This is a genomic window from Burkholderia sp. 9120 (assembly GCF_000745015.1).
Classification (GTDB): domain Bacteria; phylum Pseudomonadota; class Gammaproteobacteria; order Burkholderiales; family Burkholderiaceae; genus Paraburkholderia.
Map to the genome: position 1 here is coordinate 1204239 of NZ_JQNA01000001.1, position 57671 is coordinate 1261909.

Sequence of the window (57671 nt, forward strand, 5' to 3'; positions counted from 1 at the left end):
GCGCCCGGCTGCAACTCGGCGAGCGTCTTCACTTTCTTCGAATAGATGCCCATCGGGTACGTGACCGTATCGGCGATACGGATCAGCTTGTAGCCGCGGTCCTTCACCTGCGCCTGCAAGTACGGGTCGTGCTGGTAACTGTTCGCGTCCAGATCGCCGGCGGCGAGCGCGGCGTTCGGCTGCACGTAGTCGGCAAATTCGATGATCTTGATGTTCAGACCGTTCTTTGCCGCGACCGTCTTCACGACTTCCATGATCTGCGCGTGCGGACCGCCGGTGACGCCGACCTTGATCGAGTCTTCGGCGCGAGCCGCACTGGCGGCGAACAGCGACGCGGCGCCGAGCAGGGCGGCGAGCTTGAGAACCAAACGACGTTGCATGATGGACCTTTCCAAACCTGATGATGCTGTTGTTATTTATGGCTCAAACGACGCACGAGCCAATCCCCGAACGACTGCACCAGTTGCACGAAGACGATCAGGATCACGACGACCGTCAACATCACTTCCGGCAAAAACCGCTGATACCCGTAACGAATGCCCAGATCGCCGAGACCGCCGCCGCCGATCGCGCCGGCCATCGCCGAATAGCCGACCAGCGAGACGAACGTGATCGTCAACCCGGCCACCACGCCCGGCAACGATTCCGGCAACAGCACCTTGAAGACGATCTGGCTGGTGGTCGCGCCCATGGCCTGCGCGGCTTCGATCAGCCCGCGGTCGACTTCGCGCAGCGCGGTTTCCACCAGACGCGCGATGAACGGCGCGGCGGCGATCGTCAGCGGCACCACGGCGGCCATCGTGCCGATCGACGAACCGACGATCAGACGCGTGAACGGAATCACCGCGACCAGCAGGATGATGAACGGCGTCGAACGCACCGCATTGACGATCACGCCCATCACGCGATTCACCGCGATGTTCTGCAACACGCCCTGACGATCGGTCAGGTACAGCAACACGCCGAGCGGCAAGCCCACCGCTGCGCCGACCAGTCCGGAAATGCCCACCATCACGAGCGTTTCCCAGAACGACTGGACGAACATATCGAACATTTCACTCAACATACGAGAGCTCCTCCACCACCACACCCTGTTCGCGCAGATACGTCAGCGCCTGCGCCACCTTCACCGGTTCACCGCCCGCGAGCACCGCGAGCGAGCCGAACGTCTGCCCCTGGATCTCGTCGATCTGGCCGTGCAGGATGTTGAAGTCGAGTTCGAAGCGGCGAATCGTCTCCGACAGAATTGGCTGGTCGACGCCCGAGCCGGTGAACGCCAGACGCAGCAAATGGCCGCTGCCGGTTTTCAGGCGTTCGGCAACGCGCGCTTTCATGGCGGGCGGCAGTTCCTGCGCGATCACGTCGCCGATCAAGGCGCGCGTGACTTCGTGGTGCGGTTGCAGGAACACGTCGATGACTTTGCCCTCTTCGACCACACGGCCGGCGTCCAGCACCGCGACGCGGTCGCAGACCTGCTTGATCACGTCCATCTGGTGGGTGATCAGCACGATCGTCAGGTTCAGTTCGCGATTGATGCGTTTGAGCAGGTCGAGAATCGCGCGGGTGGTTTCGGGATCGAGCGCGGAGGTAGCCTCGTCGGAGAGCAGCACTTTCGGCTTGCTCGCCAACGCACGCGCGATACCGACGCGCTGCTTCTGGCCGCCGCTGATCTGCGCCGGATAACGGTCTTTCTGCGCCGACAGGCCGACCAGCTCGAGCAGCGGCAGCACGTTCGCTTCGATTTCGGCGCGTTTCATGCCGGCGAGTTCGAGCGGCAGCGCGACGTTCTCGTACACGGTACGCGACGACAGCAGGTTGAAGTGCTGGAAGATCATGCCGATTTCACGGCGCGCCTCGCGCAGTTGCGCGGCGGGCAGCGTGGTCAGATCGCGGCCGTTGACGACGATATTGCCCTCGGACGGGCGCGTCAGCAGATTGAGGGTGCGGACGAGCGTGCTCTTGCCCGCGCCGCTTCGGCCGATGATGCCGAACACTTCACCCGCCGGAATCGACAGATTGACGTTGTGCAGCGCCTCGACCCAGCCCCGGGGTCCGGCGAAACGCTGGGAGATATTGCGTATTTCGATCATGGAAAAACGAAACGGCGGAGTTTGTCTGCGAGCGTGGTGTGCTCCGGACAAGCGGCCGCCGTTGCTTTTATTGGGATTTGAGGCCGCAATTCTACCGCAGCGGCGTCATTCCCTTTAATAATCAATTGCGCGCTTTTTATAACCTGAGAGCATTAGAGACCTGCCCGGTACGGGATGCTCGCGTGCGTCGCGTGGCAGCGACTATGATCGGGCGGAACAAAATCAGGATAAGACAGCGGCCATGGAGACATCCCAAAACAGCAAGGTGCGGCCCATCGAGGGCACGCGGACGAGCGGCGCAGCGCAGCGCGGGTCAGTCACGACCGCCGACGGTTTGACGTTGCCGCTCTACCGCTGGCCGACGACCGCGCCATTGCGCGCGACGGTGGCGCTGCTGCACGGTCTCGCCGAGCACGCCGGGCGTTATGCCGCGCTGGCTGCGCGGTTGAATGCCGCCGGCATCGAACTGGTCGCGATCGATCTGCGCGGTCACGGCGAAGCGCCGGGCAAACGCGCTTACGTGAACCGCTTCGACGACTATCTGCTCGACGCGCAGGCGCTGCTCGACGCGGCGGCGCAAAGTTGCGCACCGCTCTTTCTGATGGGACACAGCATGGGTGGCGCGGTGGCCGCGCTGTACGCAATCGAGCGGCTCGGCGCGACCCGCCGGCGCTTGAACGGGCTGATTCTGTCGAGTCCGGCGCTTGCGCCCGGCCGTGACGTGCCGCGCTGGATGCTCAAGCTGAGCCAGGTGATCAGCCGTTTATGGCCAGGCTTTCCCGCAATGAAAATCGACGCCGCGTTGCTGTCGCGCCTCGAACCGGTGGTGAAGGCCAATCGCAACGATCCGCTCGTGCATCACGGCGCGATTCCGGCGCGCACGGGCGCCGAGTTGTTGCTGGCGATGGCGCGGATCGAAAATGGCCGCGCGGGGTTGCGCGTGCCGCTGCTGGTGTATCACGGCACCGCCGATAAGCTCACGGAGCCCGACGGCAGCCGCGCCTTCGGTCAGTTCGCGGGTTCGCCGGATAAGACGCTCACGCTGCACGAAGGCAGCTATCACGAGACGATGAACGACATGGATCGGGATCGGGTGATTGGGGCGTTGATCGAGTGGATCGAGAAACGGGTGGTGGTGAGAGGCTGAGCGAGAGCGGCTGGACGCACCTAGCCCTTCCAGTCCGGCGGCCGCTTTTCGATGAACGCCTGCACGCCTTCGAGCGCCGAGTCATCCATCATGTTGCAGGCCATCGTCTGGCCGGCGAGCTGATACGCCGCTTCAATGCCCATCTCAAGCTGACGATAAAAAAGCCCCTTGCCCGCGCTCACCGCTTCAACCGGTTTCGCGCAAATGCTGGTGGCGAGCCGCGCGATTTCCGCGTCTAACGCATCCGCCGGCGCTACGCGATTCACCAGACCCTGCTGCTTCGCTTCGGCGGCATCGATGAAATCGCCGGTCAGCAACATCTCCAGCGCGGCCTTGCGCGACAGGTTGCGCGACAGCGGCACCGACGGCGTCGCGCAGAACAGCCCCAGATTCACGCCCGACACCGCGAAGCGCGCCGTCTCGGCTGCAACCGCTAGATCGCACATCGCAACCAGCTGACAACCTGCCGCCGTGGCAATGCCCTGCACCCGCGCGATCACCGGTTGCGGCATGCGCTGGATCGTCATCATCAGTTTCGTGCAGCGGGCGAACAGCGCCTGGTAGTACGCCAACGACGGCGCCGCGCGCATCTCCTTCAGATCGTGGCCCGCGCAGAATGCGCGACCTGCACCCGCGATCACGACCACGCGCGCCGCCGACGACTGCGCGATCTCGGCCAGCGCCGTCTGCAACGCGTCGAGCAAGGCTTCGGACAGCGCGTTGAATGCGTCGGGCCGGTTCATCGTCACCCGCACGACGCCCGGCACGCCATACGCGCCGTGTTCGATCTCGACTAATGAAGCGTTGCGCACGTCGGCATTCATGGCTCGGTCCTGGTTGAATTCACGTAAGCCGCGCGTTGATGGCACGGCGCGTTAGCGGCAACCTGCCGCACAGCGCTTCAGCGGTTCTGCGAATCAAATCCCGGCCAGTGCACGCAAATGCGCCACCACGCTACGCCCGAGCGCCGACAGGTTATAACCGCCCTCAAGACAACTGACGATGCGCCCACGCGCATAACGCTTCGCGATCTCGCGCATCTGGTCGGTGATCCACGCGTAGTCGTCTTCGACGAGGCCCATGTTGCCGAGATCGTCCTCGCGATGCGCGTCGAAACCCGCGGAGATGAAAATCATCTCCGGCTTGAATTCATGCAGACGCGGCAGCCACATCATGTCCACCACCTCGCGCACTTCCATGCCTTTCGAGCGCGCCGCCATCGGCACGTTGCACATGTTGGACGCCTGGTTGTCCGCGCCGGTGAACGGATAGAACGGATGCTGGAAGATGCTGCACATCAACACGCGCGAGTCGCCCGAGAAAGCCGCTTCGGTGCCGTTGCCGTGATGCACGTCGAAATCGATAATCGCGACGCGCTCCAGGCCATGCACTTCGAGCGCATGACGCGCGGCGATCGCGACGTTGTTGAAGAAGCAGAAGCCCATCGCGCGCGCCGGCTCCGCATGGTGACCCGGCGGGCGCACGCTGCAGAACGCGTTGTCGTAACGGCCTTCGATCACCGCGTCCGTCGCGGCCACCGCCGCGCCCGCCGCGCGCAACGCGGCCTGCCACGTGTGCGGGTTCATTGACGTATCGGGGTCGATCTCGGCGAGACCTTCGGCGGGCGAACGGCTGCGAATGTAGTCGACGTGAGCTTGCGTATGCACGCGCAGCAGCGCGGCTTCGTCGGCGAGCGGCGACGACTCGCGCTCGATCAGCGAGTCGATGCGGCTCGCGATCATTTGATCTTCGATCGCCTGCAGACGCGCGGGGCATTCGGGATGCCATTGCCCCATATCGTGCAGCAAACAGTCGGCGTGGGAATAAAAACCTGTTGCCATGATTCTCTTCTGCGGCGCGGCACCGTGATGCACGCGCGGCGTGTCTCCATCCAGGGCGCGCGCCCTCGGCGCGCCAACATTTATCAAGTTACCACACGACGCGGGTACGACGTATCCACCACAGTTTTGCAGAAGGCGTCGGGTATACTGCCCCGTACCGTTTTTCCCCGTCTCTTGCGCACCGCGCCTTCAGCTCACTATGACCGTCAAGCTTGCTCTGTCTGCACGAAACCGGCTACGCACCAAAACGGTAGTCGCCGCACTATCCGTCGTATCGTGCATGTTCATGGCAACCCATCCGGCGCAAGCGCAAAGCGCCGGCAAGAAAGCGCCGGTGCAGATCGCGCAAAGCCAACCGCAGCCCGCCGTGCCGCAAGGGCAAACCTTCGAAGAAGAGATCGTTCCGCAGCGCTACGCGAACAACGCCGCGGTGGACACGTTCATCAACGACATGGTCGCGCGCTACGACTTCGATCCCGACGCGCTGCACGCGCTGTTTTCGCACGTGAGCTATTCGGCGACCGCGGTCAAGCTGGTGACGCCGTCGCCCTCGCCGTCCATCAAGAACTGGCGCGTCTATCAGTCGCGCTTTCTCGACCAGATCCGCATCAACGCCGGCGTGCGCTTCTGGCGCGCCAACCAGGCCACGCTGCAACGCGCGTACGAGGAGTTCGGCGTGCCGCCGGAAGTGGTCGTCGGCATTATCGGCGTGGAGACGATTTACGGTCGCTTCATGGGCAATTTCCGCGTGCTCGACGCGCTGACCACGCTCAGCTTCGACTACCCGAGCACCGCCAATCGCGCGGATCGCCAGGCGACCTTCCGCAAGAATCTCGAAGACTACCTGGTGTGGACCCGTGATTCGCAGATCGACCCGACCACAGTGCTCGGCTCGTACACCGGCGCGATCGGTATTCCGCAGTTTCTGCCGAGCAGCATCGTTCAGTACGCGGTGAGCTACGACGGCAACAAGCAGATCGACCTGCGCACCAACCAGGCGGATGCGATCGGCAGCGTGGCGAACTATCTGCGTCAGAACGGCTGGGAAAACGGCCGGCCGGTGGTGTGGAAAATCGGCACGGACGCCGGCAGCCTGGGCGTCGCGCAAGCCGCCGCCGACGGCAAGCCGGAACCGCATTGGCCGCTCGACCAGTTGCTGCGCGCCGGCCTGCTGCTCAACGAACCGGACGTCGACATCGCCGCGGAAGCCGGTACGCCGGTCACGGTGGTGGACCTGCCGTCGCCGGGACGCGGCACCGAGTACATGCTCGGCCTGAAGAACTTCTACGTGCTGACGCGCTATAACCGCAGCTTCTTTTATGCGCTCGCGGTTTATCAGTTGGGCCAGCGCGTCAAGGCGCAGATGGAAGCGAGCGACGCGGCAAGCGCTGTCAAGAATGCAACGCCGCCCGTGGCGGCTTCGCAGTAAATCCGCTATCGGCGCGCGAGCCGGCTAGCGGTTCGCGACGTATCGCACGAGCATAAAAAAAGCGCCGGTCCTTTTTGAAAGGACCGGCGCTTTTGCATTCGTTCAAGCGAAGCCGCGTACTCAGGCGGGAAACACACCCGTCGACAAATACCGGTCGCCGCGATCGCAGACAATGAACACGATCGTCGCGTTCTCGACCTGACGCGCCACGCGTAGCGCCACTTCGCACGCGCCGCCCGACGAGATGCCGGCAAAGATGCCCTCCACCGCCGCCATACGACGCACCATCGCTTCGGCCGCGGCCTGGCTCACGTTTTCGACGCGATCCACACGGCTGCGATCGAAAATCTTCGGCAGATACGCTTCCGGCCACTTGCGGATGCCCGGAATACGCGAGCCCTCTTCGGGCTGCGCGCCGACAATCTCAATTGCCTGATTCTGTTGCTTCAGATACGTGGACACGCCCATGATCGTGCCCGTCGTACCCATGGACGATACGAAGTGCGTAATGCGCCCTTCTGTATCGCGCCAGATTTCCGGACCCGTGCCTTCGACGTGCGCCGCCGGATTATCCGGATTCGCGAACTGGTCGAGGATGATGCCCTTGCCTTCGCGCTGCATCTGCTCGGCGAGATCGCGGGCGTATTCCATGCCGCCGGTGACGGGCGTCAGAATGATCTGCGCGCCGTACGCGGCCATGCTCTGACGGCGCTCGATCGACAGATCTTCCGGCATGATCAGCACCATCTTGTAGCCGCGGATCGCGGCCGCCATGGCGAGCGCAATGCCGGTGTTGCCGCTGGTCGATTCGATCAGCGTGTCGCCCGGCTTGATGCGGCCGCGCGCTTCCGCTTTCTTGATCATCGACAGCGCCGGACGATCCTTCACCGACCCCGCGGGATTGTTGCCCTCGAGCTTCGCAAGGATCACGTTATTGCGGCTGCGAATTTCGTCGTCGGGAAGCCGGACGAGTTGCACGAGCGGCGTATTGCCGATCGTGTCTTCAATCGTTTTGTAAGCCATATCGTTTCTGGTGCCGTCGCTGCGGGGAGTCTTCAATCTATCGATTCTAAACCACCGTGCCCGCTGCTGCCGTGCGGCCCTTCTGGCCGCATGGATGCAGGCGCGCGCATCATTCATCGCGCATGGCGCGAACCACGCAAAAAGCCCGCGGTGGAGTACCGCGGGAGCCAGTCATCTGGATGACAGCTGAAGGAGTGTGCTGGACAACTCCGGGGACATGAAGGGGTACGGCGGGAGCGAGTCGCGCGCGTGACGACGCACGCCACGGACGCGGCCCGCGTCAGGCTATTTCTTTACCGCCACGGTGGTATTGCCTTTGGGTGCATTGGCCGGAGCGGCCGCGCCCCTGGTCGATGCAGACGCCGCAGCTTGCGCGTTAGCAGCCGCGCCAGCCGGACCGACAGCGAGACCCTCCGCCTGCAGGCGCTCGACGGTATGCCCGCCCATGCCTTTGACGCGCTTGCCGAGATCCGCCGGGTCCTTGAATGGACCATGCGCTGTACGCTCTTCGAGAATGGCTTTCGCTTTGGCAGGACCGATGCCCTTGATGCCGCGCAACGCATCTTCGTTAGCCGTGTTGACGTCGACCGCCGCATACGCGTGGCCGAAAGCGGCGAGCATCGCCGCGGTAACCAGAATTTTTCGAAACATATGGAATCTCCCTCGTACAACCGGTTGGCGACCATCACCCACCGGGAGATTCCACTTTACAGAGGTGTCCGGACTAATTAAACCTGGCCGAATAGCCAATGGACGTAGCGATCGACACCTTCCTGCACGCTCAGGAACGGCGCGTCGTAGCCGGCCGCGCGCAGCCTGGTCTGATCGGCCTGCGTGAAGCACTGATACTTGCCGCGTAGCGCGTCGGGGAACGGAATGTATTCGATCATCCCGCGCTGCACCTGATCCGCGAGCGACAACGGCGGTTCATTGTTCAGCCCGCGAAGCGTGTTGACCACCGTGCTCGCGATGTCGTTGAACGGTTGCGCGCGGCCGCTGCCCAGATTGAAGATGCCCGACTTGTCCGGATTATCGAAGAAGAAGAGGTTGACCTTCACCACGTCTTCGATCGAGACGAAATCGCGCGTCTGCTCGCCCGCGGCATAGCCGTTGTACTCGCCGAACAGCTTGACCTTGCCTTCGGCCCGGAACTGGTTGAAGTTGTGAAACGCCACCGACGCCATGCGCGCCTTATGCGTTTCGCGCGGCCCATAGACGTTGAAGTAACGGAAGCCGGCAATCTGGCTCTTTGCTGTAGGCAGCACGCGGCGGATCACCTGGTCGAACAGGAACTTCGAATAGCCGTACACGTTCAGCGGCTGCTCGACTTCGCGCTCTTCGACGAAACGGCTCGAGCCGCCGTACGTAGCCGCCGACGACGCGTACAGGAACTGGATGTTCTGTGCGAGGCAGACGTCGAGCACCTCGCGGCTGTAGCGGAAGTTGTTGTCCATCATGTAGCGGCCGTCGGTTTCCATCGTGTCCGAGCAGGCGCCTTCGTGGAAAATCGCGCGGACCTTGCCGAAGTCGCCGCGCTTGAAGCGTTCGACGAATTCGGTTTTGTCCAGGTAGTCGTCGATTTCGCAGTCGACCAGGTTCTTGAACTTGTCGGCGCGCGTGAGGTTGTCCACGGCGATGATGCGTTGTTCGCCGCGCTCGTTGAGCGCCTTCACGAGATTGCTGCCGATAAAGCCGGCCGCGCCGGTGACGATGACGGTCATGATGATCCTGCGGTAAAGGTGTTCAACCGACGCCCCGCGAAACCTTCAGTCGTGCGGCCAATGCGCGCGCGACGAGAGTTCGGGCGGGCCTGGGTCAATGAAAGAGTTCGTCGTAGTTGACGGTGGCCGTGCCGAGTTTGCCGACCACGATACCGGCCGCGCGATTCGCGAGGCCAACCGCGTCGACCAGCGTGAGACCCGCGCCCAGCATGGCGGCGAGCGTCGCGATCACGGTGTCGCCGGCGCCCGAGACATCATACACTTCGCGTGCAACCGCCGACGCGTGCAGGATGCCGTCGTCGGAGAAGAGCGTCATGCCCTCTTCCGAACGCGTCAGCAGCAGCGCCTTGAACTGCAGATCGGCGCGCAACTTCGTCACGCGCGCGATCAGGTCTTCTTCGGATTTCCACTGGCCGACCACTTCGCGCAACTCGGCGCGATTCGGCGTGATCAGCGTGGCGCCGCGATAGCGTTCCCAGTCGTCGCCCTTCGGATCGACCAGCACCGCCTTGCCGGCCGCGTGTGCCTTGGCGATCATCTGCGTGACGTGGGTCAGGCCACCCTTCGCGTAATCGGACATCAGGATCACGTCGTGCGAGGGCAGCAACTCGTCGAAGCGCGCGAGGCCTGCGAGCAGCACTTCATGCGCCGGCGAGTTTTCGAAGTCGACGCGCAGCAACTGCTGCTGGCGCGACAGCACGCGCAGCTTGATCGTGGTGAGCAAGGCCGGATCGCGTTCCAGATGCGGCGTCACGCCGCTTTCGCCGAGCAATTGCACGATGCGCTCGCCGGGTTCGTCATGACCGACCACGCACAGCAGGCCGGCTTGCGCGCCGAGCGCAACCGCATTGCGCGCGACGTTGGCCGCGCCGCCCAGACGGTCTTCCTGGCGTTGCACATGAACGACCGGCACCGGTGCTTCCGGCGAAATGCGGTTCACGTCGCCGAACCAGTAGCGGTCGAGCATCACGTCGCCGACCACCAGCACGCGCGCGGCGGCGAGTTGCTCACGCGGCACCACGATGAGCGCCGGCGCCGGCGTGGACGCTGTAGCTCCAGGCAAGGTCTCAGACATCGGCCGGAAGTTCAGAGGGTTGGGCATAAGGGCGTCCAATCGAGTGATAGTCGATGCCGATCTCGGTCATCGCGTCCGGTTCGTACAGATTGCGACCGTCGAAAATCAGCGGCGACTTCAGCACGGATTTCAGATGCAGGAAATCCGGGCTCTTGAATTCCTTCCATTCGGTGACGATCACGAGCGCGTCCGCGCCGGTGAGCGTTTCGTCCTGCGTGCCGGTGAAGGTCAGACGCGCGAGTTGCTCCGGCGCGTCGTGCAGATCGAGCGCGAAAACACGGCGCGCTTCGGCCACCGCAACCGGATCGTACGCGCGCACCTGCGCGCCACGCGCCAGCAGTTCGGCGATCACGCGACGGCTGGGCGCTTCGCGCATGTCGTCGGTATTCGGTTTGAACGCGAGGCCCCAGACGGCGAACGTGCGGCCGCTCAGATCGTTACCGAGCTTCGCGGCGATCTTGTTCACCAGCACGTCTTTCTGGTTGTTGTTCACGTCCTCGACCGCTTCGAGAATGCGCAGCGGATGGCCGCTTTCGCTCGCCGTGCGGATCAGCGCCTGCACGTCCTTCGGGAAGCACGAGCCGCCGTAGCCGCAACCGGCATACAGGAAGTGATAGCCGATCCGCGGATCCGAACCGATGCCGCGACGCACCGCTTCGATATCGGCGCCGACACGGTCCGCCAGATTCGACATCTCGTTCATGAACGAGATGCGCGTGGCGAGCATGGCGTTGGCCGCGTATTTGGTGAATTCGGCCGAGCGCACGTCCATGTACAGCGTGCGTTCGTGATTGCGGTTGAACGGCGCATACAGGCGCTTCATCAGTTCGCGGGCGCGCATGCCGGATTCGTCTTCGTCGTGGCCGAGCACGATGCGATCGGGCCGCATGAAGTCGTCGACCGCCGCGCCTTCCTTGAGGAACTCGGGATTCGACACCACTGAAAAGCGATGCTGCTCGCTATCGGCGAGCCCGCGTTTGGCCAGCTCTTCTTCGACCACCGCGCGCACGCGCTGCGCGGTGCCGACTGGCACCGTCGATTTGTCGACGATCACCTTGAAGCCGTTCATTGTGCGGCCGATGTTGCGGGCCGCTTCGAGCACGTATTGCAGATCGGCCGAGCCGTCTTCGTCGGGCGGCGTGCCGACGGCGATGAACTGCACCTCGCCGTGCGCCACGCTCGCTGCGATATCGGTCGAAAACGTGATGCGGCGCGCCGCGCGCGTGCGGTTGATGATTTCCAGCAAACCCGGCTCGTGAATCGGCACGCCGCCGTTGTTGAGGATCTCGATCTTGCGCGGATCGACGTCGAGACAGAACACGTCGTGGCCGATTTCGGCGAGGCACGCGCCGGTGACGAGGCCCACATAGCCCGTGCCGATAATGGTGATTTTCATACGCTTTCCGGTAGAGGGTTCCGGTGATGATTCCCGGCGGTGAAGCCGGTCATGAACACGTTGCTGCGATATCCGCCTGCGCGGGCGCTGTCGCCTGGCGCGTGATGCGGTAGGCGCGCGGCGGTCCGATTAATGGCCGACGCGCCGCCATGGCGTCAGTTCGACGCGGTGATCGGTTCGACGCGACGCGGCGCATAGGTTTCCCAACCGCTGCAACCCGGGCACTGCCAGTAGAAGAGCCGCGCCCTGAAACCGCAATTCTGGCACGTATACCGTGGCAGATTTTTGGTGCGCTGGCGGATCAGCGTGCGCATCAGTTCCAGCTCGCTGCGCCGCGGCTCTTCCGCGAGGGCTTCCTGCGCTTCGAGCAGGCGCGTCATGCCGGCCAGATTCGGCGACTTCTGCATCTGCGAGCGCGCCAGCGCGTGCGCCGCGTCGGGTCCGCGCAGCGACGCGACGTGCTGATAGGCGACGTCGAGCAGGTCGTTGGTCGGATAGCGGTCGACCCAGGTGGTCAGCAGATCCGCGCCGTCCTGCGGGCGGCCGAGCGCCTCGTAGGCTTTCATCAGCTTTTCCGCGACGAGCGGCAGATACGCCGCATTCTGCTCCTCCACGCGCCGCCATTGCGCGATGGCCGCTTCCTGCGCGCCGCCGGCCGCGTCGACGTCGCCGAACAGGATCGTGGCGCGCACGTTGGTCGGGTTCGCCTTCAGCGCGTAGCCGAGTTGACGGCGTGCTTCGTCCGGGTTTTTCTGTTGCAGCGCTTCTTGCGCGAGTTCGCAATGGAACTGCGCGATTTCCTTGTCGAGCGATTCCGCGCCCATCGTTTCGAGATGACGAGCGGTGTCGATCGACTTGACCCAGTCCTTCTCGATTTCGTAGATGGTCAGCAGCGCGCGTTGCGCGCCCAGCGCGTAGTCACCGGTTTCGAGCGAACTGAAAGTCTCCTCCGCACGGTCGAGCAGGCCGGCTTTCAGGAAGTCCTGCCCCAGTTCGTAAAGAGCGTGATCTCGCTCAGTGACGGGTAGATCGGACCGGCTCAGCAGGTTCTGATGCACGCGGATCGCGCGGTCCGTTTCACCACGGCGCCGGAACAGATTGCCCAGCGCGAAGTGCAGTTCGATCGTTTCCGGGTCGAGCTTGACCACTTCGATGAACGCGTCGATCGCCTGGTCCGGCTGCTCGTTGAGCAGGAAATTCAGCCCGCGGAAATACGAACGTGGCAGGTTGGCGCTTTCGGACAGCAGCGTCTTGAGGTCGTAGCGCGCGGCCATCCAGCCGAACGCGAATGCGACGGGTATGACCAGCAGCCACCAGAAGTCTAGATCCATGCGATTGATGCAAATGAGCGGGAAAGCGGAAACGGAAAGCCGCGCTGACGACGCGCGGCTGAGGAAATGTCAGATCAGCGGCGGCATGGGTGGTTGTTCGACCACTACGGGGGTTTCGCGCGCCACGCGCAACTCGCGCTTGAGCCGGCCGTTTTCCATGCGCAGGCGCACCATTGCCGGCATTGACGACACCAGCCCGGCCAGCAGCCCCACCACGAAGAACGCGAGGCCGATCAGGATCAACGGCGCCGACCATGCGTAGCCCGCGAGGAAATTCAGCGTAGCAGTTTGCGTATTGGAGAGCGCCAGCACCAGCAGCAGCACGAACACCAGTACACGGATCAGCCAGACGATAAATTTCATGAATAAGGTCTCTTGACGGCAGTTGCGGGGTGACGCCGGCTTGATGACGCGTCGCGCCACGGTGTTGCCCGCGCCGAAGTGACCCGTATTGTAATTGAAGCCCTCGCGGCTGGGCAGGAACTGACTGAAAGCGGCGTGGCGGCGAAAGGTGTCATCGCGCTCGCGCAAAAAGTACAGGCGAAAAAAAAGCGCCCGAAGGCGCTTTTTCTGGTCTTTTGCCGACTGGCTTTGGCCGCTGACGTTACCAATGCCACGCTGCAAACCACGCAGCGGAACATTTACAGGTCGTCATCCGGCTCTTCGGCCTTCAGCGGCTCGCCCGCGCGACGATCTACCCGTTCGCGCAACTCCTTGCCTGGCTTGAAGTGCGGTACGTACTTCTCAGGTACCAGCACTTTCTCGCCCGACTTCGGATTACGCCCGACGCGGGAGGGACGACGGTTGAGGCCGAAGCTGCCGAAGCCACGAATTTCGATGCGATGACCGTTGGCAAGTGCCTCCGACATCGCATCAAGCATCGTCTTCACCGCGAAATCCGCATCTTTAAGAACAAGCTGCGGAAATCGCGTGGCCAGCTGGGCGACCAATTCCGATTTGGTCATACTGCAGCAGACCTCTCAGGCTTACTGGTTCTGGCCGTCGAGCTTGGCCTTCAGCAGCGCGCCGAGGTTCGTCGTGCCGGTAGCAGCCGTGCTCGAATCCGACGAAGCCAGGCCGCGGATCGCTTCCTGTTGCTCAGCCGAATCCTTAGCCTTGATCGACAGGTTGATACCACGCGACTTGCGATCGATGTTGATGATCATCGCGTTGACCTTATCGCCTTCCTTCAGCACGTTGCGAGCATCTTCCACGCGGTCTTGGGCGATTTCCGAAGCACGCAGGTAGCCTTCGACTTCCATCGACAACTGAACCACGGCACCCTTCGCGTCCACCGTCTTGACCACGCCGTCGACGGTCGAGCCCTTGTCGTTCATTGCAACGAAGTTGCTGAACGGGTCGCCTTCGAGCTGCTTGATACCCAGCGAAATACGTTCCTTCTCGACGTCGATGCCGAGAACAATCGCTTCCACTTCGTCGCCCTTCTTGTACTTGCGAACTGCTTCTTCGCCCGTTTCGCTCCACGACAGGTCCGACAGATGAACCAGACCGTCGATGCCGCCCGGCAGACCGATGAAGACGCCGAAGTCGGTGATCGACTTGATTGCGCCTTGCAGCTTGTCGCCCTTCTTGAAGTTGCGGCTGAAATCGTCCCACGGGTTCGGCTTGCATTGCTTCATGCCGAGGCTGATACGGCGGCGGTCTTCGTCGATTTCGAGAACCATGACTTCGACTTCGTCGCCCAGTTGCACAACCTTCGACGGCGCAACGTTCTTGTTCGTCCAGTCCATTTCCGACACGTGAACCAGGCCTTCGATGCCCGATTCCACTTCGACGAATGCGCCGTAGTCGGTGATGTTGGTAACCTTACCGAACAGGCGCGTGCCCGACGGGTAACGGCGCGAGATGCCTTCCCACGGATCGTCGCCCAGTTGCTTGATGCCCAGCGAAACGCGGTTCTTCTCTTGATCGAACTTGAGGATCTTCGCGGTGACTTCCTGGCCAACCGACAGCACTTCGCTCGGGTGACGCACACGACGCCATGCGATGTCGGTGATGTGCAGCAGGCCGTCGATACCGCCGAGGTCCACGAATGCGCCGTAGTCCGTGATGTTCTTCACCACGCCTTCCACAATCGCGCCTTCCTTCAGCGTTTCGAGCAGCTTTGCGCGCTCTTCGCCTTGGGTCGCTTCGATCACAGCGCGGCGCGACAGCACCACGTTGTTACGCTTGCGGTCCAGCTTGATGACGCGGAATTCCAGCGTCTTGCCTTCGTACGGGGTCGTGTCCTTGACCGGACGCGTGTCGACCAGCGAACCCGGCAGGAACGCGCGGATGCCGTTGACCATGACGGTCATGCCGCCCTTGACCTTGCCCGTGATCGTGCCGGTCACGAGTTCGTTGTTGTCGAGCGCTTTTTCCAACGACAGCCACGAAGCCAGACGCTTCGCCTTGTCGCGCGACAGGATCGTGTCGCCGTAGCCGTTTTCCAGCGCGTCGATCGCGACGGAAACGAAGTCGCCCGCCTGCACTTCTACCTCGCCCGCGTCGTTCAGGAACTCTTCGAGCGGGATGTAGGCTTCGGACTTGAGACCAGCATTGACGACCACGAAGTTGTGGTCAACACGCACGACTTCGGCGGAGATCACTTCGCCGGCGCGCATGTCTTGCTTGGTCAGCGACTCTTCGAACAGAGCCGCAAAAGATTCGGTATTCGGGGTAGAGGTTTGCAGGTCGGACATAAAAATCAAAATTTGCATGGTTCTCGCGGTGCCCGGCTGGCCGGATGGTCAGCATCGGTAAAAAGTGCGAATGCCACGCGGGGTTAAGGGGTTAATACAGCTTCACAACGATCGTGAAGCACCTACTGACAACGGACTTTCTACTGCGCCCGCCGCCGACACAACTCGTACTTCTGTCAGGCGTGCGGGACTAAAGCTTCATACCACTGCACCACGTGCTCAACCGCCTGGTCGATCGACAATGCCGAGGTATCAAGCAGCTTTGCATCCGCCGCGGGCTTGAGCGGCGCGGCCGCGCGCTGACTGTCACGCTCGTCGCGCTCACGCAAATCCCGGAGCAAGTCATCTATATTAGCAGAAAAACCTTTTTGGATCAATTGCTTATGCCGGCGGGCCGCGCGGGCCTCGACACTGGCGGTCATGAACACCTTCAGCACGGCATCCTGGAAGATCACCGTGCCCATATCCCGGCCGTCGGCCACCAGCCCAGGTTCCTTGCGAAACGCCCGCTGACGCGCCACCAGCGCGGCTCGCACGGGAGCGTGCACGGCGATCGCGGAAGCACGGCTGCCGACTTCCTCAGCACGAATGTCGGCGGATACGTCGACGCTGTCCAGCTGTGCCAGGCCCTCGCGAAACGTGATGTGCAGCTCGTCGATCAGCTTGACCAGCGCGTCGGCGTCATCGGCCGCGACGTTGTAGCGGCAGCTCGCCAACGCGGCAAGCCGGTACAGCGCGCCGCTATCCAGCAGGTGAAAGCCAAGGCTCGCGGCAACCAGCGCAGCCACGGTGCCTTTGCCGGAGGCGCTCGGGCCGTCGATCGTAATGACGGGCGTCTGGTGAAAGGGACGGGTCGGTTTCATCTAAAAAGTCGCACGTCAGGCGATTCGGGGGCGAATCAGGGTTGAGCAAGCGCGGTAAAGCGCTCGAAATAATCGGGAAATGTCTTGCCGACGCACTTCGGGTCATTAATCCGGATCGGCACGCCGCCGAGGCTCACCAGCGAAAAGCACATGGCCATGCGGTGATCGTCGTAAGTATCAATCGCGGCGTTCGGAATCAGTTTTTCAGGCGGCTCGATGACGAGATAGTCCTCGCCCTCCTGCACCTTGGCGCCAACCTTGCGCAATTCGGTCGCCATCGCGGCGAGCCGGTCGGTTTCCTTCACGCGCCAGCTGGCGATATTGCGCAGCGTCGTCGCGCCGTCCGCGAACAGCGCGGCGACGGCGATCGTCATGGCCGCGTCGGGGATCAGATTGCAGTCCATGTCGATCGGCTCGAGCTTGCCGCTGTCGTGACCGACACCGCGCACTTCGATCCAGTCGTCGCCCATTTGCAGGTTCGCGCCCATGCGGATCAGCGCGTCGGCAAAGCCGATGTCGCCCTGAATGCTCGCGCGACCCACGCCTTCCACTTTCAGCGGGCCGCCGCCGAGCGCGCCGGCCGCGAGGAAATACGACGCCGACGACGCATCGCCTTCCACCATGATCGTGCCCGGCGACTGATACCGCTGCCCCGCCGGCACGACGAACTGATGCCAGCCTTGACGCTCGACTTTGATGCCGAAGCGCTCCATCAGCTTGATCGTGATCTCGATGTACGGTTTCGAGATCAGTTCGCCGTCCACCTGCACAGTGCTGACGCCGCTTTCGGTGCGCAGCAGCGGCAGCGTCATCAGCAGCGAAGTGAGGAACTGGCTCGACACGTCGCCGCGCACGCGGATCGGCGCCTCGGCGGAAATCTGCGCCGGGCGAATGCGCAGCGGCGGATAGCCTTCGTTCTCTTCGTAATCCACCCGCGCGCCGATCTGGCGCAAGCCGTCGACCAGATCGCCGATCGGCCGCTCATGCATACGCGGCACACCGTGAATGCGATAGTCGCCGCCGTTCACCGCCAGCGCCGCGGTCAGCGGACGCACCGCCGTACCCGCATTACCGAGAAACAGATCCGCCGTGCGCGCCGTAAACGCTCCACGCGTGCCGGTAACGACGCAGGTGTCGCCGTCGCGCTTCAGACGCACGCCGAGCTTTTCGAGCGCGTCGAGCATCACGCGGGTGTCGTCGGAGTCGAGCAGATTGGTGATCGTCGTTTCGCCTTCGGCAAGCGCCGCCAGCAGCAACACCCGATTCGAAATGCTCTTCGAGCCAGGCAGACGAATCGTGCCGGACGCACGGGAAAAAGGTCCGAGGTCGAGGAATTCCATGATTGAGTCCAGTTCCGGTTATTTCGACGCGTCGCTATGCGCGACGCCGGCCGAGCGCTGTTCCTGCCACTCGCTGCGCGCCACGCGTGAGCGTGCGAACACAGCTTCGAGCGTCGCGCCGTCGCCAGCCTCGATCGCTGCGCGCAAGCGCGCGAGCACGGCCGTGTAGCTGTCGAGTTCTTCAAGCAGCGCGGTGCGATTGGCGACACACACGTCGCGCCACATTTCCGGGCTCGACGCCGCGATGCGCGTGAAGTCGCGAAAGCCGCCCGCCGCGAACGAAAACTTCAACGCGGCGTCCGGCGAATTGAGAATCTGCTCGACCAGCGCGAACGACAACACATGCGGCAAATGACTGACCGACGCCAGCACACGATCATGCTGCTCCGGCGACATATCGCGCACGCAGGCGCCGGTGGCACGCCACATCGCGGCGACGCGCTCGACCGCCTCCGCCGCATTCTCCGGCAACGGGCACAGCACGACATTGCGGTTCACGTACAGGTCGGGCAACGCGGCATCCGGGCCGCTCGCTTCGCGGCCGGCAATCGGATGCCCCGGCACGAACTGGCCGATCTGCGCGCCAAGCGCCGCGCGGGCGGCCGCGACCACGTCGGACTTGGTGCTGCCGGCGTCGGTGACGATCGTCTCTGCATCGAGAAACGGCGCAATGCGTTCGAGCAACGGCTGCGTTTGCGCGACGGGCGCCGCCAGCAGCACGAAGTCCGCGCCGGACAATGCCTCGCTTAGCGCGCTGTCGTCGTTCAACGCCACGGCGCTATCGATCACACCCAATTCCAGCGCCCGCGCGCTCGACGCGGACGAGCGCCCGACGCCAATCACCTTGCGCGCGCCCGTCGTCTCGCCGCGTTCGCGCAGCGCGCGCGCCAGCGATCCGCCGATCAGGCCGACACCAAAAATCACCAACTTGTTAAAGGAAAACGCAGCCACGTCGGTCATAGTAAAAGCGCGCCTCTCATGCGATGCGGCGCGCGGATCAAGGATTGCCGCTCAGGTTACCGTTCAGGCGGCGGCGAGCGTTTTTTCGAGCGCCGCGATGAATGCTTCATTTTCTTCCGGCAGGCCGATCGTGATACGCAGCCATTGCGGCAAACCGTAGTTGCCAACCGGACGCACGATCACGCCCTGCTTCAGCAAGGCCAGGTTGACGCGGTTGCCGGCCGAGTCGTCATTGCCCACACGCACCAGCACGAAGTTACCGTCCGACGGCACGTACTCGAGACCGAGCTTCTCGAACGCTTCGGTCAAACGGCGATAGCCTTGCGCGTTCAGCGCGGCGCTCTTTTCCAGAAACGCCGTGTCGTTCAGCGCCGCGATCGCCGCCGCTTGCGCGAGCGTATTCACGTTGAACGGCTGACGCAGACGGTTCAGCAGATCGGTCAATTCCGGTTGCGCGATCGCGAAGCCTACGCGCAGACCGGCCAGGCCGAACGCTTTCGAAAACGTGCGCGACACCAGCAGATTCGGATAACGACGCACCCAGGCGATCGAGTCGTAGCGCTTTTCTTGCGGCAGATATTCGGTGTACGCCTCGTCGAGCACGACGGCCACGTTGCGCGGCACCTTGTCGAGAAACGCCTCGATCTTCGGACCTTCGATAAACGTGCCGGTCGGGTTGTTCGGATTGGCGACGAAGATCAGGCGCGTGTCGTCGGTGATCGCGGCGAGCATCGCGTCGAGGTCGTGACCGTACTGGACGGCCGGCACGACGATCGCGCGTGCGCCCAGGCCTTGCGTGGCCAGGGCGTACACCGCGAACGAATACTGCGCGTAGATGATCGACTGGCCCTTCTCCACGAACGCGTGCGCAGCGATTTCGAGAATGTCGTTGCTGCCGTTGCCGAGCGTGATCCACTCGGCCGGCACGCCGTAACGCTCGCTCAGCGCGCTCTTCAGTTCGAACGCGTTCGCGTCCGGATAGCGACCCAGTTCGCTGGCGGCTTTTGCCATGGCACGTTGCGCCGATTCCGGCATGCCCAGCGGGTTTTCATTCGACGCCAGCTTCACGATGCTCGCTTCGTCCAGACCAAACTCGCGGGCCACTTCCGAAATCGGCTTACCAGCGACGTAAGGGGCAATCGCGCGCACATAGGAAGGACCGAAAGACGCTGTCATGAAAATCTCCGAACGATTATTAGCCAATGAGTCTGCGACCGGCGCGCCGCGCATGCCGTTGGGCGCTGCCTGTGTCTGTGTGTCAGTCTGTGCGCCATTAACGGGCGCGCGGATACGAGCCCAGAATCTTCAGAAACGCGGCCTTCTCGCCGAGTTCGGCGAGCGCGGCGGCCACGCCCGGATCGTCGCGATGACCTTCGACGTCGATGTAGAAGTAGTACTCCCACGTGCCGACGCGCGCCGGGCGCGATTCGAAACGGGTCATGGACACGCTATGGCGCGCCAGCGGCTCCAGCAGCTTGACCATTGCGCCGGGCTCGTTCACCACCGACACGATCAGCGACGTCTGGTCGTACCCGCTCGGACCGCCCGGCTGCTTGCCGATCATCACGAAGCGCGTGCGGTTGTGCGGATCGTCCTGGATCAACGCGTAGGCGACTTGCAAACCGTAGTGGGTCGCCGCGCGATCGCCGGCGATCGCCGCGATGGTCGGATCGGCCGCCGCCATGCGCGCCGCTTCAGCGTTGCTCGACACCGCCTGACGCTCCAGATGCGGCGCGTTCGTCGATAGCCAGCGCTGGCACTGTGCAAGCGCCTGCGCATGCGCGCAGACGCGCGTGACGCTGGCCAAACCGCCGTTCAGCGACAGCAGATTGTGATGAATCGGCAAAGCCAGTTCACCGCCGATCGTGAGTTGCGTTTGCAGCAGCAGATCGAGCGTGCGCGAGACCGCGCCTTCGGTCGAATTCTCGACCGGCACGACGCCGAATTCCGCGGCGCCGGCTTCGACCGAGCGAAACACTTCGTCGATCGACGGGCACGGCAGACCTTCGATCGACTGACCGAAGTACTCGTGCATGGCCTGCTCGCTATACGTACCAACCGGCCCAAGATACGCGGCCTTGATGGTCTTTTCGAGCGCACGGCTCGCGGCCATGATCTCGCGCCAGATCGCGCTGATGTGCTCGCTCGCGAGCGGCCCGTCGCTCATGCCCTGCAGACGCGCGATCACCTGCTGTTCGCGCTCGGGCCGGAACACCGGCGCGTTGAAATGCTTCTTGACCTCACCCACTTCGAGCGCCACCGCGGCGCGCTGATTGAGAAGCGCGATCAACTGCGCGTCGAGCGCGTCGATGCGTTCGCGAAGGGGTTTGAGTCGGGTATTGAGTTCGTCGTCCATGCGTGAATACGGCCCTGCCGGGTAACTGCTGGAAAGGATGCGCGCGCCTGCGGCTCGATGCTGCTTGCTCAGGCGCTGCGCTGTTCGAATTCCTTCATGTATTCGACAAGCGCTTTGACGCCTTCGAGCGGGACGGCGTTATAAATCGACGCCCGCATGCCGCCGACGGACTTGTGGCCCTTTAGCTGCACCATTCCCCGGGCTTTCGCACCGGCCAGGAAATCATCGTTGCGCGACTCGTCGGCGAGGAAGAACGGTATGTTCATCCGCGAGCGCGAGCCACGTTCGACCTTGTTCAGATAGAAGCTGCTGGCGTCGATCGTGTCGTATAACAGCTTCGACTTTTCGAGGTTGCGCGCTTCCATTTCAACGAGGCCGCCCTGCTTCTTCAACCACTTGAACACCAGCCCGGCGATATAGATCGCGTAAGTAGGCGGCGTGTTGTACATCGAATTGTTTTCGGCGACGGTTTTCCATTCGAATGCCGACGGACAGATCGACAGCGCGCGATCCAGCATATCTTCACGCACGATCACCACCGTTACGCCCGCCATGCCGATATTCTTCTGCGCGCCGCCGAACAGCACGCCGTATTTGGCGATGTCCATGGGGCGCGACAGAATATGCGACGACGCGTCGGCCACCAGCGGAATATCGCCGAGGTCCGGAATCTCGAACGTTTCGACGCCGTGAATCGTCTCGTTCGTGCACAGATGCACGTAGGCCGGATCGTCCGACAACTGCCATTCCGAGCGCGCGGGCGAACGCGTGAAACCGTCCGCCGTCTGACCGCTCGCGGCGAGATGTACGGTGCCGTATTTTTGCGCTTCCTTGAACGACTTCTGCGACCACGAACCGGTCACGATGAAATCCGCGCGCGGTTTCGCGGCAAGCAGGTTCATCGGGACAATCGCGTTCTCGCCGAGACCGCCGCCCTGCAGAAACAGAATGCGATGGCTTGCCGGCACTTCAAGCAGGTCGCGCAGATCGACGAGCGCTTGCTCGTGGATCGACATGAATTCTTTGCCGCGATGGCTCATTTCCATCACGCTCATGCCGCTGCCTTGCCAATCGAGCATCTCGTCGGCTGCCTGACGCAGCACTTCTTCGGGCATGGCCGCGGGGCCGGCGGAGAAATTAAAGACGCGCATCGTGAAATCCTGGAAGCAGGCGCGAAAAAGAAGGATCGCGCATATTCGGCGAAATTGGCCGCCGTGAAGGCAACCACTGTGAAGCGGGCCGCGCGGTGCCGATCGCATCGGTTCGACAACGCAAACCGACCGAGCGAATTGCCCGCCGTTTCGCGCTGAAAAAGATAATGGCCGTTTGCGCGTGTGCGCAAACGGCCATTATCGCATTGTCACCGTCAAGCCGCCAAACCCGGCGCGCCGTAGAGCCTACGAAACGCGCCCGAGAAAGCGGCTAGCGCGATTTCAGCGCAGCCTTTCGACCTGGGATTTACTTGGCCGGCTTGACCGAAGCGACTTCCTTGTCTGCCTGGTCACGCGTTGCCTTTATCGATTGCGGCATGTACTTTTGCATCAAGCCATTCACGACGTCGCGGCCAACCTGGTCTTGTACCTGGATGAACTTGCGGCCGGTTGGGCTTTTGTAGAACGCGGTCAGATCCTTGATTTCCGACGTGCTGTAGTACTTCGCGTAAGCGTCGTACTGAGCTTGCATTGCGTCCGAACGGAACGAGTCCGTTGCGAACACCTGACCTGCGCCGTCAACCAGCTTCGGCACTGCATTCTTTTGCAGCGTCGGGACGGAAGCCTGCTTCTGCTTGTCCGTCATCGTCTTGTTTTCGCTCAGGGCGTCCGACAGGATGGCCGGAACCAGCTGCTTGGCTTGCATCTGTGCGCTGTTGCCGATCGCGCCGACGAGCTTCTGTGCGTCGATTGCGTCCAGCAGATCTTTGATAGCAGCCTGCTTGGCCGGATCAACCGGTGCTGCGGCAGCAGCCGGAGCCGCCGGAGCCGGGCTCTGAAGCGCTTGAGCCATAGCAAAGGTCGGCACGAGGGCAGCCAGCAACATCAGTTGTTTGAATCGTTTTTGCATCATTACTCCCTAAGAGAAATTAATTTGAACTGCGCGCTGCGCGGGATACGTATCGGCCCGATACGCCATTATTCCCTGCGCAGCTTTCAACCAATCACTGAGACTGAAAGCCGCCAACGCGGATCAGGCTGCCCCACCTTCGTCGCTGCCGTTTTCACCTTCGGCCGGACCTTCGGTGTCGCCTTCCACATCACCCTCAGCTTCCGCAACCTGTTGCAGACCTGAAAGCTTGGTCCCTTCGTCAAGGCTGATGAGTGTAACACCTTGGGTTGCACGGCCCATTTCGCGGATTTCCGACACGCGCGTGCGAATCAGCACGCCCGTATTGGTGATCAGCATGATCTGCGCTTCCTGATCGACCAGCGTTGCGGCGACGACCCGGCCGTTGCGCTCCGACGTCTGAATCGCGATCATGCCCTTCGTGCCGCGCCCGTGACGGGTGTACTCGATGATCGGCGTACGCTTGCCAAAACCGTTTTCCGTAGCGGTGAGCACCGACTGCCGCTCGTCGCCGGCCACCAGCAACGCAATCACGTTCTGGCCGTCTTCGAGCTGCATGCCGCGCACGCCGCGCGCCTCACGGCCCATCGGACGCACGTCGTTCTCGTCGAAGCGAACCGCTTTGCCCGAATCCGAGAACAGCATGACGTCGTGCTGGCCGTCTGTAATCGCGGCGCCAATCAGGTAATCGCCGTCATCCAGACCGACCGCAATAATACCTTTGCGCAGCACGCGGCCAAAGGCTTCCAGCGGCGTCTTTTTTACCGTTCCTAACGCGGTGCCCATGAACACGAATTTGTCGACCGAGAATTCCTTGACCGGCAAGACAACCGTAATCTTTTCGCCTTCCTGCAACGGGAAGATATTCACGATCGGACGGCCGCGCGAGTTCCGCGAACCTTGCGGCACTTCGTAGACCTTCACGCTGTACACGCGACCGCGATTCGAGAAGCACAGAATGTGGTCGTGCGTGTTCGCAATGAACAGCGTGTCGATCCAGTCGTCTTCTTTCATGGCCGTGGCCTGCTTGCCGCGGCCACCACGCTTCTGCGCACTGTATTCGGACAGCGGCTGCGACTTCACATAGCCGGCATGCGACATGGTCACGACCATTTCCTGCGGCGTGATCAGGTCTTCCGTGTTCAGCTCGGTCGCGTTCATCTCGATCTTCGAGCGGCGCGCGTCGCCGAATTCGGCTTTGATCGACGTCAGTTCGTCGACGATGATCGCCGCAATGCGTTCCGGGCGAGCCAGAATGTCCAGCAGGTCGGCGATTTGCGCCATCACTTCGCGGTACTCGCCGATGATCTTGTCCTGCTCGAGACCCGTCAGGCGTTGCAGACGCATCTGCAGAATTTCCTGAGCCTGGGTGTCGGACAGACGGTAGAGGCCGTCGGACTGCATACCGAACGCCGGATTCAACCCGTCAGGACGGTAGGCCTCACGACCACCGGCCGACGCGTTTTCCGACTCGGCACGCGACAACATTTCGCGCACCAGCGACGAATCCCACGGACGCGCCATCAATTCCTGTTTCGCGATCGGCGGAGTCGGCGCACCCTTGATGAGCGCGATGAACTCGTCGATGTTGGCGAGCGCAACCGCCAGACCTTCGAGCACGTGACCGCGTTCGCGCGCCTTGCGCAGCTCGTATACGGTGCGCCGCGTCAGCACTTCCCGGCGATGCGACAGGAAGCACGACAGCATTTCCTTCAGGTTCAGCAACTTCGGCTGGCCGTCGACCAGCGCGACCATATTCATGCCGAAGGTGTCCTGAAGCTGGGTCGCCTTGTACAGATTGTTGAGCACGACTTCCGGCACTTCACCGCGCTTGAGCTCGATCACGACACGCATGCCGCTCTTGTCGGACTCGTCGCGGATATCGGAAATGCCTTCGAGCTTCTTCTCGTTGACCAGCTCGGCAATGCGTTCCAGAAGTGAGCGCTTGTTCACCTGGTACGGCAGTTCGTCGACGATGATCGACATGCGCTGACCGCGATCGATTTCCTCGAAGTGCGTGAGCGCGCGCATCAGCACGCGGCCGCGGCCGGTGCGATAGCCGTCGCGCACGCCGGCGACGCCGTAGATGATGCCGGCGGTCGGGAAATCGGGCGCCGGAATGATCTCGATCAGTTCGTCGATCGTGGCTTCCGGGTTTTTAAGCAGATGCTGGCAAGCGTCGACGACCTCGTTGAGGTTGTGCGGCGGAATGTTGGTCGCCATGCCGACCGCGATACCGGACGAGCCATTGATCAGCAGATTGGGAATGCGCGCGGGCAGAATGGCCGGCTCGTTTTCACTGCCGTCGTAGTTCGGCGTGAAGTCGACCGTTTCCTTGTCGATGTCGGCCAGCAGTTCGTGGCCGATCTTCGCCATGCGGATTTCGGTGTATCGCATCGCGGCGGCGTTGTCGCCGTCCACGGAACCGAAGTTGCCCTGGCCGTCCACCAGCATGTAGCGCAGCGAGAAGTTCTGCGCCATCCGGACGATGGTGTCGTAAACAGCCGTGTCGCCGTGCGGGTGGTACTTACCGATGACGTCGCCGACAATACGCGCCGACTTCTTGTAAGCCCGGTTCCAGTCGTTGTTCAGTTCGTGCATCGCGTACAGCACGCGCCGGTGCACCGGCTTCAGGCCATCGCGAACATCAGGAAGCGCACGCCCCACGATCACGCTCATCGCGTAATCGAGATACGAACGGCGCATTTCCTCCTCTAGGGAGATTGGCAGAGTCTCTTTGGCGAATTGATCCATTATCCGTATCTTTTACGTGCCAACGCGACGAGTAAACGACGCCTTGGCGTAAGCATTGCAGGCGCAACGCATCACGCGATTCTAACATGCCGCGAATCCGCTCCCGACTCAGGCACGTATACCTATTAGAGGGTGATTGCAGAGCGCGTCCCGATGCCCCACTTTTGCGCCGGTCAGGCGCGATTCGTGCGTGGGGCAATCCGCCGCTCAGCCATGACTGGCGGAGCCTCCAGCGGATTGCTTCTGTTGCGCATGCACCACAATTGAAGGGCGATTTGATTGGGGGCAGATTTTTTTATCGTGGGAAGGGAACGATATGGCAAAATGCCAACGCACAAAGAGTTAGACACTGCTCGAAGTCTACACAGCACGCTTTTTTGTTCTACACCGATGTTATACTTCGAGCAATGTATGACTTGTCTTCGTCAACAGGCTCGCAGTAAACCTGCGGTAATCTCAATTTCGAGAGGAGAAATATGAATAAACTTTCAAAGCTCGCGTTCATTGCAGCTACCGCAGTTATGGCTGCATCCGCCATGGCGCAGTCGGTGCCGGCGTCGCGACAAGCTACGAACGACAACTGGGTGAATGGTACCGGCGAATACGTGTGGATGAACGGCACGAACGAACTTTGCTGGCGCGATGCATTCTGGACGCCGGCAACGGCCAACGCAAAGTGCGATGGCGCCCTGGTTGCCCAGGCTCCGACCCCGCCGGCTCCGGTCGCACCTGCACCGGCGATCACCAGCCAAAAGATTACGTATCAAGCTGACGCGCTGTTCGACTTCGACAAGGCAATCCTGAAGCCGGGCGGTAAGGAAAAGCTGGACGATCTCGCATCGAAGATCGGCGCTTTGAACCTGGAAGTCGTCGTTGCAACGGGTTACACGGACCGTATCGGTTCGGACAAGTACAACGATCGTCTGTCGCTGCGCCGCGCTCAAGCTGTCAAGGCATACCTGGTCAGCAAGGGCATCGAATCCAACCGTATCTATACGGAAGGCAAGGGCAAGCGCAACCCGGTCACGACCGGTTGCAACCAGAAGAACCGCAAGCAACTTATCGCCTGCCTCGCACCGGATCGTCGCGTGGAAGTCGAAGTTGTCGGTACTTCGAAGCAATAAGCTCCAAGTTACCGCAGTATCAAAGCCCCGCTTCGGCGGGGCTTTTTTTTATGCCTGTTTTTCCCGCAGATCGAAGGCGTGTCGAGGCGGATTCCCACGCGCAGATACACGCGTCTTGCAGATTCACGAGCGACCCCGCACGGCACGACGGCATGGATCGCGCCCCAGAACGACGCGGCATTTTGCCGCCCTGTCGCTCGACCTATATACTCAGGGTTTATCCTCGAGCGCCCGCTCACCGCTCTCATCGAGGCAGCTTCCGCTATGACCAACGCCGATCCCCACGAACTGCAGAAATTCAGCGACCTTGCACATCGTTGGTGGGACCCGAATGCGGAATTCAAACCGCTGCACGAACTCAATCCCATTCGTCTGAGCTGGATCGACGCTCATGCGCCTCTCGCGGGCAAGAAGGTGCTGGATATCGGCTGCGGCGGCGGGATTCTGTCGGAGTCCATGGCTAGCCTGGGCGCGCACGTCAAAGGTATCGACCTGTCGCACCAGGCGCTCGGCGTGGCCGATCTTCACAGTCTTGAAAGCGGCGTCACCGTCGACTACGAAGAAATCGCCGCCGAGGCGCTCGCCGCCCGCGAACCGGGCACGTACGACGTGGTCACCTGCATGGAAATGCTCGAGCACGTGCCGGAGCCGTCCGCCATTGTCGAAGCCTGCAAAACGCTGGTGAAGCCCGGCGGCTGGGTGTTCTTCTCCACGCTGAACCGCAACGTGAAGTCGTACCTGTTTGCGGTGATCGGTGCCGAATACATCGCACGCATGCTGCCCAAGGGCACGCACGACTACGCTCGCTTCATTCGCCCGTCGGAATTGGCGAGCTTCGTGCGCGCGGCCGAGCTGCGCACAGCCGACATCAAAGGTATCGTCTACAACCCGCTCAGCAAGCATTTCGCGCTGTCCGCCGACACGAGCGTGAACTACATGCTCGCCTGCCGCCGCGACGTCTGATTCGCCACGACCTGCCGACCCGAACCCATCAATGAGCGATCCCACGCCCCTGCCCCAACGCGAAGACAACGAGGATGCCTTAGGTCTTTGCCATGCCGTCCTATTCGATCTGGACGGCACGCTAGCCGACACGGCGCCCGATCTCGCCGCCGCCGTCAACAAGATGCGCCACGATCGCGGGCTCGAGATGGTGCCGCTCGAAGACCTGCGGCCGCTCGCCTCCGCCGGCGCGCGTGGGCTGATTGGTGGGGCGTTCGGCGTCGGCCCCGACAGTCACGAGTTCGCGTCGATGCGTGAAGAATTCCTCGCCAACTACGAGGCGGACTTGTGCATCGAGACCACGCTGTTTCCGGGCATTCCCGAGATGCTGGACGAGCTCGACGCCCGCGGCGTGCGCTGGGGCATCGTCACGAACAAGGTGGCCCGGCTCACTGAGCCGCTGATCGCCCAGCTCGGTCTGGAAGAGCGCGCGGGCTGCATCGTGAGCGGTGACACGACACCGCACTCGAAGCCCCACCCCGCGCCGTTGCTGCACGCCGCACGTGAGCTGGACGTGGTGCCGGAGCGCATCGTCTACGTCGGCGACGACCTGCGCGACGTGCAGGCAGGCTTCGCCGCCGGCATGAAAACAATCGCCGCCGCGTACGGCTATTGCGGCAACGACATTCCGCCGACGCAATGGCATGCGCAACACGTCGTTCAGTCGCCGGCGGAACTGCAAAAGCTGCTGCGCGACATCGGTTGAGTCTCAATGAATGCCGCAGCAAAGCGAACGCAGCGCGCCGCCGCATTCGCTTTGCCAATGAGTCAGGACGCGGCCGTCAATCTATTGTAAAATCTACGTTGGTTCAGAGGTTTTGAGCAACGAACCGCGGGGGCGACCTGGTTTCGACAGGGGTTGCGAAGCGGCTAGGGCATGTCGAGGACCCGTCACCTCGTTAATCAATGGGAAAAACGTAACTGCAAACGACGAAACGTTCGCACTGGCAGCCTAAGGGCCGCCGTCCTCTGCCTAGTTCACTGACGGGCTAGAGTCGCAAGACCGGTAGCAATACCGACAGAGGTCATATACGTCAGTTAAGCCTTGGTGGTGTCACGACATCCGGGTCGAAAACCTAGTGAATCGCCTTAGTGCAGCGTGTTCGTCCGCGTCGCTCGGGTTAAATCAAATGACAGAACTAAACATGTAGAACTAGTCGTAGAGTGCTTCTGGACGCGGGTTCGATTCCCGCCGCCTCCACCAGACATCGCGCACACCGCACCGGTGCCGCGCTTTATGAAAAACCCCGACAGCGTCGAGCTCTCGGGGTTTTTTGTTGCCGGCGTCCGGCGAGCGATTCGATGCAAACGCGCTACGCGTTTACTGCTCCGTTAGCGTCGAGGCGCGCCAGGTTTGGAGTGCGTTTGCGGCGGCTGAGGCTGAGGCCGAAGGCGAGGCCCATCCGTCAGCGCGATGCTTGGGAATGGTCTGACCCACGGCCGCGGCACTGCTGGGCGGCCGCTCGATCGTCACAACCGCAGTTCTGTTCGCAATTGCATGTGCAGGAGCCTCATTCGCGAGCCCATTCACAGCCACGCTCGCCGCCCCACCACCCGCCCTCACCAGCAACCCATTCACCCGCTCCACCTCGTCAAAATCCAGTGCCGCCGTCGCAGCCTTAAGCTGCAGCAACGCCACAATCGTCGCGTAGCGTGCGCGGATCCAATCCCGCCGAGTCGAGTACAACGCATCCGACGCGCGCAACACATCCGTGCTGGTCCGGCTGCCCACCTTATAACCCACCTGAGTCGCGTCGAGCGCCGCGCGCGAAGTCCGCATCAAACGCGTCAGCGAATCGACCCGCGCCGCGCCGTTGCGAACGCGCGACCAGTTCTCGCGCGCCGTCGCACTCGCGACGCGTTGCGCCGCCAGCAGTTCGTCCTGCGCCTTGTCTTCCAGCGCGAGCTTTTCGTCGACGATGGCAGTAGTCTCGCCGCCTTCGAACAGCGGAATCGTGATCGACAACATCGCGGTCGTGGTCGTTGTCGGCCGGGAGTAGCCGGATGCGGCGCCCGCCGGCGTGTGACTCGCCGACAGGTTCACGACCGGCAGATGTCTCGCCCGCGCCTTCTCGACCTCCAGTTCCGCCAGGCGTCGGTCGATCTGCTTCAACTGCACCCGGAAGTCGTGGGTTTCGGCCTGCGAGGCCCAATTCTCGCCGTCCACTGGGTCCAACCTCGGCATGGCCGCGCTGTCCGACAGCCGCGACAACGCAGCAAAGGGCTGCCCCGTGAGTTGTTCCAAAGCAAGCCGCTTAAGCTGCAACTCGCTACGCGCGTCCTGCTGCTGCAACTGGGCCTGCTCGCGCGCCGCGTCGGCTTCCTGCAGGTCGATCACGGTCGCCTCGCCCGCCGCCTGCCTACGGCGTAACTGGTCGAAATGCAAATCGAGGGCCATCGCGTAGTCGTTGGCGCGCGTCAGCTCGTCTTCAGCGGCAAGCTCGTCGAAATACGCGCGCACCGCCTGCACGATGGAGGACTGCTGAGCGCTCGCCACCTCCAGCACGCCGCGCGCCGCAATCACGTCTGCCTGCTTGTAAACCGTCCAGCGGCTCCAGTCGAAGACCGGCTGCGTCAGCGTGACGCTCCAACCGTTCTGCCAGTAGGTGTTACGCGGAAAACCTTCCATCACCGTACTGTTGTACGCGCGCCCCCAGCCGCCCGCGACTTGCGGCAAAAACCCGGCGCGCGCCTTGGGCAGCGCCTGCTGGGCCGCTTTGGAGCCCGCACGGAATGCCGCGAGATCCGCGTCGTGGTCGGTGGCCTGCTCGACCACCGTCGACAGATCGACCGCCGCAGCCGGCCTCGCCAGCGCGACACAGGCGAGCGCGATCAGCCAGAGCCAGCCCGGCACCGTGCGCCTAGTCATGGGCCATCACGCCCGCACGCGCCTCGCACACCAACTCGCCTTCGACCAACCGGTAACGCGTGTCGAACGACGCCGCGAGCGACATGTCGTGCGTAATCACCACGACCGTTCGCTCGAGGCGCTGCAACAAAGCCACGATCTGCCGCACCGACGTCGGATCGAGATTCGACGTCGGCTCATCGAGCAACAGCAGCTCACGTTGCTGATACAACGCGCGCGCAAGCAGCAGACGCTGCCGCTGCCCGGCGGAAATATTCGCGATCGTGTCGCTGATCACCGTGCGCGTGCGCATCGGCAAACGCATTACGTCGGGCAACAGACCGACGTCGTCGAGCAAGGTGTGAATGCGGGCTTCGTCCGCGTTGCCGGCGAACAGCGACACATTCTCCGCAATCGAGCCATGCAGGATCAGATCGCCCTGGCGCATATGCACGGCGTGGCGACGGATTTCGTCGACGGTGAGGTTCGGCCACGCAATGCCGTTCAGCGTGATCTCGCCGTCCTGAAGCGGCTCAGCCGCCGCAAGCAGCTTGAAAAGCGTGGACTTGCCGCTGCCCGATGAACCGGTGATCACGATCTTGTCGCCGCGGCGAATGACGATGTTCGCGCGCTTGAGCACTGGCTGATCCGACACGCCGTAGCGGAACGTGACGTCGCGCACGTCGATGCGCTCGAAGCTGCGCACCTCGACGGTTTTATGCGTGTCGGCAGGCGGCGTGTAGCGCTCCGCCTCGCAGTCGACGATGTCGCCGACCCGCGCCGCCGGCACGCTCAGCATGAAATACTCAAAGGCCGCGTTGATGGAACGCGCAAAGCGCTCCGACAGCAGCGACTTGTAGATCAGAAACGAATAGAACACGCCCACCGAGATCACGCCGCCCAGCATCAGCCGCGCCGCGAACCAGGTGATCGCAATCATGTCGGCGTAATTGACGAGCTTCAGGATCGCGTCGCGCGCGCTGCCGAGCTTGCTGTTTTGCACTAGCGCCGCGGTATACGCGCGGTATTTGGCCATGAAGATCGCGGTGCGCCGCGTCTCGCCCTGCGAGAGCTTGATCAGCGACGCGCCGCGTATCGTCTCGATCAGCGTGTCGTCGCAGCGTGCTGATTCTTCCAACACGAGCGCGTGGGTATCGCGCATTCGCGCAAACAGCGCGAACGACACGGCAACGTAGACCGTGAAAATTAGCAGCGCGATCACCGTGAGTTGCGGGCTCTGCACCAGCATCAGCGCGAGCGCCAAGGTGCCGACCACCATGTCGATGCACAGCGCGATGGTAGTGCGCGTCGTGAAGATGCTGATTTCGTCCTGCGCCTTCACGCGCGCGAACAGATCGCCGACGTGCCGCTTCTCGAAGTACGGAATCGGATTGCGCAACAGCTTCAACAGCAGCCCCTCGGTCATGTTCATCTGCACGAAACCATGCAGCAGTCCGACGAGGTACGTTTCGACGTAGTGGCTCAACGCGCCGGCGACGAAAATGCCCGAGAACGTCAGCATGAGCACGTTGAGCAGATTCAGGTTGTCGGCGGCGACCACGTCGTCGAGCACCAGATTGCCGAGGTACGGCATGGCGAGGATCGCGAACTGGCTGCCGAGCGCCACGAACATCACCTTGGCGATCTGCGCCTTGAGTTGCGGATTCAGCGCACGCACACGAGCGAGCGCGGCGGGCACCCGAGACTTGTCGCGGATGCGCGGCATGAGCGGCGTCGCCGCGCATTCGAGCAGATAGCCGGACACGTTGGCCACGAAGGTGTCCATCGAAATGCGCCGGCGGCCGCTGGCCGGATCGATCACCTGCACGTAACCACGCCCGCACTTCTCGAACACCACGAAATGCGCGCCGCCGAAATGTAGGATCGAACCACGCTTCACGCGTGGCAGATCGCCGCCGTCGAACCGGTAGGCCTGCACGGCGAGACCGAATTCGACGGCGACGTCGTAGAGATCCATGAGCGTCAGGCCGTTGGCCGACACCGGCCTGAACGCCTGCAATTCGCGCACTTCCGTGGCGCGCCCAAGATGCGACAGCACCATGGCGAGACACGCGTAGCCGCATTCGGCGACTTCGTTCTGATAGATCGCACGCATGGTCAGCCTCGTAGCACGCGGAACAGCGGCGCGAGCACCCATTCGGCGATGGTGCGGCGCTCGATCACGATGCTCGCCGTCGCCGCCATGCCGGGCAGGATGTCGAAGCGTTGCCGCTCGAAGTGGAACTGGTCGCCGCTCAGCGTGGCCCACGCCATGTAGTCGCCGTCCGGACCCGGCGACTTCGACGGGGCGCCGCGCGAGATCGCCGAACGCACGGTCGTGCGCGAAATCGAATCGATGCGCGCTTCATAGCTGCCGAATTTGGCGTACGGAAACGCGTCGAACTTCAGCCGCACGATCTGCCCTTCGCGGACAAAGCCACGTCGGCGCGAAGGGATGCGCAGTGCCGCGCGCAAACCGCCCTTTTCGCCGGTCGAGATGACGAGCGCGACGTCGTCCGGTGCAAGCGTGCGGCCCGGCACGAGCCCTGAAAAAGTAACCACGCCAGCCTTGGGCGCGGAAATCGTCGCGTCCTGACGGGTTTGTTCGAAGCGCACGCGAATGTCCTGCAGATCGCGGGCGTGGCGCGCCTCCAGCTCGTTGAGCTGGGCGCCGAGGCCCGTTTGCGTGCCGATCGCCGCGCCGAGTTCTGCACCCAGTTGCTGGCGACGCGCGGCGCCCTGCGCGAGCGCGACTTTCGCCTGATGCGTATCGGCCCTCGCCTGCTCGACCCGGTCCGCGGTGACGTAGTCGGCGACCGATTCGAGCCGCGTCAGTTTGCGGCCGGCTTCGTCCGACAGTTCGCGGTTCTGCGCCAATTGCTCGCCCAGCGCCATGATTTCCGCTCGCCGGCTTTGTACGGCGACGCGTGCGGCATCCCATTGCGCGGACAGATCCGCTTTGCGCTGCGCGTATTGGGCTTCGCTCGTGCGAATCTGTTCGTCGCGCATCTGTTCGTCGAACGCCGGGCGTTGTTGACCGTCGCTCGCCAGCGAGAGATCGCGATCGAGCCGGAACAGCGCGGCCCCCTGCGCGACGCGCGCGGACGGCTCGACGTAGATCGCCGAAACGAGTCCGGTCAGCCCCTGAATCTTGACCTCGGCGGGCGAGACGATTTCCGCACGCACGTCCTGTTTCAGTTCGACGTCGTGGAAGAAGGCGAATAGGGTTGCGATCGCCACTAGCGACGATGTCGCATAGGCGATCCAACGCCACGAGACGTCCCTGAACTGCGGGAGATTGATAGGTTCCATAGCTTCATTGCTGCCGGATAGCGCCCGGCGCTGTGTCGATCCGCCTGACTGCGGCGGGTGTGGTGTTGCACGGCTGCGTCGGTGTTGCCGTCGCAGTCGCCCTCGCCGTGCGGACGGGTCTAGCGGACTGGCGCGAACGCGTACATCGACGGATGTCCGGCGACTAGCCAGTCTGGATAGTTGTGGGTAACCGCCGTTTCGATGCAATGCGCGAGTTGCTGCACGGCATCAGGGGCGGCAAGGGGTAGCGGATCGAACTGTTCGGCACTGAAGCGACCGCGTTCGAAACGCAAATAAAATGGCAAAAGCATGGCGCCGAATGGCGCGCCAAGTCGGAACACGCCGTTGTGAATCCGCGCGTCACGGCCGAACAGCGAAACACCGACGGTTTCCATCGGATAGCGATGCAACGCGAAAGGCGGCACATCGGCAAACAACACCACAACGCCGCTGCGCTTCAACGCGCGGGCGACGCGCAGGCCAAGTCCGTTGCGGTCGTCTTCGCCATAGGTGTAGAGCACGTTGACGCCGGGAATAAGCGCGTGATCGTTGCCATACATGTCGCGCGGCACGCCGGACACGACCGCAATCGACTCGAGTCCGAGCAGCGCGCGCAATTCGTCGATGACGTAAATGTTTGCGTATTGCGACACGTAGTGAAACGGCGACACGATGACAGGACGACCCGGTTCCTCGGCCTGAAGCTGGCGGATTTTCCCGGCCAGTGCGGCGGCGACGCGCTGCAGGTCGGGCCACGCTTCGCTACCGCGCGATAAGCGGCCGAAGTAAATACGTTGATCGATCAGCTTCTCGCGCAAATATCCTGCGGCGACACGACTCTTATCGAGCGGCGCCAGTTGCAGCACATCTCGCCCGATCTCCAGGCGCGCGATACCTTGCCAACGCTTGCGCGCGCTGACGAGACCCAGAAACTTGCACACAACCGAGGCACACGGCTCAATAGCCGAAGGCGGCAGGCGAGCCATCAACGCCCCCCACGCGCTGCGCCACGCATACGCCAATTGGTTGCGTAGCAAAGTCAGTAAGGCTGACGCGGTACGCCTCGATTCCATCTTCAACTCCACAGCCCATATCGTGGCACTGGGGCGATCCTTCAGGAACCGCCCCAGTGCGCGCTACACGCTTACGAGCGCGTGTTCGCCGGGACCGGCGTGCTCTTCACCGGCGCCTGAGCCGGCTGCGAGTTGCACTTGCAGCAGCCGCCTGCAACAGCGGATTTAGCCAGTTCGTTACGATTGATTTTTTGCATTTGAGGTACCTTTTTGAATAAGTCGATAAATTAAATTAGCCCACAAGAATTTCTTAACTCCTGAAGCGAATAAAATCTTATCAGCATATTTTTTTGGTAGAAGAACCTTTGCTTTATTTTACAAATCCGACCTAACTCAATAAACCCATCGGGTCGTGCTACCCACCAAACGGGGAATTTTCATTCTCAATTAATTTCATTCAGACTTGCTGAACAAGGCTCAGGACGAAGGTGTCGCCACCAGGAAGCGAGATATTTCCTCCAACCCCGGATAACGCGAGCCAATCACCAACCATTCCATGACGAAACAACCCAACCAGACATAATTAAAAAATTTACCCCGAAATTTCTTACAAATAATTAGAAAATTCGGAACATTAATTTTCACATTAAATAGTCACGCCAATGAAACCGGGCGCTCACGAACCCGGTAACGTCGTATGACATGGAATAAATCACCGTCCTGATCCGTTTAAGACTGGCACGCACGCAAACCGGCAGCGCGGGCATGACCCGCGCTGCACAAACTCGAAACCGTACGCGGTCAAACCAGGAGCCCACATCATGCGCAAGACACTCTTCGGCGTCGCCCTTGTCAGCCTCTTTGCCCTGCAACCCAGCGCGTTCGCCGAGGCGCCCAAGGCGGTCGACGGCCGCTTCGTCACCGCCGACGGCATGACGCTCTATACCTTCGACAAAGACACCACGCCCGGCGTCAGCGCCTGCACCGGGGGCTGCATGAGTTACTGGCCCGCCGCGGTGGCCGGCTCGATGGATAAGCCGTCGGGCGACTGGACGCTGATCCCCGCAGCGGACGGCAAACAGCAGTGGGCGTACAAGGGCTATCCGCTGTACCGCTACGCGGCGGACAAGCAGTCCGGCGATGAAAAGGGAAATGGGTTCAAGGACATGTGGCACACCGCCAAGCCCTGAACGGCCGCCGCGCGATAAGCGCACCGGTGAAACGCACGCTCAAACGAAAAAACGCCGGCATCGAGCCGGCGTCGCATGACAAATCAGACGGAAGACCTTCTCCCGCGTTACTCGTCTTTAGGACACTGCAGGTTACAGCCGTTCGGGTCGCCATTGTCGCCGCGCTTGCGCATGGCCGACTTCTTGTTCGACTGATACTTGTCCGACGGCGCCGACGCAGCGAACGGCATTTGCGGATGCTCGGCAAGACGGAACTGGTCATTCAGGATCCCGCCCGGCACGCCGGGCGAATTCTGGGCGAACGCGACCGGAGCAGTGGCGAGAACCATACCGGTTGCAGCAACTGCAACCCATGCGTGAAGAAGAGCTTTCATAGCGATTGAGCGCGACGACTCGCGCGATTGAGGCGAAAACGAAAGCTTAGAGCGTATCGCAAACCGGCGCCATGCGCAGCGCCGAACCCACGTAGATGGTTACGGCTGCTTACGCCGCCACGCCGAGGCCGACTTCGAGGTCGACCAGCGTGCCACATTCCTGCGGATCGTAGCCTTCGAGCTGATCGACGCTATGCCGGAACGCGGCGCCGCGCAGCAACTCGATCACCGTCGCGAGCGGCGCGCGTTCCAGACGGCTGCGGTCGCAGGCGAAGTAATAGTCTTCGTCGACGATCGGAATGAAGTCGAGCCCGAAGTGATGCGCCGCCGGCTCCACACCGAAGCCCACGTCCGCCATGCCGCTCGCCACGAACGCCGCGATCGCCGAATGCGTCAGCTCGGTCGACGCATAGCCATTCACCCGATCCGGATCGACACCGACTTTGCGCAACGCGAGATCGAGCAGCATGCGCGTGCCCGAGCCCGGCTGACGGTTGACGAAGCGAATGTCGTCACGCGCCAGATCGCCGAGACCGCCAATGCCTCGCGGGTTGCCCTTGCCGAGAAACAGTCCCTGCTTGCGCCGCGTCAGATGCACGAGCACATGGCGCTGCGGATCGAGCCAGCGCCGGTAGGTATCGGCGCACGCCGCGCGAAATTCGCCGCGCGGCAAGTGGAAGCCGGCCAGATCGCATTCGCCGCGCGCCAGTGCGCTGACGGCGTCGGCGCTGTCGCGGTATTTGATGTCGACCGGCAGATCGTGCGCAACCAGCGACGTGACGAGCGCAGCCACCGCGTACCCATGCGACGCAAAAATGCGCACGTCGTCGGCGGGTGGCGCGAGCCAGCGGTTCAGATCGCTCGCCACTTCGCTGGCGAGTGCCTGCATGTTGCCGTCGAGCCGTTCACCGCATAGACGCTGCGCACGCAGCACGGCCTGCCCGAGTTCGGAGAGCACCGAGCCGCGGCCGCGCTCCTTCGCAATCAGCGGACCGCCCAGACGTTCTTCGATGCTGCGCAACAGACCCCATGCATGACGGTAGGACAAACCCTTAAGCGTGGCCGCCTGCGCGATGCTGCCGGATTCGTCCACCAGTGCGAGCAGCGGCACGACGTCCGACAGGCTGGCCTCGCGGCCGTCCGCGCCCTTCACCACCAGCTCCGCCTGGCACTCGATTCTGATCATATATGCTCAACTCTTTCCTATTGCACGGGCTATTTCACCCGCCTATTGTTCGGCTATCCCATATCGAATAAACAAAGCATAAGTGCACGCTTTATGAAATACAAGTGCATATATGACTTTTGGAGGAGCCCCCACTTGGACGATTCCCTCGCCGTCGCACCGGATCAACTCGTGCAGCGTCACGCGCGTCCGGGCATGTCGCTGCTAGCTGTGCTGCATGCGATTCAGGACGAACTCGGCTACGTTCCGCCGGCCTCGGTCGCGCCGCTCGCCAAAGCGATGAATCTGTCGCGCGCCGAGGTGCATGGCGTCATCACCTACTACCACCACTTCCGCACGCAACCGGCCGCGCCGGTCACGGTGCAACTGTGCCGCGCGGAAGCCTGCCGCAGCATGGGCACCGAAGCGCTCGCGCAGCATATCGAAGCGCGCACCGGTTGCCGCTTCGACGCCGAACACGAGCCTCACGCGACGGTGGAACTGGAATCGGTGTATTGCCTCGGTCAATGTGCGCTGTCGCCGGCGTTGATGCTCAACGGCACCTTGCACGCGAAGGTCACGCCGCACAAATTCGACGCGATTCTCGCCGCCGCCGAAAAGCGCGTGGAGGTGACGGCATGACGCGCATTTACGTTCCCTGCGATTCGTCCGCACTGGCGCTCAGCGCCGACGCGCTGGCTCAGGCGATCGTCGCCGAAGCCGCACAGCGCGGCATCGAAATCGAACTGGTCCGCAACGGCTCGCGCGGTTTGCTGTGGCTCGAACCGCTGATCGAAGTCGCAACGGCCGAAGGTCGCATCGGCTACGCGAATGTCGAAGCCGACGACGTCGCCGCCTTGTTCGACGCCGGCTTCCTGCAAGGCGGCGAACACGCGCGGCGCGTCGGTCTCGTCGACGAGATTCCGTATCTGAAGAAGCAACAGCGCCTGACGTTTGCGCGCATCGGCATCACCGATCCGCTTTCCGTCGACGACTACGTTGCCCACGGCGGCCTCGACGGCCTGCGCGCGGCCCTGCACACCGACGGCGACGCCGCCTGCGAAGCGTTGATCGAATCCGGCCTGCGCGGCCGCGGCGGCGCGGCGTTCCCGGCCGGCATCAAATGGCGCACGGTGCGCGGCGCGAAAGCGGCGCAGAAGTACATCGTCTGCAATGCGGATGAAGGCGACTCGGGCACGTTCTCCGATCGTCTGGTCATGGAAAGCGATCCGTACATGCTGATCGAAGGGATGATCATCGCGGGTGTCGTGACGGGCGCAACCGTCGGTTATATCTACGTGCGCAGCGAGTATCCGCATTCGATCGCGACGCTCGAAGCGGCCATCGCGAAAGCGCGCGCCGCCGGCTGGCTCGGCGACAGCGTGCTCGGCTCGGCGGCGCATCGCTTCGAGCTGTTCGTCGCGAAAGGTGCCGGCGCCTATGTGTGCGGCGAGGAAACCGCGTTGCTCGAATCGCTCGAAGGCAAACGCGGCATCGTCCGCGCGAAGCCGCCGGTGCCGGCGCTCGTCGGCCTGTACGGGCAGCCGACCGTGATCAACAACGTCATCACGCTCGCCACCGTGCCGCTGATCTTCGCGCGCGGCGCGGCGTTCTACAAAGACTTCGGCATGGGCCGTTCGCGCGGCACGTTGCCGTTCCAACTGGCCGGCAACGTGAAGCAAGGCGGTCTCGTCGAACTCGCATTCGGCGTGACGCTGCGCGAATTGCTGGTCGACTACGGCGGCGGCACGGCCAGCGGCCGGCCGGTACGCGCGGTGCAGGTGGGCGGCCCGCTCGGCACCTATCTGCCCGAAAGCCAGTGGGACATTCCGATGGACTACGAGGCCTATGCGGCGGTCGGCGCGGTGGTCGGCCACGGCGGCCTGGTCGTGCACGACGACACATCGAATCTCGCCGAACTCGCGCAATACGCCATGCACTTCTGCGCGCTCGAATCGTGCGGCAAATGCACGCCGTGCCGGATCGGCTCGACGCGCGGCGTCGAAGTGATCGGCCGGATCCGCAACGGCGATACGTCCACGCGCCAGGTGCAATTGCTGCGCGATCTGTGCGACACGATGGTGTCCGGTTCACTGTGCGCGATGGGCGGCATGACGCCGTTCCCGGTGCTGTCCGCGCTCGATCATTTCCCCGAAGACTTCGGTCTCGCCGGCGCGTCTTCCGACGCGTCCCCGAACGTGCCTCATCACGCGCCCAAAGCGGCCTGACCCAGGAGCTCACCATGTCCGACGTGCTCAACTCCCCTGCCGGCGGCTGCGGCTCAGGCAACTGCGCGTGCAAGTCGCAGGCGCTGCAACAGGCGCCGCTGCGCCCGCCCCGTTCGTTCTTCGACGACACCGACTACGGCACGCCCGAACGTCATGCCGACGTCGATATCACGCTGGAAATCGACGGTCAGAGCGTGACGGTGCCGGCCGGCACCTCGGTAATGCGCGCCGCCGTCGAAGCCGGCGTGAACGTGCCGAAGCTGTGCGCCACCGATTCGCTGGAACCGTTCGGCTCGTGCCGCCTGTGTCTGGTCGAGATCGAAGGCAAGCGCGGCTATCCGGCGTCGTGCACGACGCCCGTCGAAGCCGGCATGAAGGTGCGCACGCAGACCGATCGTCTGCAATCGCTACGCCGCAACGTGATGGAACTGTATATCTCCGATCACCCGCTCGACTGCCTCACCTGCCCCGCCAACGGCGACTGCGAATTGCAGGACATGGCGGGCGTGACGGGCTTGCGCGAAGTGCGCTACGGCTTCGACGGCGCGAATCATCTGAAGGACAAGAAGGACGAGTCGAACCCGTATTTCACCTACGACGCGTCGAAGTGCATCGTCTGCAATCGCTGCGTGCGCGCGTGCGAGGAAACGCAAGGCACGTTCGCGCTGACCATCGCGGGACGCGGCTTCGAATCGCGCGTGGCGGCGAGCGAAAACCAGCCGTTCATGGAATCGGAGTGCGTGTCGTGCGGCGCGTGCGTCGCAGCGTGCCCGACCGCGACGCTGCAGGAAAAGACCGTGATCATGCTCGGCCAGGCGGAGCATTCGGTCGTCACCACCTGCGCGTATTGCGGCGTCGGTTGTTCGTTCAAGGCGGAGATGAAAGGCAACCAGGTCGTGCGGATGGTGCCGCACAAAAACGGCCAGGCCAACGAAGGCCACGCCTGCGTGAAAGGCCGCTTCGCCTGGGGCTACGCAACGCACAAGGACCGCATCACCAGGCCGATGATTCGCGCGAAGATCACCGACCCGTGGCGCGAAGTCAGTTGGGAAGAAGCGCTGAGTTACGCGGCGTCGGAGTTCCGCCGGATTCAGGCACAACACGGCCGCGATTCGATTGGCGGCATCACCTCGTCGCGTTGCACGAACGAAGAGACGTACCTCGTGCAAAAGCTGGTGCGCGCCGCATTCGGCAACAACAACGTCGACACCTGCGCGCGCGTCTGTCACTCCCCGACCGGTTACGGCCTGAAGGTCACGCTCGGCGAATCGGCAGGCACGCAGACGTTTGCCTCGGTCGATAAAGCTGACGTGATCATGGTGATCGGCGCGAATCCGACCGACGGCCACCCGGTGTTCGGCTCGCGGATGAAACGCCGCGTGCGGGAAGGCGCGAAGCTGATCGTGGTCGATCCGCGGCGGATCGATATCGTCGACACGCCGCATGTGAAAGCCTCGCATCATCTGCAATTGCGGCCGGGCACCAACGTGGCCGTGGTGAACGCGCTGGCGCACGTGATCGTGACCGAAGGCCTGTTCAACGCAGCCTTCGTGGCCGAGCGTTGCGACACGCGCGCGTTCGAACAGTGGCGCGATTTCGTTTCGCTACCGGAGAACGCGCCGGAAGCGACTGAAGCGTTGAGCGGCGTGCCGGCTCAACACGTCCGCGAAGCGGCGCGCATCTACGCGACCGGCGGCAATGCCGCGATCTACTACGGCCTCGGCGTCACCGAACACGCGCAGGGCTCGACGATGGTGATGGGCATCGCCAATCTCGCGATGGTCACCGGCAACATCGGCCGCGAAGGGGTCGGCGTGAATCCGCTACGCGGCCAGAACAACGTGCAGGGCTCGTGCGACATGGGCTCGTTCCCGCACGAGTTGCCGGGCTATCGCCACATTAGCGATACGGTCACGCGCACGCTGTTCGAGCAAGCGTGGAACGTCACGCTGCAGCCCGAACCGGGCCTGCGGATTCCGAACATGTTCGACGCCGCCGTGCATGGCACCTTCAAGGGTCTGTACTGCCAGGGTGAAGACATCGTGCAGTCGGATCCGAACACGCATCATGTGGCGGCGGCGCTGTCGGCGATGGAATGCATCGTGGTGCAGGACATTTTCCTCAACGAGACCGCGAAATACGCACACGTGCTGCTGCCGGGTTCGTCGTTCCTCGAAAAGGACGGCACCTTCACCAACGCGGAACGCCGCATCTCGCGCGTGCGCAAGGTGATGCCGCCGGTGCCGGGTTACGCCGACTGGGAAGTCACGGTGATGCTCGCGCGCGCGCTCGGCTATGAAATGGACTACACGCATCCCTCGCAGATCATGGACGAGATCGCGCGTCTCACGCCGACGTTTCACGGCGTGTCGTACAGGAAGCTCGACGAGCTCGGCAGCATTCAGTGGCCGTGCAACGAGAACGCGCCGGACGGTACGCCGACCATGCACATCGATACATTCGTGCGCGGCAAGGGCAAGTTCGTGATTACGAAGTTCATCGCGACGCCGGAAAAGGTCACGCGCAAATTCCCGCTGCTGCTGACCACCGGGCGGATTCTGTCGCAGTACAACGTCGGCGCGCAAACGCGCCGCACCGAGAACTCACGCTGGCACGACGAGGACCGTCTGGAAATCCATCCGCACGACGCCGAGGAACGTGGCATCAAGATGGACGACTGGGTCGGCATCGAATCGCGCGCGGGGCAAACCGTGTTGCGCGCGAAAGTCACCGAGCGGATGCAGCCGGGCGTCGTCTACACGACGTTCCACTTCCCCGAATCGGGCGCGAACGTGATCACCACCGACAGCTCCGACTGGGCCACCAACTGCCCGGAATACAAGGTGACCGCGGTGCAGGTGATGCCGGTCGAACAGCCGTCGCAATGGCAGAAAGACTATTCGCGCTTCAACACCGAACAGCTCGATCTGCTGAAGCAACGCGAGCTGGCCAACGCCACCTCGGGCAAGTGAGGCGAGCCATGGACACTCAGAATCTGATCGACATGGCGAACCGGATCGGCGATTTTTTCGATTCGATGCCGGACCGCGAAGAAGCGTTGGGCGGTATCGCCGATCATATCCACCGCTTCTGGGAACCGCGCATGCGGCGCGCGTTGCTGGCGTCGCTCGATGAACCGGCAGCGGGCGGCGTCGAGATGTCGGCGATCGTCAGGGAAGCGCTGCTCAAACATCGCGAGCAATTGACGCCTGCCGTGCCTGCGCCGGTTTAATGCGTTGCGGCTTTGCAGCGTTGCAGTTTTGCGGCCGCCCGCGTCATAGCGCGGTCGGCTCGGGGATCTCACCGCCCACCGCGAACCATGCTTCGCAATGCCGCAGCAAGGCGTGCAGATCGGTGCCGGTGCGCCCGCGCGCGCTGATATAGCCATCCGGTCGCACGAGGTAGAACGAAGGCCGTGTGCGTCCATACGATTCGGATAGCGCCGGGCCGCCGTCGCCGGTCGTGTCGGTAATGCGCCAGATACGCACCGCGCCCCGCAACAGGCGCTCGACTTCCGCCACCATGCGATCCCGGTCCGCGTCCGGCGGCGACGCATGTTTCGCGGCGGGATCGAGCGGCGTGCCGTCGACCGGCAGCGGCGGCACCAGCAGAAACAGCGAGAAGAACGCCGGGTCGTGCAGATCGAAAATACAGCCGACGCCCGGCGCGCGGCCCAGCGGTCCATCCACCACATGCACCAGCGCATCCGGCGCCCGCTCGCCGGCGCGCGGGCCGCCGTCGAGCACCCGTTCGAGTGTGAGCGGACTGCGCCGGTACTGGATCGACAACTCGCTGATCGTCAAACGCGCGGCGTCACGCAACGGACCGAGCGCGGCGAGCACCGGCATGACCCGCTCGCGCAACAGCTTGAGCGGTCCATGATCGGCTTCGGCCATCTGCATGACGAAGCCCGTTTGACGCAGCACGTCGCGCTCGATCGGATGCCGTTCGGCGTGATACGTATCGAGCAGCCGATCCGGCGCCGCGCTCTTCAGCACGCGGGCGAGTTTCCAGCCGAGATTGAACGCTTCCTGAATGCCGGTGTTCATCCCTTGCGCGCCGGCCGGGCTGTGAACATGCGCCGCGTCGCCCGCGAGAAAGATCCGGCCGACACGCAAGCGGTCCACCATCCGGCTGTTCAGATGGAAGTGCGCGGACCACTTGAGATCCGACACGTCGACGCGTTCGCGCACGCGGCGCGCGATCAGCGCCTTGCAGTCGTCGAGCGACGGCGGCGGCACGCGGTTGAGCGGCGGCTCACCCAACACCGCGGGCGTGGCGGCCGGCGCCATGGCCGACGGCTCGACCGCATGATCCGCAATCAACCGATGCCGGCCGTGGCCCATTGGGAACAGCGCGACCAGACCGTCGTTCGAGGCGAACATATGAAACTCGTCGTCGGGCCAATCGGTTTCGGCGTGCAGATCGGCGAGCAGGAAGGTCTGTTCGAGGGTCTTGCCCGCGAAGCTCAGGCCGAGCCGATGACGCACCGCGCTATGCGCGCCGTCGGCGGCGATCAGATAGGACGGACGCATGGTCTCCGTGTGGCCGTCGGCGCGGCGCAGCGTCGCCTGAACGCTGGCGGAGCCTTGTGCGAAATTCATCAGTTCGACGCCGCGTTCGATCGTCACGCCGAGCGTCGCGAGATGCTCGGTCAGCAAACGCTCGGTCACGGCCTGGTCGAGAAACAGCAGATACGGATAGCGCGTGTGCAGCGGATCGAAATCGAGCCGCGCGAGACGCATGCCGTTGGAAAAGAGATTGGCCACGCGCGCGCGATGACCGAGTGCGAGAAACTGCTCGATCAGGCGATGCTGCTCGAGCAGTTCGAGCGTGCGCGCCTGGATGCCGATGGCGCGCGAATACGGGCTCGGCTGCATGGCCTTGTCGATCAGACGCACGGGAACGTGGGCACGCGCGAGGCTCATGGCGGCGGCAAGTCCGGTGGGACCCGCGCCGACGATCAGCACCGGCGACGCGTTGTTTGCAGCAACGTCCATGCGGGGCTCCGGAGGCGGCAGTGCGTTCTAGTGTACGCCCTGACGAAGTCACCCTGGAGACGCTGCCGGTGAGGTGTTTCACGATGCGCTGCGTCAAAAATGCGCGGGTGGGACGGGTTGGGACGGGGGTTTTGGGTGCGCTTTCTAGTGGCTCGTTGCGAGAGCGTTGCGTGACCCTTGTGTAGAGGATTACGCCCTACGTCAATGCGCGTGCCCCGCGTGCTCCATCGCGCAATGATGCTGGGTGGTGCCGAGATCGACCTGCAGCGTCGCGTGTAGCATCGAGAAACGCTCCCGCAGCACGACGACGATCGCGTCGAGCGATTCGTCGCCGGGATGGCCGGCCGGCATCACCAGATGCGCGCTGAGTGCGTTGCCGGTGGTCGACAGCGCCCACACGTGCAAGTCGTGCACATCGACAACGCCGGGCTGGGTCGCCAGATAGTCGCGGATGCGTTGCAGGTCGACGCCGGGCGGCACGGCGTCGAGCGCGAGGCGCACCGAATCGCGCAACAAGCCCCATGTGCCGACCACGACGACGGCGACGACCAGCAAGCTCATCACCGGGTCGAGCCACGTCCAGTTGGTGTACAGAATCACCAGGCCGCTGATCGCGACCGCCGCCGAAATACCGGCGTCGGCCGCCATGTGCAGAAATGCGCCGCGGATGTTCAGATCTTCCTTCTGCCCACGCATGAAGAGCCAAGCGGAAATACCGTTGACGACCACGCCGGTGGTCGCCACGACGAACACGGCGAGGCCGGCTACCGGCGCCGGGTTCATCAGACGGCCGATCGCCTCGGCGACGATCACGCCGCATGCAAACAGCAGCAGCCCCGCATTGGCCAGCGACGCGAGAATCGACGAGCTGCCGTAACCGAACGTATAGCGCGCCGAAGGACGCCGCGTGGCGAGCCAGCCGGCGCCCCAGGCGAGCAGCAGGCCGAGCACGTCGGAGAGGTTGTGGCCGGCGTCGGCGAGCAGTGCGGTGGAATGCGCGAGCACGCCGTAGATCGCCTGGATCACGACGATCAGGACGTTCAGCGCGACGGCGAGCGCGAACGCGCGGCCGTGGCCGGGGATGGGGGCGTGGGCGTGGCTGTGGCCGGCGTGGGAGTGGCCGGCGTGGCTTTGGGCGGCGTGGCTGTGGCCGCTATGGGCGCGGTCGCCATGGTCACCGCCGTGGGCATGACCGCTGTCATCGTGACCGCCGTGGTCGTGACCACTGTGGCTGTGACCACTGTGGCTGTGACCGCCATGGCTGTGCTCATCACTCCCATGATCATCGGCACTATCCTCGTGGCTCTGGCTTTCATGATCGTGCCCGCCCTGCGCCGCGGCATCGCCTCCATCGACCCACACCGGCGCGTGCTCATCCTCGCGCTCTTCCGCTGCCCGATCCGGGTTATTCGTATTCTTCATGTCGCATCCACAGGAAAATCGCTGGCCGGTTCGGCCACGTGCTCCAGCATGTTGGTTAGCATCGCGCTGATGTGACGATCCGCGGCGAGGTAGAACACCTGCTTGCCCTGCCGCTCCGCGCGCACGATCCGCGCCGCGCGCAACAGCCGCAAATGGTGGCTCACCAGTGAAGGCGACAAGCCCAATGCCTCCGCAATCGCCCCCACCGGGCGACGCCCGTCGACGCACGTCAGCACGATCCGCAAACGCGTCGGGTCGCCCAGCAGGCGAAACAGATCCGCCAGCGGCACGATGGTGTCCGCGGAACGGTCGTCGAAACGGCTAAACGAAACGTCGGAAACGGTAGAAGCCACAGCGGTCGTCATGGTCAGCACACATATGAACAGGTATTCACATGTTATACGCATCGACATGACCGGTCAAATCGGAGCGCGGTGCGTCGAGTGTGGGAAAATGCGGCCTCTGCCTCACCCGAATTCCATCCCCCGTCATGCAACCTGTATTTGACCGCGCTTTCGCGGCGCATCGTGACGGCCGCCTCGACGACGCCGAACGCGACTATCGCGCAACGCTCCAGGGCAATCCCACGCACGTCGATGCGTTGCACCTGCTGGGCGTCCTGCGCCATCAGCAGGGCCAGCACGCCGAAGCCGCCGAGCTCGTACGGCGCGCGGTGAAACTGCGCCCGGAAGACGCCGCGCTGCAACTGAACCTGGGCAACGCGCTGAAGGCGCTGGGCCAGATCGACAACGCCATCGAACAGTTTCGCAACGCACTGACGCTCGCGCCGTCGTTCCCGATGGCGCACTACAACCTCGGCAACGCGTACGCGTCGCAGGGCCGTCATGAAGACGCCGCCGACGCCTTCGAGAAATCGTTGCGTCTGCAACCGGACGACGCGTCGTCGCACAACAATCTGGGCAACGCGCGGCACGCGCTCGGCCAGCACACGGAAGCGATCGCGTCGTTCACGCGCGCGCTCCAACTGCGCCCCGGCCACGCCGGCGCGTTGAACAACATGGGCATGTCGCTGAACGCGCTCGACCGCGCGGACGAAGCGATTCCCTGCTTCCAGAAAGCACTGGCCGCCGAACCGCGCTTCGTCGCCGCGTACTTCAATCTCGCCAATACCTTCGACGCTACCGGCCGCCACGCCGAAGCGGTCAAATCGTTCGAAGCGGCGCTGCGCTTGCAGCCGAACCTGCCGCCGGCCATCTTCGGCATGGGCAATGCATTGGCGGCGTTGGGACGTCATGCGCAGGCGTTGCCGTATCTCGAACGCTCGGTCGGTCTCGATCCGCAATTCGCGCTGGCGTGGCTCAGTCTCGGCAACGCGCACCTCGCGCTGGGCGCGCATGCGCCCGCGGTGCGCGCGTTCGATCAGGCCTTGCGCCAGCGTCCCGACCTCGCGTCTGCACATATGAACCGCGCGCTGGCGTGGCTCGCGCTGCGCGATTTCGCACGCGGACTGCCGGAGTACGAATGGCGGCTGCAAACCATGGCGGAGCCGGCAATTCAGACGCTGCCGCGCTGGCACGGCGAACCGATCGATCAACGCACGCTGCTGATTCACGCCGAACAAGGTTTCGGCGACACGCTGCAGTTCGCGCGCTTCGTGCCGCTCGCCGCGCAACGCGCCGCGCGCGTGGTGCTCGAAGTGCAGCCTGCGCTGCTGGCGCTGCTGGCGCCCGTAGCGCAAGCCTGGCGCGTGACGCTGATCGCCCAGGGCACGCCGCGCCCAGCCGCCGATCTGCACTGCCCGCTGCTCAGCTTGCCGCTCGCGCTCGGTACGACTTACGACAGCATTCCGGCACGCACGCCCTACCTCGACGTGCCGGCCGCCTACGGCCGCAAATGGCGTGGTTCGCTCGGCGGCCAGGCGAAACGCAAGATCGGCATTGCGTGGACGGGGCGCATCCAGCCCAACGAAACCCGCTCCATGCCGCTCGCCGCGCTCGATCCGCTGTTCGCGCTCGACGGCATCGACTGGATCGTGCTGCAACCCGAGCTGAGCGCGGACGAACGCGCGGCGCTCGACACGCATCCGCGCGCGGGGTCGATTCATCGCTTCGATAAACGGATCGGCGATTTCGCGGATACGGCCGCGATCATCGAACGGCTCGACGCGGTGGTGTCGATCGATACGTCCATTGCTCACCTGGCCGGCGCGCTACGCAAACCGTTGTGGCTGATGCTGCCGTTCGCGGCGGATTGGCGCTGGTTTACCGGCGACGCGCGCAGCCCCTGGTATCCGGGCGCGACGCTCGTGCGTCAGCCGCAGCCGGGCGCGTGGCATGAGGTCGTCGAAGCGGTGGCGAACGAGTTGCGCCACGGTTAGCCGGCGCTTGTTTATCGACATTGGGAAAGCGGTTCCGCTTCCCGTGTGCCCAAACAAAAACCCCGCGCTTTTTCAGAGCGCGGGGGTTTTTATTTGTCCCGCCGAACGGCGGACGACGAGCGTCAGGCCGCTCGATACTGATTGCGCGATTCCGGCGTGCGATACAGCACCAGGGTCGCGACCAGCCCGCAGATCGCCGCCGCGCCGAGGAACAGTCCCGGCGCCGCCTTGTTGCTCGTGGTGTGAATCAGCATCGTCGAGATAGCCGGCGTGAAGCCGCCGATCGTCGTAGCGAGGCTGTACGCCAGCGAAAAACCGGCGGTGCGCACTTCGACCGGCATCACTTCGGTCAGCGCCACCACCATCGCGCCGTTATAGCTGCCGTACAGGAACGACAGCCACAACTCGACGGCCAGCAAGCGCGCGAACGACGGTTCGGCGACCAGCCATTGCAACGCCGGATACGCGGTAATGATGGTGAGAATCGTGAAAACCAGCAGCACCGGACGGCGGCCGATCCGATCCGACAAGGCGCCCGCGAGCGGCAGCCAGACCAGATTCGACAGACCGATACAGACGGTCACCACCAGCGTATCGATCGACGACAGTTTCAGCACGACCTTGCCGAAGGTCGGCGTGTAAGCCGTGATCATGTAGAACGACACCGTGGTCATGATCACCATGCCCATGCCGCCGAGTACGATGCCCCAGTTGGCGGCCATGGTCTTCACGATCTCGCCCATGCTCGGACGATGCTTGCGCGCCATGAATTCCTCGGTTTCCTGCAGCGAACGGCGGATCAGGAACAGGAACGGCACGATCAGGCAGCCGATCAGGAACGGCACGCGCCAGCCCCAGGCGCCCATCTGGTCAGCCGGCAAAACTTTGTTCAGGACCACACCGATCAGCGCCGCGAACACCACCGCAACCTGCTGGCTGCCCGACTGCCACGCGCAGTAGAAGCCCTTGTTGCCCTTGGTCGCGATCTCCGACAGATACACGGACACGCCGCCCAGTTCGACACCGGCGGAGAAGCCCTGCAACAGGCGGCCCAACAGCACGAGCGCCGGCGCGAGTACGCCGATCGTCGCGTAGCCTGGAATCGCCGCCACCGTGAGCGTGCCGAGCGCCATCAAGCCGAGCGTGAGGATCAGGCCTTTGCGACGGCCGTGATGGTCGATGTACGCGCCGAGCACGATCGCGCCGAGCGGACGCATCAGGAAGCCGGCGCCGAACACCGACAGCGACAGCATCAGCGACGCGAATTCGTTACCGCTCGGGAAGTAGGTCTTGGCAATGGCCGACGCGTAATAGCCGTAGACCATGAAGTCGTACATCTCAAGAAAGTTGCCGCTGACGACGCGGAACACTGTCTTGACTTTCGATTCCTGGGATGAGGAAGTGGCGTGTGTCGCTGTAGACATGACATTCTCTGGAAAGCCCGTCGCCCTCGGTTGTGGCGGCGATCAGGCAGTTGAAACGATCCACTGGCTTCGGTCAGGCGGTTGCCGCTGGCAAGGCAGCAGGAACGCGCCGGGGGCGCTGCATTTTCATGCTGAAAGCACTCGGCTGATATCAGGGTAAACATCGTGAAACAGGCCGAGCCCATGCCACGTAATGTTACCGTTGTTGGCGTTGTCGCGTAATGCATACAGAATCATTACAGACCCCGCCGGCCACCGACGACAGCCGTCGTCCCGATAGAATTTGCGTCCCGCCACTTCGCGCTGATCGCCACCCCGATGCAAGCCAACCGCACTCTCTCGCTGCGCCCCGCGACCCTCGCTGATGCCGCTCTGATTGCTTCGATCCATGCCGCCAGTTGGCAAGCCACCTATCGCGGTTTGCTGCCCGACGCCTTCCTCGACGGCGAAGTCACGCGTGAACGCGCGGCGTATTGGGAAGCGCGTCTGAGCGCGCCGGGCGGCGAGCGCCGCGTCGTCCGGATCGCTGAACTCGACGGCGAGCCGATTGGTTTTGTCTGCGCGGAACGTCAGCCGGAATCGGCGTGGGGCGTGCTGCTCGACAACCTGCATGCGTTGCCGGGCTATCAGGGCATCGGAGTCGGCAAGCTGCTGATGCGCGCCGCCGAGGATTGGACTCGCGCGCAAGGCGAGGCGCAGTTGTATCTGTATGTGCTCGAAGGCAATACGCCTGCAATCGGTTTCTACGAACGGCAAGGCTGGCAGTTCGTGGGCGCGGAACCGGATCACATGGGCGGTATGGATATCACCGCGCTGCGCTATGTGTACCGATTGAAAAAATAAACGGCTTCGGCGGGTCCGCGCGTCGCTCCGACCTTGGCGGATCAGTGCTTGACGTAAGCCGATCATGGCTACCGGGAACGGCGTCATAAAAAAACCCGGCCGATAATCGGTCGGGTTTTTTTCAGTCTCACGCTTACTTCTGCAGCGGCAATCCCGATTCGGTTTGCCGCTGCAGTTGCAGTACCTCACCCTGCACCTGACGCAGTTGCGCCTGCGCTTTCTCCTTCTCCAAACGCAACGCGGCCGCTTCGCTCTGCGTTTGCCGCTGGTAGTCGTTGACCCTGGCCTGCTGCGCACGCGCTACGTCGAGATCGGCCTGCAGACGTTTCGCGCGGTCTTCCGACAACGCAATGATGTCTTCGATATAAACCTTCTGCGCCAGCAACTGCGTGCGACGAATTTCGACCTCCGCGAGTTGCGCCGTTTGCAGAACGAAGTCCGCATAGATCAATTCCGCGCGCGCCGCGTCTTCGGACTTGATGACGCGCCAGAAATGTTTGTCCTGAAACAACGCGACGTAATACGTCATTTCCTGCGGATAGAAAAATAGACTCGCGCCGTAGCTGCCGTTATACGTGGTGCGCAGTTCGTTCAACTTTGCGCCGTGGATCATTTGCATCAATTCGGCGACGTTGCCCTGCGATTCGGCGACAGGGGTCGCCGTAGTTGAGATGCCCGATGCCGCGACGCCCGGCGCGTTGCCGACCGGCTGCGCGGTCAGGGCGTTCATGGCCGGCCGCGCGCCAGCCAAGGGGGCGGCCTCGCCGTCTTGCGCCGCCAGCACGAGACCACTTTGCTGCAACAGCACGCACGAGATTGCGAGCAACATGGCGCGCCATACAGTTAAGGGGTACTTCATAACGTGCTCCATGCGAATTCAAAACAGCCGACGATTATCGCGCGGATCAGCCGTCAAGCGAAGCACTCACGTGTCCCGAAATGGGACTTTAAATTGAGACAAATAGATCGCGAATAATTCCGCCGAATGGAGCGGGCTTATTGCGGAATAAACACAGTGGGATTGCGCGAAAACACGACGATCCGCCTCATGTGCGGACGAATCCGAATCTGCATGGGATTCAGGTGAATCAGGCGAAACCTGGCGGTGCGCCAGTAGCCGGATTGCCCGAGCGTGAAGTGCAAGCCGCGATTGTCGAGAGACAAACACGGCGAACTGAAAACGTTTTGGAAAACAGCAAACCTTGCGGAGCGCCAGGCCGCGCCACCGAAACGCAGACCTGGCGCTCCCACCCGCTTAAAAGCGCGTTTCGCGCGCCACCCGCAGGAACGTATCCAGCAACGGCGTGCAATCCAGCAATTCCGGCCCGCCCGCGCGATGAAACTCCGGATGCCATTGCACCCCCATCACGAAAGGCGCACGACGGTAACGCACCGCCTCGATGATGCCGTCGGACGCCGACACCGCTTCGATATTGAGGTCGCGCCCCAGCGTCTTGACCGCCTGATGGTGGATCGAGTTGACGATCGCATCGCGCCGGCCCGGGAACATGTTGGCCAGCGTCGACCCGTCCGGAAAGTGAATGCCGTGCCGATGCTGATCGTAGTTCTCGTTGACGTGCGCGCCGGCGGTGGGCACGTCGGTGGCGATGTCCTGATACAGCGTGCCGCCGAACGCCACGTTGATCAGCTGGCATCCGCGGCATACGCCGAGCACCGGCTTACCCGACTCGATGAATTCATGCAGCAATTCGAGCTCGTACATATCGCGCACGCGATCGCCCGGCCACTCGTGGCTGGTCGCGTTTTCCGCGTACGACTGCGGCGAGACATCCGCGCCGCCTTGCAGCAACAGGCCGTCCAGATGCTTGGCATAGTCGCGCAAACGGATATTGCTCGGATGCAGCATGCCCTGATGGCCGACCGTCGGAATCATGAACACCAGCACGTCGCGCGACATGACCCAGTGCGCGATCGATTCCTCGAGGTACTGCAGCGTCTTGCCGCGCAGCCCCTTCGCACCCGGCTCCGGGTGGAAGATCCGCGCCGACACGCCGATGCGCAGCGTGCGCTGCGTGATCCGTTGCCCCGCGCGATCGAACAACTGACGAGCGCGCGCCGCGATGATGCGGCCGAACACCGTCCACGCCGAATCGTTCTGCTTCAGATAGCGCGGCGGCGACGGCGGCAACGCGTTGGGCGGCGGCGGATTGGACGCGGAAAAATCCGGCGCTGCGCCGAAACCGGGCGGCGGTGCGCCGGCCGGACGCGCGGCGGAGGCGGCGGCCGCTTCCGGTACGGCGGCGACGCTATCCGCTTCCACTGAGGACGTCACTTCGCCGGCAAGCGGCTCGCTGCTCGACAGCGTCGTCTCGTGTTTCGGCGCGGCAGGTGTTTCGGCTGATGTTTCGGCAGGCTTAGCGTGGGCGCGGGCGTCGTGCGCCGCTTTGTCATGAACCGCCGCCTCCTGCTTCGCCGTCGATGCCGCAGCGGAACTGCGCGCCTCGGCGGCATCGCGCTGCCGGGCGGCTTGCGGATCGGCCGGCGTCACGGCGGAGGCGCTGTCGGGGTCGTCGGTGGACGATCTGACGGCGGCTTCCCCGGCCGCAGCCTCCGACGCAGCGGACGGCGTTTTCACGTCCTTGATCGGCGACTGGATGGAATCTTCGTGCGAGAGGGGCAACGAGGTCGCCGGATCGGGCGGCGGCTCGGCGGGCTTGAAAGACGCACCGGAGGGCGCGCCCGTCACCGTGCCAGAACCTGCGCCGGAACTCGCACCAGAGGGTGCGCCAGAACCCGCACCAGACCCGGCAATTGCACCAGAAGGACTTGCGCCAGACGGCGCGGGCGACGCCGAAGGCGACGGAGGACTGCCGGGCTGACCGGCGTTTTCAGGTTTGTTTTCGCTCATGACAGTCAGACAGGCGCCTTCCACGCGAACGAATGAATATGCCCTGATTATCCGCTAGCGAGCCAAGCCCCGCAAACCCGCACACAATTGCTCACATTGTTGTTTCAGACGACACAATCTCGCCGGACCTGATCAGGGATCCGGCTGTTCATCGAAAGTTTCGCGCAACGCGATCTGCATCGCCGCGTGGATCTTCACGCACCAGCGCCAGACGAGCGCCAGCAGCAGCGCCGCGCAGATCAACACGGCGGTGAGCAAGCCCGTAGGCGGCAATATCCCGCCCGACAGCGCGGCCAGCAGTAAAAACACCCCGACCATGGACACCACCGGCACCAGGTCGGAAATCGCGTAACGGATCGCGCGCGTAAAGCGCCCCGCCGTCGCCGGTTGAACGCTGACTTCGGCGAGCAGCAACGCGAGCGATTTGGTCTTCCGGTAGACGGCCACCAGAAACGGCAACGACACGATCAGCGCGATGCTCCACAGCACCACGCGCTGCAACGGCTCGGCAGCCAGCCAATGCGCGAGCCACGCGCTGGTGTACGGCGCGCTATACGACACCGTGAGAAAAATGGCGGCGACCAGCGCGAGATTCACCGCGATTTGCAGAATGATCCGTCGCGTCATGCTGAACAGCGTCGGTTCACCGCTCCCGGTGCTCAGGCTGCGCAACCACTGTCCATAGAGGCCGAACCCATTGACGAGCGTGCGTGGCATCGCCTGGCCGAGGCGCTGCGTCAGCGGGTCCGCGGCCTTGATCAGATACGGCGTGAACAACGTGGTCAACGCCGACACCGCCACCGCGATCGGATACAGAAACGCGCTCGTCACCTTCAGCGTCAAGCCGAGCGACGCGATGATGAACGAGAACTCGCCGATCTGCGAGACGGTCATGCCGACCCGCATCGCCGTGCGGCCGTCCTTGCCAGCCAGAAAAGTCCCGAGCCCGCACGACACGATCTTGCCGACGATCACCGCCACCGTGATCACCGCGATCGGCCACGCATAGTCGACCAGCACGGCCGGGTTCAGCATCAAGCCGATCGTCACGAAGAAGATCGCCGAAAACGCGTCGCGCAGCGGCGCAATCAGATGCTCGATGCGATGCAGATGACGCGACTCCGCCATGATCGCGCCAATCAGGAACGCGCCGAGCGCGATGCTGTAATCGAGCTTGACCACCAGCAGACAGAAGCCGAAACAGAAGCCGAGCACCGACACCAGCAGCATCTCGTCGCTTTTCGCGCGAGCCACGTAGTTCAGCGCACGAGGCACCACCAGAATACCCACCACCAGCGACACCGTCATGAACAGCAGCAGCTTGCCAAGCGTGACCATCGCGACGCCCGCACTCAACTGCCCGGTCTGCGCGATGCCCGACAGCAGCACGAGCATCGCGATGGCGAGAATGTCTTCGACGATCAGAATCCCGAACACCAGTTGCGCGAAGCTCTCGCGCTTGAGCCCCAACTCCGAGAGCGCCTTGACGATGATGGTGGTCGACGAGATCGCCAGGATCGCGCCGAGGAACAGCGAGTCCATCGAACTCCAGCCGAACGCGCTGCCGATCTCATAGCCGATCCACAGCATCAGCACGATTTCGGACAGCGCCGCGACGATCGCCGTCGCGCCGACCTTGAAGAGCTTGCGCAGACTGAATTCGAGGCCGAGCGAAAACATCAGGAACACCACGCCGAGTTCGCCCAGCGTCTGAATGGTCTGCTCGTCGTGAATCAGCTGGAACGGCGGCGTGTACGGTCCGATGATCACGCCCGCCGCGATGTAACCGAGCACCACCGGCTGCTTCAGGCGATGGAACAGCACGGTGACGACGCCGGCGAGCGCCATCACGACCGCCAGGTCCTGAATGAAGCCGATGCCATGGTGCATGAACGCGATCCTTACAGAAAGTAATGTCTCAAAAACGCAGTGTAACAAAGGATCGCGACACGCCTGTCGGCCGGAACATCCGCACGGAACGGGCTTGCCGGGTCATGGAACGATTCGATGCGACACGCAAACCGGAATGTTTTTGAAACGCTGGACGCTTGTGAAATATCACAATAATATTTGACGCATATTTTTACGGGAGTGCGTGATGCAGCAGGTGTCTTTCAACGTTGTGGACCGTAGCGGCGCGAGCCGCGCCGAGATCGTCGAAGTGAACCGTCTGACGATTGCCGGCTGGGCCGGGCGCGATCAGGCCGCGATCGAGCATCACATCGCCGAACTGGCCGAACTCGGCGTGAAACGGCCGTCCACCACGCCGTGTTTCTATCGTCTCGGCGCAGAACTGCTGACGCAGGCCGAGCAGATCGACGTGGTCGGCGTGAGGTCCAGCGGCGAGGCCGAATGCGTGCTGGTGAATGGCAAAGCGGGCCTGCTCGTCACGGTCGGCTCCGACCACACCGACCGCGAGGTCGAGGCCTACGGCGTCACGGTGTCCAAACAGGTATGTCCGAAGCCGCTCGCCCGCGACGCCTGGCGTTTCGACGACGTCGCCGGTCACTGGGACCAACTGGAATTGCGCGCCTACGCCGTGACGAACGGTGAGCGGCGCGTCTATCAGCAAGGCAGCGTCGCGTCGCTGCTGCCGGCCGCCGATCTGCTCACGCGCGCGCCGCTCGCGGCCGATGCGGCGATGTACTGCGGCACGCTGGCGGTACAGGGCGGCATCGTCGGCATGCTCGACGGCGACGCGCTCGAACTCGAATTGCACGACCCGATCCTGAACCGCACGCTGCGCCACGCTTATCGCGTGCGCGCGCTACCTATCGTCGAATGAGGCACCCATGAGCTCCCCTTCGCACTCCGTCAGCGCCGACGCGTCTTCCGACGCGTGGCTCGAAGCCGCCGCCCTGCGCAAGATCACGTGGCGCATCATGCCGTTCCTGTTTCTGGTCTATGTGCTGTCGTATCTGGACCGCGTCAACATCGGTTACGCGAAGCTGCAGTTCACCGGCGACCTGGGCCTCACGAACGCGGCGTACGGACTCGGCGCGGGGATCTTTTTCTTCGGCTATTTCGTGTTTGAGGTGCCGAGCAATCTGCTGCTGAAGAAGTTCGGCGCGCGCGCCACGATCGCCCGTATCACGATGCTGTGGGGCCTGCTGTCGTGCCTGATGATGTTCGTGCACAGCGAAACCATGTTCTACGTGCTGCGCTTTTTCCTCGGCGTCGCCGAAGCGGGTCTGGTGCCGGGCGTGGTGCTTTATCTGACGTTCTGGTTTCCGTCCGACCGGCGCGCGCGGATGGTCGCCGTGTTCATGGCGGCGATTCCGGTGGCCGGCATTATCGGTGCGCCGTTGTCGGGCTTTCTGATGTCGGCGCTTCATGAAACGCACGGTTTGCGCGGCTGGCAGTGGATGTTTCTGATCGAAGGTATTCCGTCGATCCTCGCCGGTTTCTGGGCGCTCGCCGTGTTGCGCAA

At 63.1% G+C, this 57671-nt stretch carries 50 protein-coding genes and 1 other RNA gene (2 of these 51 cut by a window edge); 15 read left to right on the forward strand and 36 right to left on the reverse strand.

Annotated elements, in window-relative coordinates; translation table 11 throughout:
- The 3 genes in view from FA94_RS05335 to FA94_RS05345 are tightly spaced (at most 32 nt apart) and all read right to left on the reverse strand, a layout consistent with a single transcriptional unit that may run on beyond the window.
- Positions 1-380: the start of a MetQ/NlpA family ABC transporter substrate-binding protein gene (locus tag FA94_RS05335; RefSeq protein WP_035547531.1), read on the reverse strand. 418 nt of this gene lie to the left of the window's left edge; the window shows 380 of its 798 coding nt (coding positions 1-380); it begins with the start codon at positions 378-380; its stop codon lies beyond the left edge, outside the window.
- A 32-nt stretch (positions 381-412) separates the two neighbouring features.
- Positions 413-1066, reverse strand: a complete 654-nt coding sequence (locus FA94_RS05340; RefSeq protein WP_035547534.1) for a methionine ABC transporter permease — start codon at positions 1064-1066, stop codon at positions 413-415.
- Positions 1056-2090: a methionine ABC transporter ATP-binding protein gene (locus FA94_RS05345; protein ID WP_035547537.1), complete on the reverse strand. Its 1035-nt coding sequence runs from the start codon at positions 2088-2090 to the stop codon at positions 1056-1058. Before FA94_RS05345 ends, FA94_RS05340 begins: the two co-directional genes overlap by 11 nt.
- Positions 2091-2331: 241 nt before the next feature.
- Here FA94_RS05345 and FA94_RS05350 point away from each other — a divergent pair, with 241 nt between their 5' ends.
- Positions 2332-3237, forward strand: a complete 906-nt coding sequence (locus tag FA94_RS05350; RefSeq protein WP_035547539.1) for an alpha/beta hydrolase — start codon at positions 2332-2334, stop codon at positions 3235-3237.
- Between the two features lie 20 nt (positions 3238-3257).
- On the opposite strand, the gene FA94_RS05355 is transcribed toward FA94_RS05350, so the two are convergent.
- Together FA94_RS05355 and FA94_RS05360 are read right to left on the reverse strand one after the other, a co-directional pair.
- A complete protein-coding gene (locus FA94_RS05355) occupies positions 3258-4061 on the reverse strand; it encodes an enoyl-CoA hydratase (protein ID WP_035547542.1) in 804 nt (267 codons plus the stop codon).
- 93 nt (positions 4062-4154) lie between these two features.
- Positions 4155-5078: a histone deacetylase family protein gene (locus tag FA94_RS05360; RefSeq protein WP_035549357.1), complete on the reverse strand. Its 924-nt coding sequence runs from the start codon at positions 5076-5078 to the stop codon at positions 4155-4157.
- A gap of 280 nt (positions 5079-5358) precedes the next feature.
- Between FA94_RS05360 and mltB the strand changes: the two genes are divergently transcribed.
- The gene (gene mltB, locus FA94_RS05365; protein ID WP_035547545.1) at positions 5359-6507 is read left to right on the forward strand and encodes a lytic murein transglycosylase B; all 1149 of its coding nucleotides are present in this window, start codon (positions 5359-5361) and stop codon (positions 6505-6507) included.
- Positions 6508-6627: 120 nt separating this feature from the next.
- Here the strand turns inward: mltB and cysM are convergent, their stop codons facing one another.
- The 17 genes from cysM to gyrA all read right to left on the reverse strand — a co-directional run bounded on the left by cysM (position 6628) and on the right by gyrA (position 26089).
- A complete protein-coding gene (gene cysM, locus FA94_RS05370; RefSeq protein WP_035547546.1) occupies positions 6628-7530 on the reverse strand; it encodes a cysteine synthase CysM in 903 nt (300 codons plus the stop codon).
- A 285-nt stretch (positions 7531-7815) separates the two neighbouring features.
- Positions 7816-8181, reverse strand: a complete 366-nt coding sequence (locus tag FA94_RS05375; protein ID WP_035547549.1) for a ComEA family DNA-binding protein — start codon at positions 8179-8181, stop codon at positions 7816-7818.
- Between the two features lie 77 nt (positions 8182-8258).
- Positions 8259-9251, reverse strand: coding sequence for an ADP-glyceromanno-heptose 6-epimerase (rfaD, locus tag FA94_RS05380; protein ID WP_035547552.1), 993 nt, complete (start codon positions 9249-9251; stop codon positions 8259-8261).
- Between the two features lie 94 nt (positions 9252-9345).
- The gene (gene rfaE1, locus FA94_RS05385) at positions 9346-10353 is read right to left on the reverse strand and encodes a D-glycero-beta-D-manno-heptose-7-phosphate kinase (protein ID WP_081935690.1); all 1008 of its coding nucleotides are present in this window, start codon (positions 10351-10353) and stop codon (positions 9346-9348) included.
- Positions 10319-11722, reverse strand: coding sequence for a UDP-glucose dehydrogenase family protein (locus FA94_RS05390; protein WP_035547555.1), 1404 nt, complete (start codon positions 11720-11722; stop codon positions 10319-10321). The genes rfaE1 and FA94_RS05390 overlap by 35 nt, the downstream gene beginning before the upstream one ends.
- Before the next feature lie 155 nt (positions 11723-11877).
- Positions 11878-13053: a lipopolysaccharide assembly protein LapB gene (gene lapB / locus FA94_RS05395; protein ID WP_035547557.1), complete on the reverse strand. Its 1176-nt coding sequence runs from the start codon at positions 13051-13053 to the stop codon at positions 11878-11880.
- Between the two features lie 69 nt (positions 13054-13122).
- Entirely contained in the window at positions 13123-13416 is a 294-nt protein-coding gene (locus tag FA94_RS05400; RefSeq protein WP_035549363.1) for a LapA family protein, read from the reverse strand.
- A gap of 278 nt (positions 13417-13694) precedes the next feature.
- Complete coding sequence (locus FA94_RS05405) at positions 13695-14018, reverse strand: integration host factor subunit beta (protein ID WP_007180889.1); 324 nt, start codon at positions 14016-14018, stop codon at positions 13695-13697.
- A gap of 21 nt (positions 14019-14039) precedes the next feature.
- Positions 14040-15773 carry a 30S ribosomal protein S1 gene (rpsA, locus tag FA94_RS05410; protein WP_035547560.1) on the reverse strand — a complete coding sequence of 578 codons (1734 nt, stop codon included), beginning with the start codon at positions 15771-15773 and terminating at the stop codon, positions 14040-14042.
- A 158-nt stretch (positions 15774-15931) separates the two neighbouring features.
- The gene (gene cmk, locus FA94_RS05415; protein WP_035547563.1) at positions 15932-16618 is read right to left on the reverse strand and encodes a (d)CMP kinase; all 687 of its coding nucleotides are present in this window, start codon (positions 16616-16618) and stop codon (positions 15932-15934) included.
- Between the two features lie 35 nt (positions 16619-16653).
- Positions 16654-17958 (reverse strand): 3-phosphoshikimate 1-carboxyvinyltransferase, encoded by a 1305-nt coding sequence (aroA, locus tag FA94_RS39355; protein ID WP_035547566.1) that lies wholly within the window; start codon positions 17956-17958, stop codon positions 16654-16656.
- A gap of 18 nt (positions 17959-17976) precedes the next feature.
- On the reverse strand, positions 17977-18918 hold the full coding sequence (locus FA94_RS39360) for a prephenate dehydrogenase (protein WP_035547569.1): 942 nt from the start codon (positions 18916-18918) through the stop codon (positions 17977-17979).
- 63 nt (positions 18919-18981) lie between these two features.
- Positions 18982-20094, reverse strand: a complete 1113-nt coding sequence (hisC, locus tag FA94_RS05430) for a histidinol-phosphate transaminase (RefSeq protein ID WP_035549366.1) — start codon at positions 20092-20094, stop codon at positions 18982-18984.
- Positions 20095-20191: 97 nt separating this feature from the next.
- Positions 20192-21274, reverse strand: a complete 1083-nt coding sequence (pheA, locus tag FA94_RS05435) for a prephenate dehydratase (RefSeq protein WP_035547571.1) — start codon at positions 21272-21274, stop codon at positions 20192-20194.
- A gap of 68 nt (positions 21275-21342) precedes the next feature.
- Entirely contained in the window at positions 21343-22425 is a 1083-nt protein-coding gene (gene serC, locus FA94_RS05440) for a 3-phosphoserine/phosphohydroxythreonine transaminase (RefSeq protein ID WP_035547575.1), read from the reverse strand.
- A gap of 307 nt (positions 22426-22732) precedes the next feature.
- Entirely contained in the window at positions 22733-23335 is a 603-nt protein-coding gene (locus FA94_RS05445) for a DUF2059 domain-containing protein (protein WP_035547578.1), read from the reverse strand.
- A gap of 123 nt (positions 23336-23458) precedes the next feature.
- Positions 23459-26089, reverse strand: coding sequence for a DNA gyrase subunit A (gene gyrA, locus FA94_RS05450; RefSeq protein ID WP_081935692.1), 2631 nt, complete (start codon positions 26087-26089; stop codon positions 23459-23461).
- A gap of 476 nt (positions 26090-26565) precedes the next feature.
- Between gyrA and ompA the strand changes: the two genes are divergently transcribed.
- The 4 genes from ompA to ssrA all read left to right on the forward strand — a co-directional run bounded on the left by ompA (position 26566) and on the right by ssrA (position 29419).
- Entirely contained in the window at positions 26566-27213 is a 648-nt protein-coding gene (ompA, locus tag FA94_RS05455; RefSeq protein ID WP_007180879.1) for an outer membrane protein OmpA, read from the forward strand.
- A 264-nt stretch (positions 27214-27477) separates the two neighbouring features.
- Entirely contained in the window at positions 27478-28176 is a 699-nt protein-coding gene (ubiG, locus tag FA94_RS05460) for a bifunctional 2-polyprenyl-6-hydroxyphenol methylase/3-demethylubiquinol 3-O-methyltransferase UbiG (RefSeq protein WP_035547584.1), read from the forward strand.
- Between the two features lie 31 nt (positions 28177-28207).
- A complete protein-coding gene (gene gph / locus FA94_RS05465; RefSeq protein WP_035547587.1) occupies positions 28208-28921 on the forward strand; it encodes a phosphoglycolate phosphatase in 714 nt (237 codons plus the stop codon).
- A 128-nt stretch (positions 28922-29049) separates the two neighbouring features.
- Positions 29050-29419: a transfer-messenger RNA gene (ssrA, locus tag FA94_RS37535) on the forward strand.
- Between the two features lie 117 nt (positions 29420-29536).
- Here ssrA and FA94_RS05470 read toward each other — a convergent pair.
- From FA94_RS05470 to FA94_RS39720, 5 genes are all read right to left on the reverse strand, one after another.
- Positions 29537-31084: a TolC family outer membrane protein gene (locus FA94_RS05470; protein ID WP_081935711.1), complete on the reverse strand. Its 1548-nt coding sequence runs from the start codon at positions 31082-31084 to the stop codon at positions 29537-29539.
- Positions 31077-33179: a peptidase domain-containing ABC transporter gene (locus tag FA94_RS05475; RefSeq protein WP_035547590.1), complete on the reverse strand. Its 2103-nt coding sequence runs from the start codon at positions 33177-33179 to the stop codon at positions 31077-31079. Before FA94_RS05475 ends, FA94_RS05470 begins: the two co-directional genes overlap by 8 nt.
- 2 nt (positions 33180-33181) lie before the next feature.
- Positions 33182-34375 (reverse strand): beta-barrel domain-containing protein, encoded by a 1194-nt coding sequence (locus FA94_RS05480; protein ID WP_035547592.1) that lies wholly within the window; start codon positions 34373-34375, stop codon positions 33182-33184.
- A gap of 119 nt (positions 34376-34494) precedes the next feature.
- On the reverse strand, positions 34495-35448 hold the full coding sequence (locus tag FA94_RS05485) for a lysophospholipid acyltransferase family protein (RefSeq protein WP_035547595.1): 954 nt from the start codon (positions 35446-35448) through the stop codon (positions 34495-34497).
- Positions 35449-35519: 71 nt separating this feature from the next.
- A complete protein-coding gene (locus tag FA94_RS39720; protein ID WP_279614171.1) occupies positions 35520-35645 on the reverse strand; it encodes a hypothetical protein in 126 nt (41 codons plus the stop codon).
- 564 nt (positions 35646-36209) lie between these two features.
- Between FA94_RS39720 and FA94_RS05490 the strand changes: the two genes are divergently transcribed.
- The gene (locus FA94_RS05490) at positions 36210-36578 is read left to right on the forward strand and encodes a COG4315 family predicted lipoprotein (RefSeq protein WP_035547598.1); all 369 of its coding nucleotides are present in this window, start codon (positions 36210-36212) and stop codon (positions 36576-36578) included.
- Positions 36579-36685: 107 nt separating this feature from the next.
- On the opposite strand, the gene FA94_RS05495 is transcribed toward FA94_RS05490, so the two are convergent.
- Both FA94_RS05495 and FA94_RS05500 read right to left on the reverse strand, forming a co-directional pair.
- On the reverse strand, positions 36686-36952 hold the full coding sequence (locus FA94_RS05495) for a hypothetical protein (protein ID WP_035547600.1): 267 nt from the start codon (positions 36950-36952) through the stop codon (positions 36686-36688).
- Positions 36953-37061: 109 nt separating this feature from the next.
- A complete protein-coding gene (locus FA94_RS05500; RefSeq protein ID WP_035547603.1) occupies positions 37062-38138 on the reverse strand; it encodes a substrate-binding domain-containing protein in 1077 nt (358 codons plus the stop codon).
- Between the two features lie 135 nt (positions 38139-38273).
- On the opposite strand from FA94_RS05500, the gene FA94_RS05505 reads away from it, so the two are divergent.
- The 4 genes from FA94_RS05505 to FA94_RS05520 are packed head-to-tail and all read left to right on the forward strand — an operon-like array spanning position 38274 to position 43577.
- Complete coding sequence (locus tag FA94_RS05505) at positions 38274-38759, forward strand: NAD(P)H-dependent oxidoreductase subunit E (RefSeq protein WP_035547606.1); 486 nt, start codon at positions 38274-38276, stop codon at positions 38757-38759.
- Complete coding sequence (locus FA94_RS05510; protein ID WP_035547609.1) at positions 38756-40345, forward strand: formate dehydrogenase beta subunit; 1590 nt, start codon at positions 38756-38758, stop codon at positions 40343-40345. Before FA94_RS05505 ends, FA94_RS05510 begins: the two co-directional genes overlap by 4 nt.
- Before the next feature lie 14 nt (positions 40346-40359).
- Entirely contained in the window at positions 40360-43317 is a 2958-nt protein-coding gene (fdhF, locus tag FA94_RS05515; protein WP_035547612.1) for a formate dehydrogenase subunit alpha, read from the forward strand.
- Between the two features lie 8 nt (positions 43318-43325).
- On the forward strand, positions 43326-43577 hold the full coding sequence (locus FA94_RS05520; RefSeq protein WP_035547616.1) for a formate dehydrogenase subunit delta: 252 nt from the start codon (positions 43326-43328) through the stop codon (positions 43575-43577).
- Between the two features lie 43 nt (positions 43578-43620).
- On the opposite strand, the gene FA94_RS05525 is transcribed toward FA94_RS05520, so the two are convergent.
- The 3 genes from FA94_RS05525 to FA94_RS05535 form a co-directional block, all read right to left on the reverse strand.
- Positions 43621-45345, reverse strand: a complete 1725-nt coding sequence (locus FA94_RS05525; RefSeq protein ID WP_035547619.1) for an FAD-dependent monooxygenase — start codon at positions 45343-45345, stop codon at positions 43621-43623.
- A 201-nt stretch (positions 45346-45546) separates the two neighbouring features.
- Positions 45547-46767: a cation diffusion facilitator family transporter gene (locus FA94_RS05530; protein WP_035547622.1), complete on the reverse strand. Its 1221-nt coding sequence runs from the start codon at positions 46765-46767 to the stop codon at positions 45547-45549.
- Positions 46764-47132 (reverse strand): ArsR/SmtB family transcription factor, encoded by a 369-nt coding sequence (locus FA94_RS05535; RefSeq protein WP_035547625.1) that lies wholly within the window; start codon positions 47130-47132, stop codon positions 46764-46766. Before FA94_RS05535 ends, FA94_RS05530 begins: the two co-directional genes overlap by 4 nt.
- 125 nt (positions 47133-47257) lie before the next feature.
- Between FA94_RS05535 and FA94_RS05540 the strand changes: the two genes are divergently transcribed.
- Complete coding sequence (locus FA94_RS05540) at positions 47258-49105, forward strand: tetratricopeptide repeat protein (RefSeq protein WP_035547628.1); 1848 nt, start codon at positions 47258-47260, stop codon at positions 49103-49105.
- Positions 49106-49227: 122 nt separating this feature from the next.
- On the opposite strand, the gene FA94_RS05545 is transcribed toward FA94_RS05540, so the two are convergent.
- Complete coding sequence (locus FA94_RS05545; protein WP_035547631.1) at positions 49228-50529, reverse strand: MFS transporter; 1302 nt, start codon at positions 50527-50529, stop codon at positions 49228-49230.
- A gap of 318 nt (positions 50530-50847) precedes the next feature.
- Here FA94_RS05545 and FA94_RS05550 point away from each other — a divergent pair, with 318 nt between their 5' ends.
- Positions 50848-51372 (forward strand): GNAT family N-acetyltransferase, encoded by a 525-nt coding sequence (locus FA94_RS05550; protein ID WP_035547634.1) that lies wholly within the window; start codon positions 50848-50850, stop codon positions 51370-51372.
- Between the two features lie 133 nt (positions 51373-51505).
- On the opposite strand, the gene FA94_RS05555 is transcribed toward FA94_RS05550, so the two are convergent.
- From FA94_RS05555 to FA94_RS05565, 3 genes are all read right to left on the reverse strand, one after another.
- Complete coding sequence (locus FA94_RS05555; protein ID WP_035547637.1) at positions 51506-52231, reverse strand: DUF2968 domain-containing protein; 726 nt, start codon at positions 52229-52231, stop codon at positions 51506-51508.
- A 396-nt stretch (positions 52232-52627) separates the two neighbouring features.
- Positions 52628-54241, reverse strand: coding sequence for a gamma-glutamyl-gamma-aminobutyrate hydrolase family protein (locus tag FA94_RS05560; protein ID WP_035547640.1), 1614 nt, complete (start codon positions 54239-54241; stop codon positions 52628-52630).
- Positions 54242-54373: 132 nt separating this feature from the next.
- Positions 54374-56131 carry a cation:proton antiporter gene (locus FA94_RS05565; RefSeq protein ID WP_035547643.1) on the reverse strand — a complete coding sequence of 586 codons (1758 nt, stop codon included), beginning with the start codon at positions 56129-56131 and terminating at the stop codon, positions 54374-54376.
- A gap of 208 nt (positions 56132-56339) precedes the next feature.
- Here FA94_RS05565 and FA94_RS05570 point away from each other — a divergent pair, with 208 nt between their 5' ends.
- On the forward strand, positions 56340-57026 hold the full coding sequence (locus FA94_RS05570; protein WP_035547645.1) for a DUF2848 domain-containing protein: 687 nt from the start codon (positions 56340-56342) through the stop codon (positions 57024-57026).
- Between the two features lie 7 nt (positions 57027-57033).
- Positions 57034-57671 carry the 5' end (the start) of an MFS transporter gene (locus FA94_RS05575; protein WP_035547649.1) on the forward strand. The gene runs 715 nt beyond the window's last position, so only the first 638 of its 1353 coding nucleotides appear in the window; it begins with the start codon at positions 57034-57036; its stop codon lies off the right edge, out of view.

Excerpts from the sequence above, each read along its gene's own strand:
- FA94_RS05340 (WP_035547534.1), bottom strand. The coding sequence starts at position 1,066 with ATGTTGAGTGAAATGTTCGATATGTTCGTCCAGTCGTTCTGGGAAACG.
- FA94_RS05345 (WP_035547537.1), bottom strand. The coding sequence starts at position 2,090 with ATGATCGAAATACGCAATATCTCCCAGCGTTTCGCCGGACCCCGGGGC.
- FA94_RS05350 (WP_035547539.1), top strand. The coding sequence starts at position 2,332 with ATGGAGACATCCCAAAACAGCAAGGTGCGGCCCATCGAGGGCACGCGG.
- FA94_RS05355 (WP_035547542.1), bottom strand. The coding sequence starts at position 4,061 with ATGAATGCCGACGTGCGCAACGCTTCATTAGTCGAGATCGAACACGGC.
- FA94_RS05360 (WP_035549357.1), bottom strand. The coding sequence starts at position 5,078 with ATGGCAACAGGTTTTTATTCCCACGCCGACTGTTTGCTGCACGATATG.
- mltB (WP_035547545.1), top strand. The coding sequence starts at position 5,359 with ATGTTCATGGCAACCCATCCGGCGCAAGCGCAAAGCGCCGGCAAGAAA.
- cysM (WP_035547546.1), bottom strand. The coding sequence starts at position 7,530 with ATGGCTTACAAAACGATTGAAGACACGATCGGCAATACGCCGCTCGTG.
- FA94_RS05375 (WP_035547549.1), bottom strand. The coding sequence starts at position 8,181 with ATGTTTCGAAAAATTCTGGTTACCGCGGCGATGCTCGCCGCTTTCGGC.
- rfaD (WP_035547552.1), bottom strand. The coding sequence starts at position 9,251 with ATGACCGTCATCGTCACCGGCGCGGCCGGCTTTATCGGCAGCAATCTC.
- rfaE1 (WP_081935690.1), bottom strand. The coding sequence starts at position 10,353 with ATGCCCAACCCTCTGAACTTCCGGCCGATGTCTGAGACCTTGCCTGGA.
- FA94_RS05390 (WP_035547555.1), bottom strand. The coding sequence starts at position 11,722 with ATGAAAATCACCATTATCGGCACGGGCTATGTGGGCCTCGTCACCGGC.
- lapB (WP_035547557.1), bottom strand. The coding sequence starts at position 13,053 with ATGGATCTAGACTTCTGGTGGCTGCTGGTCATACCCGTCGCATTCGCG.
- FA94_RS05400 (WP_035549363.1), bottom strand. The coding sequence starts at position 13,416 with ATGAAATTTATCGTCTGGCTGATCCGTGTACTGGTGTTCGTGCTGCTG.
- FA94_RS05405 (WP_007180889.1), bottom strand. The coding sequence starts at position 14,018 with ATGACCAAATCGGAATTGGTCGCCCAGCTGGCCACGCGATTTCCGCAG.
- rpsA (WP_035547560.1), bottom strand. The coding sequence starts at position 15,773 with ATGCAAATTTTGATTTTTATGTCCGACCTGCAAACCTCTACCCCGAAT.
- cmk (WP_035547563.1), bottom strand. The coding sequence starts at position 16,618 with ATGAAACCGACCCGTCCCTTTCACCAGACGCCCGTCATTACGATCGAC.
- aroA (WP_035547566.1), bottom strand. The coding sequence starts at position 17,958 with ATGGAATTCCTCGACCTCGGACCTTTTTCCCGTGCGTCCGGCACGATT.
- FA94_RS39360 (WP_035547569.1), bottom strand. The coding sequence starts at position 18,918 with ATGACCGACGTGGCTGCGTTTTCCTTTAACAAGTTGGTGATTTTTGGT.
- hisC (WP_035549366.1), bottom strand. The coding sequence starts at position 20,094 with ATGACAGCGTCTTTCGGTCCTTCCTATGTGCGCGCGATTGCCCCTTAC.
- pheA (WP_035547571.1), bottom strand. The coding sequence starts at position 21,274 with ATGGACGACGAACTCAATACCCGACTCAAACCCCTTCGCGAACGCATC.
- serC (WP_035547575.1), bottom strand. The coding sequence starts at position 22,425 with ATGCGCGTCTTTAATTTCTCCGCCGGCCCCGCGGCCATGCCCGAAGAA.
- FA94_RS05445 (WP_035547578.1), bottom strand. The coding sequence starts at position 23,335 with ATGCAAAAACGATTCAAACAACTGATGTTGCTGGCTGCCCTCGTGCCG.
- gyrA (WP_081935692.1), bottom strand. The coding sequence starts at position 26,089 with ATGGATCAATTCGCCAAAGAGACTCTGCCAATCTCCCTAGAGGAGGAA.
- ompA (WP_007180879.1), top strand. The coding sequence starts at position 26,566 with ATGAATAAACTTTCAAAGCTCGCGTTCATTGCAGCTACCGCAGTTATG.
- ubiG (WP_035547584.1), top strand. The coding sequence starts at position 27,478 with ATGACCAACGCCGATCCCCACGAACTGCAGAAATTCAGCGACCTTGCA.
- gph (WP_035547587.1), top strand. The coding sequence starts at position 28,208 with ATGAGCGATCCCACGCCCCTGCCCCAACGCGAAGACAACGAGGATGCC.
- FA94_RS05470 (WP_081935711.1), bottom strand. The coding sequence starts at position 31,084 with ATGACTAGGCGCACGGTGCCGGGCTGGCTCTGGCTGATCGCGCTCGCC.
- FA94_RS05475 (WP_035547590.1), bottom strand. The coding sequence starts at position 33,179 with ATGCGTGCGATCTATCAGAACGAAGTCGCCGAATGCGGCTACGCGTGT.
- FA94_RS05480 (WP_035547592.1), bottom strand. The coding sequence starts at position 34,375 with ATGGAACCTATCAATCTCCCGCAGTTCAGGGACGTCTCGTGGCGTTGG.
- FA94_RS05485 (WP_035547595.1), bottom strand. The coding sequence starts at position 35,448 with ATGGAATCGAGGCGTACCGCGTCAGCCTTACTGACTTTGCTACGCAAC.
- FA94_RS39720 (WP_279614171.1), bottom strand. The coding sequence starts at position 35,645 with ATGCAAAAAATCAATCGTAACGAACTGGCTAAATCCGCTGTTGCAGGC.
- FA94_RS05490 (WP_035547598.1), top strand. The coding sequence starts at position 36,210 with ATGCGCAAGACACTCTTCGGCGTCGCCCTTGTCAGCCTCTTTGCCCTG.
- FA94_RS05495 (WP_035547600.1), bottom strand. The coding sequence starts at position 36,952 with ATGAAAGCTCTTCTTCACGCATGGGTTGCAGTTGCTGCAACCGGTATG.
- FA94_RS05500 (WP_035547603.1), bottom strand. The coding sequence starts at position 38,138 with ATGATCAGAATCGAGTGCCAGGCGGAGCTGGTGGTGAAGGGCGCGGAC.
- FA94_RS05510 (WP_035547609.1), top strand. The coding sequence starts at position 38,756 with ATGACGCGCATTTACGTTCCCTGCGATTCGTCCGCACTGGCGCTCAGC.
- fdhF (WP_035547612.1), top strand. The coding sequence starts at position 40,360 with ATGTCCGACGTGCTCAACTCCCCTGCCGGCGGCTGCGGCTCAGGCAAC.
- FA94_RS05520 (WP_035547616.1), top strand. The coding sequence starts at position 43,326 with ATGGACACTCAGAATCTGATCGACATGGCGAACCGGATCGGCGATTTT.
- FA94_RS05525 (WP_035547619.1), bottom strand. The coding sequence starts at position 45,345 with ATGGACGTTGCTGCAAACAACGCGTCGCCGGTGCTGATCGTCGGCGCG.
- FA94_RS05530 (WP_035547622.1), bottom strand. The coding sequence starts at position 46,767 with ATGAAGAATACGAATAACCCGGATCGGGCAGCGGAAGAGCGCGAGGAT.
- FA94_RS05535 (WP_035547625.1), bottom strand. The coding sequence starts at position 47,132 with ATGACGACCGCTGTGGCTTCTACCGTTTCCGACGTTTCGTTTAGCCGT.
- FA94_RS05540 (WP_035547628.1), top strand. The coding sequence starts at position 47,258 with ATGCAACCTGTATTTGACCGCGCTTTCGCGGCGCATCGTGACGGCCGC.
- FA94_RS05545 (WP_035547631.1), bottom strand. The coding sequence starts at position 50,529 with ATGTCTACAGCGACACACGCCACTTCCTCATCCCAGGAATCGAAAGTC.
- FA94_RS05550 (WP_035547634.1), top strand. The coding sequence starts at position 50,848 with ATGCAAGCCAACCGCACTCTCTCGCTGCGCCCCGCGACCCTCGCTGAT.
- FA94_RS05555 (WP_035547637.1), bottom strand. The coding sequence starts at position 52,231 with ATGAAGTACCCCTTAACTGTATGGCGCGCCATGTTGCTCGCAATCTCG.
- FA94_RS05560 (WP_035547640.1), bottom strand. The coding sequence starts at position 54,241 with ATGAGCGAAAACAAACCTGAAAACGCCGGTCAGCCCGGCAGTCCTCCG.
- FA94_RS05565 (WP_035547643.1), bottom strand. The coding sequence starts at position 56,131 with ATGCACCATGGCATCGGCTTCATTCAGGACCTGGCGGTCGTGATGGCG.
- FA94_RS05570 (WP_035547645.1), top strand. The coding sequence starts at position 56,340 with ATGCAGCAGGTGTCTTTCAACGTTGTGGACCGTAGCGGCGCGAGCCGC.